This window comes from Alteromonas sp. RW2A1 (genome assembly GCF_001886475.1).
GTDB lineage: Bacteria > Pseudomonadota > Gammaproteobacteria > Enterobacterales > Alteromonadaceae > Alteromonas > Alteromonas hispanica.
The window spans coordinates 2,229,012-2,286,682 of record NZ_CP018031.1 but is presented as its reverse complement, the minus strand read 5'-3'; the positions used below and the strand labels follow the sequence as shown (position 1 = coordinate 2,286,682).

The 57,671-nt window shown below is 42.8% G+C and carries 52 protein-coding genes and 1 tRNA gene (2 of these 53 cut by a window edge); 39 read left to right on the top strand and 14 right to left on the bottom strand.

Features of this window, described 5'->3' with window-relative positions:
- A protein-coding gene (locus tag BM528_RS10335) for a response regulator (RefSeq protein ID WP_071981259.1) crosses the window boundary here: on the bottom strand, positions 1-168 show its start. Its footprint begins 1,410 nt before the window's first position; 168 of the gene's 1,578 nt are visible here — the first part of the coding sequence; its start codon is at positions 166-168; its stop codon lies beyond the left edge, outside the window.
- Between the two features lie 293 nt (positions 169-461).
- On the opposite strand from BM528_RS10335, the gene BM528_RS10330 reads away from it, so the two are divergent.
- The 4 genes from BM528_RS10330 (at position 462) to BM528_RS10315 (ending at position 4,405) form a co-directional block, all read left to right on the top strand.
- Positions 462-1,616, top strand: coding sequence for an acyl-CoA dehydrogenase family protein (locus BM528_RS10330; protein ID WP_071979731.1), 1,155 nt, complete (start codon positions 462-464; stop codon positions 1,614-1,616).
- Positions 1,617-1,636: 20 nt separating this feature from the next.
- Positions 1,637-2,770 (top strand): enoyl-CoA hydratase/isomerase family protein, encoded by a 1,134-nt coding sequence (locus BM528_RS10325; RefSeq protein ID WP_071979730.1) that lies wholly within the window; start codon positions 1,637-1,639, stop codon positions 2,768-2,770.
- A 97-nt stretch (positions 2,771-2,867) separates the two neighbouring features.
- Positions 2,868-3,764, top strand: a complete 897-nt coding sequence (locus BM528_RS10320; protein ID WP_071979729.1) for a putative RNA methyltransferase — start codon at positions 2,868-2,870, stop codon at positions 3,762-3,764.
- Entirely contained in the window at positions 3,764-4,405 is a 642-nt protein-coding gene (locus BM528_RS10315; protein WP_083595260.1) for a D-glycero-alpha-D-manno-heptose-1,7-bisphosphate 7-phosphatase, read from the top strand. Before BM528_RS10320 ends, BM528_RS10315 begins: the two co-directional genes overlap by 1 nt.
- Before the next feature lie 127 nt (positions 4,406-4,532).
- Here the strand turns inward: BM528_RS10315 and BM528_RS10310 are convergent, their stop codons facing one another.
- On the bottom strand, positions 4,533-6,053 hold the full coding sequence (locus tag BM528_RS10310; RefSeq protein WP_071979728.1) for a DUF3413 domain-containing protein: 1,521 nt from the start codon (positions 6,051-6,053) through the stop codon (positions 4,533-4,535).
- Between the two features lie 12 nt (positions 6,054-6,065).
- The gene (locus BM528_RS10305) at positions 6,066-6,281 is read right to left on the bottom strand and encodes a DUF1414 domain-containing protein (protein WP_071981257.1); all 216 of its coding nucleotides are present in this window, start codon (positions 6,279-6,281) and stop codon (positions 6,066-6,068) included.
- Positions 6,282-6,440: 159 nt separating this feature from the next.
- On the opposite strand from BM528_RS10305, the gene BM528_RS10300 reads away from it, so the two are divergent.
- The 3 genes from BM528_RS10300 to BM528_RS10290 all read left to right on the top strand — a co-directional run bounded on the left by BM528_RS10300 (position 6,441) and on the right by BM528_RS10290 (position 9,567).
- Positions 6,441-7,571 carry a nucleoid-associated protein gene (locus BM528_RS10300; protein WP_071979727.1) on the top strand — a complete coding sequence of 377 codons (1,131 nt, stop codon included), beginning with the start codon at positions 6,441-6,443 and terminating at the stop codon, positions 7,569-7,571.
- Between the two features lie 65 nt (positions 7,572-7,636).
- Positions 7,637-8,512: a 6-carboxytetrahydropterin synthase gene (locus BM528_RS10295; RefSeq protein ID WP_071979726.1), complete on the top strand. Its 876-nt coding sequence runs from the start codon at positions 7,637-7,639 to the stop codon at positions 8,510-8,512.
- Between the two features lie 131 nt (positions 8,513-8,643).
- On the top strand, positions 8,644-9,567 hold the full coding sequence (locus BM528_RS10290) for a M23 family metallopeptidase (RefSeq protein WP_232230465.1): 924 nt from the start codon (positions 8,644-8,646) through the stop codon (positions 9,565-9,567).
- Positions 9,568-9,662: 95 nt separating this feature from the next.
- On the opposite strand, the gene BM528_RS10285 is transcribed toward BM528_RS10290, so the two are convergent.
- A complete protein-coding gene (locus BM528_RS10285; RefSeq protein ID WP_071979725.1) occupies positions 9,663-11,483 on the bottom strand; it encodes a M61 family metallopeptidase in 1,821 nt (606 codons plus the stop codon).
- Positions 11,484-11,683: 200 nt separating this feature from the next.
- Between BM528_RS10285 and BM528_RS10280 the strand changes: the two genes are divergently transcribed.
- From BM528_RS10280 to BM528_RS10265, 4 genes are all read left to right on the top strand, one after another.
- Positions 11,684-12,358 (top strand): flagellar brake domain-containing protein, encoded by a 675-nt coding sequence (locus BM528_RS10280; RefSeq protein WP_071979724.1) that lies wholly within the window; start codon positions 11,684-11,686, stop codon positions 12,356-12,358.
- Positions 12,359-12,419: 61 nt separating this feature from the next.
- Entirely contained in the window at positions 12,420-12,881 is a 462-nt protein-coding gene (locus BM528_RS10275) for an Mpo1 family 2-hydroxy fatty acid dioxygenase (protein WP_071979723.1), read from the top strand.
- A gap of 134 nt (positions 12,882-13,015) precedes the next feature.
- On the top strand, positions 13,016-14,089 hold the full coding sequence (locus BM528_RS10270; RefSeq protein ID WP_071979722.1) for a sensor histidine kinase: 1,074 nt from the start codon (positions 13,016-13,018) through the stop codon (positions 14,087-14,089).
- 1 nt (position 14,090) lies between these two features.
- Positions 14,091-14,918 (top strand): LytR/AlgR family response regulator transcription factor, encoded by an 828-nt coding sequence (locus tag BM528_RS10265; RefSeq protein WP_071979721.1) that lies wholly within the window; start codon positions 14,091-14,093, stop codon positions 14,916-14,918.
- Between the two features lie 190 nt (positions 14,919-15,108).
- Here BM528_RS10265 and BM528_RS10260 read toward each other — a convergent pair whose 3' ends face one another.
- A complete protein-coding gene (locus tag BM528_RS10260; protein WP_071979720.1) occupies positions 15,109-16,107 on the bottom strand; it encodes an ATP-dependent 6-phosphofructokinase in 999 nt (332 codons plus the stop codon).
- A 152-nt stretch (positions 16,108-16,259) separates the two neighbouring features.
- On the opposite strand from BM528_RS10260, the gene BM528_RS10255 reads away from it, so the two are divergent.
- Positions 16,260-17,102, top strand: a complete 843-nt coding sequence (locus BM528_RS10255) for a DUF6279 family lipoprotein (RefSeq protein WP_071979719.1) — start codon at positions 16,260-16,262, stop codon at positions 17,100-17,102.
- Positions 17,103-17,132: 30 nt separating this feature from the next.
- Here BM528_RS10255 and BM528_RS10250 read toward each other — a convergent pair whose 3' ends face one another.
- A complete protein-coding gene (locus tag BM528_RS10250) occupies positions 17,133-18,773 on the bottom strand; it encodes a response regulator (protein WP_071979718.1) in 1,641 nt (546 codons plus the stop codon).
- Between the two features lie 56 nt (positions 18,774-18,829).
- On the opposite strand from BM528_RS10250, the gene BM528_RS10245 reads away from it, so the two are divergent.
- From BM528_RS10245 to tadA, 4 genes are all read left to right on the top strand, one after another.
- Complete coding sequence (locus BM528_RS10245; protein WP_083595259.1) at positions 18,830-19,441, top strand: VC2046/SO_2500 family protein; 612 nt, start codon at positions 18,830-18,832, stop codon at positions 19,439-19,441.
- A gap of 273 nt (positions 19,442-19,714) precedes the next feature.
- Entirely contained in the window at positions 19,715-20,725 is a 1,011-nt protein-coding gene (trhO, locus tag BM528_RS10240; RefSeq protein ID WP_071979716.1) for an oxygen-dependent tRNA uridine(34) hydroxylase TrhO, read from the top strand.
- Between the two features lie 60 nt (positions 20,726-20,785).
- Positions 20,786-21,028: an EF-hand domain-containing protein gene (locus BM528_RS10235; protein WP_071979715.1), complete on the top strand. Its 243-nt coding sequence runs from the start codon at positions 20,786-20,788 to the stop codon at positions 21,026-21,028.
- Positions 21,029-21,756: 728 nt separating this feature from the next.
- A complete protein-coding gene (tadA, locus tag BM528_RS10225) occupies positions 21,757-22,296 on the top strand; it encodes a tRNA adenosine(34) deaminase TadA (protein WP_071979713.1) in 540 nt (179 codons plus the stop codon).
- Positions 22,297-22,567: 271 nt separating this feature from the next.
- Here the strand turns inward: tadA and mltF are convergent, their stop codons facing one another.
- Positions 22,568-23,950 carry a membrane-bound lytic murein transglycosylase MltF gene (gene mltF, locus BM528_RS10220; RefSeq protein WP_071979712.1) on the bottom strand — a complete coding sequence of 461 codons (1,383 nt, stop codon included), beginning with the start codon at positions 23,948-23,950 and terminating at the stop codon, positions 22,568-22,570.
- Positions 23,951-24,122: 172 nt separating this feature from the next.
- Between mltF and purL the strand changes: the two genes are divergently transcribed.
- Both purL and BM528_RS18665 read left to right on the top strand, forming a co-directional pair.
- Positions 24,123-28,010 (top strand): phosphoribosylformylglycinamidine synthase, encoded by a 3,888-nt coding sequence (gene purL, locus BM528_RS10215; RefSeq protein WP_071979711.1) that lies wholly within the window; start codon positions 24,123-24,125, stop codon positions 28,008-28,010.
- Positions 28,011-28,193: 183 nt separating this feature from the next.
- The gene (locus BM528_RS18665) at positions 28,194-28,334 is read left to right on the top strand and encodes a hypothetical protein (protein WP_198033550.1); all 141 of its coding nucleotides are present in this window, start codon (positions 28,194-28,196) and stop codon (positions 28,332-28,334) included.
- Between the two features lie 141 nt (positions 28,335-28,475).
- Here the strand turns inward: BM528_RS18665 and smrA are convergent, their stop codons facing one another.
- From smrA to BM528_RS10200, 3 genes are all read right to left on the bottom strand, one after another.
- Positions 28,476-29,063, bottom strand: a complete 588-nt coding sequence (gene smrA, locus BM528_RS10210; protein ID WP_083595258.1) for a DNA endonuclease SmrA — start codon at positions 29,061-29,063, stop codon at positions 28,476-28,478.
- 420 nt (positions 29,064-29,483) lie between these two features.
- Positions 29,484-29,559 (bottom strand) — tRNA-Arg (locus BM528_RS10205).
- Positions 29,560-29,623: 64 nt separating this feature from the next.
- Positions 29,624-30,805: a flagellar assembly protein T N-terminal domain-containing protein gene (locus BM528_RS10200; protein ID WP_071979709.1), complete on the bottom strand. Its 1,182-nt coding sequence runs from the start codon at positions 30,803-30,805 to the stop codon at positions 29,624-29,626.
- A gap of 386 nt (positions 30,806-31,191) precedes the next feature.
- Between BM528_RS10200 and BM528_RS10195 the strand changes: the two genes are divergently transcribed.
- A complete protein-coding gene (locus BM528_RS10195) occupies positions 31,192-31,689 on the top strand; it encodes an LPP20 family lipoprotein (protein ID WP_071979708.1) in 498 nt (165 codons plus the stop codon).
- A gap of 90 nt (positions 31,690-31,779) precedes the next feature.
- Here the strand turns inward: BM528_RS10195 and flgN are convergent, their stop codons facing one another.
- From flgN to flgA, 3 genes are all read right to left on the bottom strand, one after another.
- Positions 31,780-32,211 (bottom strand): flagellar export chaperone FlgN, encoded by a 432-nt coding sequence (gene flgN, locus BM528_RS10190; RefSeq protein WP_071979707.1) that lies wholly within the window; start codon positions 32,209-32,211, stop codon positions 31,780-31,782.
- Positions 32,212-32,370: 159 nt separating this feature from the next.
- The gene (gene flgM, locus BM528_RS10185; protein WP_071979706.1) at positions 32,371-32,700 is read right to left on the bottom strand and encodes a flagellar biosynthesis anti-sigma factor FlgM; all 330 of its coding nucleotides are present in this window, start codon (positions 32,698-32,700) and stop codon (positions 32,371-32,373) included.
- Positions 32,701-32,803: 103 nt separating this feature from the next.
- The gene (gene flgA, locus BM528_RS10180; protein ID WP_071979705.1) at positions 32,804-33,532 is read right to left on the bottom strand and encodes a flagellar basal body P-ring formation chaperone FlgA; all 729 of its coding nucleotides are present in this window, start codon (positions 33,530-33,532) and stop codon (positions 32,804-32,806) included.
- A gap of 216 nt (positions 33,533-33,748) precedes the next feature.
- On the opposite strand from flgA, the gene BM528_RS10175 reads away from it, so the two are divergent.
- The 13 genes from BM528_RS10175 (at position 33,749) to flgL (ending at position 46,614) form a co-directional block, all read left to right on the top strand.
- The gene (locus tag BM528_RS10175) at positions 33,749-34,678 is read left to right on the top strand and encodes a chemotaxis protein CheV (protein WP_071979704.1); all 930 of its coding nucleotides are present in this window, start codon (positions 33,749-33,751) and stop codon (positions 34,676-34,678) included.
- 15 nt (positions 34,679-34,693) lie between these two features.
- Positions 34,694-35,524 carry a CheR family methyltransferase gene (locus BM528_RS10170; protein ID WP_071979703.1) on the top strand — a complete coding sequence of 277 codons (831 nt, stop codon included), beginning with the start codon at positions 34,694-34,696 and terminating at the stop codon, positions 35,522-35,524.
- Positions 35,525-35,704: 180 nt separating this feature from the next.
- Positions 35,705-36,136, top strand: a complete 432-nt coding sequence (flgB, locus tag BM528_RS10165) for a flagellar basal body rod protein FlgB (protein ID WP_071979702.1) — start codon at positions 35,705-35,707, stop codon at positions 36,134-36,136.
- 2 nt (positions 36,137-36,138) lie between these two features.
- A complete protein-coding gene (gene flgC, locus BM528_RS10160; protein ID WP_071979701.1) occupies positions 36,139-36,561 on the top strand; it encodes a flagellar basal body rod protein FlgC in 423 nt (140 codons plus the stop codon).
- A gap of 31 nt (positions 36,562-36,592) precedes the next feature.
- On the top strand, positions 36,593-37,279 hold the full coding sequence (locus tag BM528_RS10155; protein WP_071979700.1) for a flagellar hook assembly protein FlgD: 687 nt from the start codon (positions 36,593-36,595) through the stop codon (positions 37,277-37,279).
- A gap of 14 nt (positions 37,280-37,293) precedes the next feature.
- Positions 37,294-38,679 carry a flagellar hook protein FlgE gene (flgE, locus tag BM528_RS10150; protein WP_071979699.1) on the top strand — a complete coding sequence of 462 codons (1,386 nt, stop codon included), beginning with the start codon at positions 37,294-37,296 and terminating at the stop codon, positions 38,677-38,679.
- 254 nt (positions 38,680-38,933) lie between these two features.
- A complete protein-coding gene (flgF, locus tag BM528_RS10145) occupies positions 38,934-39,677 on the top strand; it encodes a flagellar basal-body rod protein FlgF (protein ID WP_071979698.1) in 744 nt (247 codons plus the stop codon).
- A 55-nt stretch (positions 39,678-39,732) separates the two neighbouring features.
- Positions 39,733-40,521 carry a flagellar basal-body rod protein FlgG gene (gene flgG, locus BM528_RS10140; protein ID WP_071979697.1) on the top strand — a complete coding sequence of 263 codons (789 nt, stop codon included), beginning with the start codon at positions 39,733-39,735 and terminating at the stop codon, positions 40,519-40,521.
- Positions 40,522-40,532: 11 nt separating this feature from the next.
- Positions 40,533-41,225: a flagellar basal body L-ring protein FlgH gene (gene flgH / locus BM528_RS10135; protein ID WP_071979696.1), complete on the top strand. Its 693-nt coding sequence runs from the start codon at positions 40,533-40,535 to the stop codon at positions 41,223-41,225.
- A 16-nt stretch (positions 41,226-41,241) separates the two neighbouring features.
- Positions 41,242-42,357, top strand: a complete 1,116-nt coding sequence (locus BM528_RS10130; RefSeq protein ID WP_071981255.1) for a flagellar basal body P-ring protein FlgI — start codon at positions 41,242-41,244, stop codon at positions 42,355-42,357.
- A 12-nt stretch (positions 42,358-42,369) separates the two neighbouring features.
- Positions 42,370-43,326, top strand: coding sequence for a flagellar assembly peptidoglycan hydrolase FlgJ (gene flgJ, locus BM528_RS10125; protein ID WP_071979695.1), 957 nt, complete (start codon positions 42,370-42,372; stop codon positions 43,324-43,326).
- Positions 43,327-43,340: 14 nt separating this feature from the next.
- Positions 43,341-45,383 carry a flagellar hook-associated protein FlgK gene (gene flgK / locus BM528_RS10120; protein ID WP_071979694.1) on the top strand — a complete coding sequence of 681 codons (2,043 nt, stop codon included), beginning with the start codon at positions 43,341-43,343 and terminating at the stop codon, positions 45,381-45,383.
- A 7-nt stretch (positions 45,384-45,390) separates the two neighbouring features.
- Positions 45,391-46,614, top strand: a complete 1,224-nt coding sequence (gene flgL, locus BM528_RS10115) for a flagellar hook-associated protein FlgL (protein WP_071979693.1) — start codon at positions 45,391-45,393, stop codon at positions 46,612-46,614.
- Between the two features lie 110 nt (positions 46,615-46,724).
- On the opposite strand, the gene BM528_RS10110 is transcribed toward flgL, so the two are convergent.
- Complete coding sequence (locus BM528_RS10110; protein ID WP_156844048.1) at positions 46,725-47,708, bottom strand: hypothetical protein; 984 nt, start codon at positions 47,706-47,708, stop codon at positions 46,725-46,727.
- 240 nt (positions 47,709-47,948) lie between these two features.
- Here BM528_RS10110 and BM528_RS10105 point away from each other — a divergent pair, with 240 nt between their 5' ends.
- From BM528_RS10105 to BM528_RS10070, 7 genes are all read left to right on the top strand, one after another.
- Positions 47,949-48,770 (top strand): flagellin N-terminal helical domain-containing protein, encoded by an 822-nt coding sequence (locus BM528_RS10105; RefSeq protein WP_071979692.1) that lies wholly within the window; start codon positions 47,949-47,951, stop codon positions 48,768-48,770.
- An 874-nt stretch (positions 48,771-49,644) separates the two neighbouring features.
- Positions 49,645-50,469, top strand: a complete 825-nt coding sequence (locus BM528_RS10100; RefSeq protein ID WP_071979691.1) for a flagellin N-terminal helical domain-containing protein — start codon at positions 49,645-49,647, stop codon at positions 50,467-50,469.
- A 721-nt stretch (positions 50,470-51,190) separates the two neighbouring features.
- Positions 51,191-52,012 (top strand): flagellin N-terminal helical domain-containing protein, encoded by an 822-nt coding sequence (locus BM528_RS10095; RefSeq protein ID WP_071979690.1) that lies wholly within the window; start codon positions 51,191-51,193, stop codon positions 52,010-52,012.
- Positions 52,013-52,106: 94 nt separating this feature from the next.
- On the top strand, positions 52,107-52,574 hold the full coding sequence (locus tag BM528_RS10090) for a flagellar protein FlaG (RefSeq protein ID WP_083595257.1): 468 nt from the start codon (positions 52,107-52,109) through the stop codon (positions 52,572-52,574).
- Positions 52,575-52,587: 13 nt separating this feature from the next.
- Entirely contained in the window at positions 52,588-54,024 is a 1,437-nt protein-coding gene (gene fliD, locus BM528_RS10085) for a flagellar filament capping protein FliD (RefSeq protein ID WP_071979689.1), read from the top strand.
- Between the two features lie 16 nt (positions 54,025-54,040).
- On the top strand, positions 54,041-54,469 hold the full coding sequence (fliS, locus tag BM528_RS10080; protein ID WP_071979688.1) for a flagellar export chaperone FliS: 429 nt from the start codon (positions 54,041-54,043) through the stop codon (positions 54,467-54,469).
- A gap of 312 nt (positions 54,470-54,781) precedes the next feature.
- Positions 54,782-57,671 carry the 5' portion of a motility associated factor glycosyltransferase family protein gene (locus BM528_RS10070; protein ID WP_071979686.1) on the top strand. 473 nt of this gene lie beyond the right edge of the window, so only the first 2,890 of its 3,363 coding nucleotides appear in the window; the start codon lies at positions 54,782-54,784; its stop codon lies beyond the right edge, outside the window.

The following is a 57,671-nucleotide window of genomic DNA, read 5'->3' as shown; positions in this document are numbered from 1 at the left end:
GCCAGTTTTCCCCTCACCAAGGTGATAATCCATTATGATGAGTTCGAAATTTTGTTTTCGCAGCGCAGCCTTTAACTCAACACCTGATGTGTAGCTACTTACTGATAAATTGGCAATCGACATAACGTGGCCGCGCAGCGCAGTGCGTGCAGTCGCGTTGTCTTCAATAATAGCGGCTCGTAATTCCACAGAAACCAAGGTTGTACTTAACTCTGTTAATAGCTTACCAGTGAACCTGTAAAACTGCACGTAACATTCATTCACAGAAAAGTTCAACACGCCAAGATGACAAAAGTAAAGAGACTGGGTTGTATACTCAGATACCTCCTCTGTCGTCACAAATTATTTACGTGCCTGTAATTATAATTTAATTAATGTTTTACCTTTACGTTTACGTAAGGGGTAACTTTTAGTTATTGTGTTAATACAGTGTAAAGTCGCAATGATAAAAGGCAAATAACATGAACTTTGAATTGAATAATGACCAACTGGCGTTTGAAGATACGGCGCGTCAGTTTGCACAACAAGAACTCGCACCTCATGCTGCGATGTGGGACAAAGAGCATCACTTTCCAGTTGAGGCCATAAAGAAAGCTGGCGAGCTTGGCTTTTGTGGTTTGTATACGCCAGAAGAAGCCGGCGGGCTAGGGCTTTCACGATTAGACTCATCTATTATTTTTGAACAACTATCGATGGGTTGTACTACAACCACTGCCATGTTGACCATTCATAACATGGCCACATGGATGATTGCATTATGGGGTAGCGAAGATGTAAAAGCCCAGTGGTGTGAAGACCTAGTCAGTGGTAACAAGTTAGCGTCTTACTGTCTTACCGAGCCAGGTGCTGGCTCAGATGCAGCCTCGTTAAAAACGAAAGCAACGAAAACAGACGATGGGTATGTACTTAACGGCGCTAAGGTATTTATTTCTGGAGCAGGCAGCACCGACGTACTTGTGGTTATGGCGAGAACTGGCGGTGACGGACCTAAAGGCGTGTCTGCTTTTGCAGTACCGGCCGATAGCGACGGCATTATTTATGGTAAAGCAGAAGAAAAAATGGGGTGGAATGCTCAGCCCACTCGAATGATTACCTTTGACAATGTAAAGTTGAACGATGCTTGGCGTCTTGGTGAAGAAGGCGAAGGCTTCAAGATGGCGATGCAGGGCCTAGACGGTGGCCGCATAAACATTGCTACTTGCTCCGTCGGGACAGCGCAACAAGCGCTAAATGTAGCCCGAGACTACATGAACGAACGTGAGCAATTCGGTAAACCCATTGCCGGATTTCAAGCGCTTCAGTTTAAGTTGGCAGACATGGCTACAGAGCTAGTCGCTGCTCGGCAAATGGTGCGTATGGCGGCGTGTAAACTCGACAATAACGATGCTGACAAAACCACTTATTGTGCTATGGCCAAGCGCTTTGCAACAGATGTCGGGTTTAATGTATGTAATGACGCGCTGCAGTTACACGGCGGGTATGGTTATATTAAGGAATATCCTCTTGAGCGGCATTTCCGCGATGTGCGAGTGCATCAGATTCTTGAAGGGACAAACGAAATAATGCGTGTAATTATAGGCAGACGCTTGTTGTCAGATGAACGCAGTATTCTTTAACTTTTTTAGGGAGCCGCAAAATGGATGAAGTTGTTATTGTTGAGGAGCTTTCAACAAAAAGCTCCGGTCATGTCATTGGCCGTTTAACATTAAATAAACCAAAGGCACTGAATGCGCTAGATTTAGACATGGCCACAATTATGTTGGACGCGCTATTGGCTTGGCAAAGCCGAAGCGATGTGGTTTCGGTCATAATAGACTCCGCGGGTGACAAAGCGTTTTGCGCCGGAGGCGATATTGTATCTATGTATCGTTCAATGGTAGAAGCTGAAGGCGGTGTCCCCGATTTCCTGGAAACGTTTTTTAAAACAGAGTACACCCTCGACTACACCATTCACAACTACGCAAAACCTATTGTTGTTTGGGGAGCGGGTATTGTAATGGGTGGCGGCATGGGGCTTCTATGCGGAGCCAGCCACCGAGTGGTTACTGAAACGTCTCGACTTGCTATGCCGGAAATTAGTATTGGTTTGTACCCAGATGTTGGCGGAAGCTATTTCTTACCGCGGCTTCCTGGAAAGACAGGCTTGTTTTTAGGTCTAACCGGCGGTCAGATGAATGGAGCAGACGCCTGCTTTGTTGGCTTGGGCGATAACCTTGTTGCCGCATCTGAAAAAGAAGCATTGATAGAGTGCTTTATGCGACATCAGTGGGAACAGGAAGATCTCGCTAACCAAGCCACGCATCTATTGAGCAGTTTGAAGCAGCCTGACGAAATCCCACATAGTAATATTGAGCAACACCTAGACCTAATAAATTCGCTATGTGAGGGTAACAGTGCTAAAGAGGTTGTGACGTCGATATTGCAAGCTGATGTCAAAGGCGACAAATGGTTAAGTCGAGCGCAGGGCACACTGCAAAAAGGGTCGCCCATTACCATGCACTTAGTATATCAACAGTGTCAACGAGGCGCTAAAATGACATTGGCAGAGTGCTTTCAGATGGAAGTGAATATGTCTTGTCGTTGCGGGGAAAGCGGTGAATTCCAAGAAGGCGTTCGCGCATTGTTGATTGACAAAGATATGTCTCCGAAATGGAAATACGCGACAGTAGATGATGTTCCCGCTGACATAGTTGAACATTTCTTTTCTTCTCCCTGGGAAGATAGTCAACATCCATTAGCCTCATTAACGCAAGGAAACTCTTTAACTTAAACTAATCACGGGCAGCAATAGGCAAACATGAGATTGCTGTCTGTGTACTCGATTTGTTACACTCAATAGCCTATTCATTCATAGAAAGATTCTTTTTATGTGGCTATGCCCACTTTGTAAATCTCCAATTTCCTTAAGCGACATACCAGTACGCTGTGAAAATAACCACTCATTTGATAAAGCTAAATCAGGTTATGTAAATTTGCTACCGGTGCAGTTTAAAAAATCAAAGATGCCCGGTGATGACAAAGCAATGGTAAAAGCAAGAAGAGCCTTTCATCAGCAAAATGCTTACAAGCCGCTTAAAGACCGTATGGTCCAACTGATTAGTGAATATTTTCAAGCGAACTCAGCAGGATCAAGCGCAGGTATACCAAGCCCAGTAAGATCAAGCCCAGCAAGATCAAGCACACATTCACACTCCTCAACATTACGTATATACGATGCCGGTTGCGGTGAGGGAAGCTATCTTAATGCGGTGGTAAATGGTCTTAATAGCTTAGGTGTGTTTAGTGTTGGCGCCGGAAGCGATATTTCTAAAATCGCGGTAGAACTTGCGGCCAAAGCGTTTAAAGAACAAGAATTCGTGGTTGCAAGTAGTTTCGATTTACCCATAGCATCTGCAACTCAGAATGCGGTGATTCAGGTATTTGCGCCGGGTAGCAACGACGAATATCACCGTGTGCTTGTGTCAGAAGGTGGTTTGCTTGTTACTGTAGACCCAGCCGAGGATCATCTCTTTGAAATAAAGGAGCAAGTGTATAGTGAACCTCAAAAGCACCAGACAGATAACACTGAACGCGAGGGATTTTCGCGAGTGAAAAACGAAAAGCTAGGCTTTTCTATTCAACTAACTGATAAAGAGCAAGCCTTGTCGCTTATTAAAATGACGCCGTTCTATTGGAAGTTACCTCCTGATAGCATTGAGAAGGTTGTCAATTCATTATCTAAAGTGACAGCCCATTTTCATATTCAACTGTGGGTTAAACAATAATGAAAAATGTCGCTGACCCTACAATTAGTCGCAAGGCACAGTCCAAAAGCGCAAAAACACAAAGCTCAAAAACACAAAGCTCAAAAACAGAAAGCAAAGCGCTTTTCTTAGACAGAGATGGGGTGATTAATGTCGACCATGGGTATGTAGGACATTATAAAGATTTTGAATACCTTGATGGAATCTTCGAACTAGTAAAATCATACTCAGATTACGGCTATAAGATAGTAATCGTAACCAATCAAAGTGGTATAGCTAGGGGGCTTTATACAGAGCAAGACTTTAGTGTTTTGATGAACGCGGTAAAAGCAGACTTTGCACAGCGCGGGGTAGGCGAAATAGCTATTTACTATTGCCCACATCATGTTGACGGTGCGATAGCCCAGTATGCCGTACCCTGTAATTGTAGAAAGCCCAAGCCAGGAATGCTGTTACAAGCAGCCGATGACTTAGTGATTAACTTAAGCGCCAGTATACTTATTGGAGACAGTTGGAGAGATATTGAAGCCGCTCATGCAGCGGGTATTTCAAAGAGTTACTATTTGTCTGAACAAGCCATGCCTAAATCTAGTGAAATTACTTCGGTAATACAGGTTACCCAACTAAATCAGGTGCCGCATCCACACAGTTCAACACCATAAAAGTTGTGAAAGAGATGGGAAAAGATAGTGTGATAATTTCATCTGTTGATGCAAAAAAGCATCGAAAGCACAGCCTAGGCGCCTAAGCGTTGACACGCTCAAACGCCAATAAAGGCTTCTTTTGCAATCAATTTTGGGTAGAAAACCGCGACAAGTGCTTAATTGCTTGGCTTAGTAAGTCAACGTTTAAAGCATCATTACTTCGTTTGCCAGTGCTAATTTCTGTAATTTCATAGCTACCGTTACTCAGTACGTCTGTACGCTTATTGTCGTGAATAACGACAATTCGCTCTCCTGAAGTACTCACCAACCAAGGGCGAGCAGGTGACAGTAAATTTTGACCAGTAGAATAAAAGGTAATAGGAGCATTACAACCTAATGCATTGAGGATCGTTGGCGCCAGGTCTTCAGTACTTGCAATGTCAGCATCTAACGAAAAATTGCTAAACAGGGTGCCTTTACCCGTCGCGCTTCCATAGCCTGTTGCAACAATAACCTTATGCTCGCGCTCAAGGGCTCTTGCGGTGTACTGCGCTATGTCTTCACCTTTTATAAAGGCAATATTCAGCCCGTCACTTTCACCGGCGTCTTTCTTTACATAACCAGACAGTTGAGACATAGGTAATGGCACATCACTGTGAACCGACACAGGCATACCAGAGCCTAAAGGCAGAGCTAACAAAACAGGCCGCTTTTCAGACAGTGCATCCTGATATATTTCAGGAACGCCGAACAACGCTGTCGTCATTAACCCTTTAAGATTACTCGCCGTAGAGTAATAGTTATCAAATCGATTGAGGTCTAGTTTGGTGTTCAAATTGTCAATTTCGGCGTCATCAGTTTGCACGATAACAGTTAAGTTTTCACTCGTATCTACCGAACAGTAAACTGGCTGCGCAGGATAAGTCGTGCTATGAAATTCAGGGTTAAACTGAAGTTGTTTACGCTCTTCGTATGCCGCAAGATCCAGTAAGCCATACCGCGACATAGTGGTTTTAGCAGTGGCAGGATAGGAGAGCGGGAACATATTGTCCTGCTTAATAATGGGTTGATAGAGTTTTGCATCTGCCCATACATGAACAGCGTGACTGGTCACAAAGCATGCTACAAAAAATGTAGTTACCGGCACACCAATCTTATAGCGCGTAAAGCGCTCCACCCGTTTGTAGATAGCATTGGCTAACACCAGTTGGAAACCAAGCCAAACAACGAAAAGCAGAAATAAGAATCCCCACTGTTGCCAATTTTCTATGGTAATTTGAGATTGCGCTTCGCTTCGTAACAGGTCTGCAGCGTGAAAACTAATATGGAAACCAGTACGGTTGAATAGTAGCGCGTCGAAAGCCAGTAGGGCCAAGCCCACAGCTGCAATAACAGATGCACTAGCCTTTATTATTCTTGAATTTGAAACCAGATAGCAGAGCGGAAGTATAAATATGACAAATCCGAAGAACGTCATAAATCCGATGTGACCAAACCAATTTGCCAGCAAATAAATTGTACCGACACCTGTCCCTGGCATTGGCGATGAAAATACAAATATAGAGGCAATAACGATAGCGATAATAATATTCGCAAGCGCAAACCAGTGCCCCCAGTTTACAAGTTTGGTAACACGCTGGCGGCGGGGAGATTCGGCAAGGATCATGAAACTACCTCTTTATGCTTTGACACTTTTTTTCAAAACGTCGGCAAATTGAGATGCCATTGCTTCACGACTTTCTGGTTTTACTTGGGTATTGAGAATATGGGTAATAACATTTCCTAACACCATGAGGGAAAGATCGCGATTTGCACCACTTTCCTCAAGTGTTAATATTACCTTGTTCATGAGCGCTTCGAATTCGTCGTTGCTGTAACGGCTTGTTTGGGGCATTGCTACGCCTCTTTTTAAAGTTTTCTTTGATAAAAAGAATGGTTTTACTCGTAAAATGATTATAATCGTTGTTTGGGTGAGTACAATCATTCATTCTAAAAACCCTTAATTCTTTGGGCATTTCATACACTTTTTAAGCAACAGGACACCCGATAAATTATGAGTGCACTGATTCACCACTTTGTCGTTCACCGTTTAATCGTCAATAAAGAAGAGAAAATAGAGGCGGTCCCCAGAGATAAATGTCTCGCGGTTACCCCAGAAATTGAGTCTTTGGCTCACCAAATAAATCACAGTTTTAATGCTAAGCCGGGTAAAGGCGTAGGGCATTTTGTATCTGAAGCGCCAAGCATCTCAAGTGTCCAACCTTCAGATGACGGCGAGAAGACTGAATCGAGTGATGGTCAAAGTGACACTCCTTCTACACACGATGTTTCCGGTTTTGCTGAGGGCCTTAAGAAATACCTGTCAGCACATAAGGCTGGGGGCGACAATGTGGAAAATGCATTCCATGATTTCTCGCTAGACGCCACCAATCGCTTAGTTAAAACCTTAGTTGATACAGGAACGGTAGAGACGGGTTTTCTTATATTCTGTCAATATGAGTTCCTAGCAACTCAATACCTTATGATTACGTTGCTGAATACTCGTTCTCACGTTGAAGTAACTAACTCTCTCGACTTGTCGTCACGAGAGCATCTCGACTTAGCAAAAATGCAGCTTGCTGTTCGCTTTGACCTAACGCAGTTGGACGTACAGCCAGAACAACAGCGTTACGTAAGTTTTATTAAAGGAAGAATGGGCCGGAAAGTCTCAGATTTCTTCATGCAATTTGTGGGTTGCGAAGAACTTGTAGATGTAAAACAGCAAAATAAACAGCTCATTTCCTCTGTAGATGCCTATTTGGCTAGTGAGTCCCTCGATCCACAAGAGCAGCATCAACACCGTGAAGAAGTGAAAAATTATTTTAAAGAAAAAATTGATGCCGGAGAAACACTTTCCGTGGACGAGTTAGCTAACCGTTTACCGAGTAATGATGAGACAAAGAACAATTTTGCGGCATTTACAGACTCATTGGAAAATCCGTTAGAGAAAGAGATTCAACCGGATCCCGCGGCATTAAAACAGCTAGCAAAATTTACCGGCCAAGGTGGTGGCGTATCGGTAAGCTTTGAAAGAAAGCTCATGGGCGATAGAGTTTTTTACGATCCCGCTACGGATACACTTACCATTCGCGGTATTCCACCGAACTTAAAAGACCAGTTGAATCGCCAATCCTCAATGGACTAAAGACTGCGTTTCATTAATAAAAAAAGTATACTAACGACAGAATATAAACTCGATCAAAGGGTGTTATGCAATTATTTGTAAATGATTTGACGGTGATGGACTTCTCTTACCTTTGCCCGAAACGCGGTATGGTGGGAGAAAGTTGGATTGTCGATGTAGTCCTAGACGGCGAACTGAACGAAGAAAGTATGGTTCAAGATTTTGGGCATGTGAAAAAAAATCTTAAAAGATTGATAGATGAATATGTCGATCATAAGCTTCTTGTACCCGCAGAGTACCGGGGTTCTGAGGTTATTCACGACGAAGACAGTGAACAAGTTGAAGTGCGTTTTACTCGCGAAAACGGCGAGAAAATAATGCTTTACTGCCCAGCAGAAGCTTACGCCATTCTCTATTCCGACGTAATCACCATGGAATCTGTGGGGGTGTATTTAAAAGAGGTGCTCGCTACTCACCTGCCTGAAAATGTAGACAACCTAACGCTTCATTTGAGAACAGAGGTCATTGAATCTCCTTTTTATCACTATACCCACGGTCTTAAAAAACACGACGGCAATTGTCAGCGTATTGCCCACGGTCATCGTTCTCGAATTGATATTTATATTAATGGCGAAATTTGCGAAGAAAGTCAGCGCTATTGGGCTGACCGCTGGGAAGACATTTATGTGGCGACCCTTGGGGATGAAATCCGTTATAGCGAGAGAAAACTTTCTGGTAGCGTTGATGTGCCAGAAGACTACTATTGCTTTGCTTATGAAGCTTCTCAAGGCTATTTCGAGCTAGTTATCCCTAAATCGATATGCGAAGTCATCGAAACCGACTCGACAGTAGAGTGTCTAGCACAATACTTATTGCAAGAACAAAAGAAAAAATCACCTAATGGCGAGTGCCGAGTTATTGCTTATGAGGGCGTAGGTAAAGGCGCTATTGTAAGTGGTTAAAGCTGTTAAGAGTTAAAAGTTATTCGTTATTTATTACTTGTTTTGGTTATGCGTAACTTTTTAACGCTTTGAAAAGTTTACGTATTTGCGTTTCAAGGTAAAAGTTATAGTAGGGATGCGAGATGTTGAATATGATGGTTAATAATTCTTTTATACCGTGCATTATTTTCAAAAATGCACGGTTTAGCGGTGTTCTAGAGGCGTTAGCTGCCGCTATGCTACTTAGCGTAGTTGCGATAAGCGATGCATCCGCTAGCCAATTAGTCGATGAGAACGCCCCTAATTCAACACAGGCCACCTCGCCACTCAAATTAAATGGCAAGTTCACCCAAGGTGCGCTTCTGAGAGGTGAGGTTCCCAAAGGTTCTACCGTACTGCTTAATGAGCAACCCGTCGCCGTAAATAAAGACGGAAAGTTTGTTGTTGGATTTGCAAGGGATGCAAAACTAAACCACGTGCTAACGGTAAAGGCCGCCAAAGGCAGTGTAATAACACGCGAAATAACATTGGAAGAGCGGGAATATGACATTCAGCGTATCGACGGTCTAGAGTCAAAAATGGTCACCCCTCCGGCATCAGTCACTGCGCGTATTAATAAAGACAATCGCAATGTAGCAAAAGCGCGAGGTAACAGTAGCGACTTAGATGCTCTATTTACGCGCTTTGAATGGCCCGCAAAGGGCCCGATAACAGGCGTTTACGGTAGTCAGCGTATATTAAATGGAGTGCCGAAATGGCCCCACTATGGTGTTGATGTAGGTGCGCCCACGGGAACACCGGTTTTTGCACCTGTTGATGGTGTGGTAACGCTAGCCGATGATTTATACTATTCAGGGAATACGCTGATCCTAGACCATGGCATGCAAGTGTTCTCGACCTTCCTCCACCTCGACACCATGACGGTTAACGTGGGTGATTATGTTAAGAAAGGGGAGCAAATAGGCACCATAGGTGCAACCGGAAGAGCGACAGGCCCGCATCTTGATTGGAGGATAAATCTGGGGAAAATGCGCTTAGACCCGCAAACGATTGTTTCTGGAAACCCAGACGATTAACCGTTCAGTGCAATTGCGCCTTTCGCATAAAAGGCGCAAAACAAGGCTAAACACATTTAAACACAGTTAAACACAGTTAAACATTGCAAACACTGCTAAGCCCTGCCTAACCACTTCTCAAATTTATCAGCGTCATTAATATTGAAAAACGCCATGTCTTCTCGTGCGTCCATTAGCGGTAAGTCAAGATGAATAAGTTTTCCGTCTCTTATTACAGCAACAGTTACACTGGCATTTTCACTGGTATCTAAAAGCCGTTGAAGCTTACTCTGATTGACCACATGTCCGTCTATTGCAATAACGGTGTCATTGAGCAGAATACCGGCCTTCATTGCGGCTAACCCTTCGAATACTTGTACAACGGTTAAACCCAATGAAGCAGGTTTTAGCGTTGCACCAAATTGACGTTTTATTGGTGTCTGAGCGGTTAAACCACCTTTATCGTCTTGGGATACTTTTGCCCGAGTGCCCAGCGAAACACCTATAGCCGCGATCAATTTATCAAGTTCAACATCATTTGTATGATAAACAACGTTATTTAAATAATCACTTACGTCAATATTGAGGTAACTGAGGCAAAGGCGATGGACTACGTTATCGGGCGTACCGGTTTCATCCTTACCGTAATGCTCCCATAAAAGTCGCATTAGGTCGTCCAAACACACGGTGTTGTTAGAGCGTTCCCGCAATATCAAATCTAGACCAAACGCAATAATGCCGCCTTTCGTGTAATAACTAACAATATTATTTGTTGCACTAGCATCCTGTTTGTAAAACTTAGTCCAAGCGTCAAAGCTACTTTCTGCTACGCTCTGCTTGTGCCTGCCAGCATTTTGTAGAAGTCGACTCACGTTCTGCGCTACGATATCGAGATATTTCTGCGCCGGCACAGTGCCTACCCGGGCAAGCGTTACGTCGTCGTAAAAACTGGTAAAGCCCTCATATATCCATAATTGATTCGTATAATTTTCTTGAGCTAAATTCGGATTTACCATTACATCAGGCTTGATTCGCTTTACGTGCCAAGTATGAAAAAATTCATGGCTGCATAGACTCAAAAAGGTAATATAACTATCAGTCATTTCAGCGCTATCACCTACTAAAGGTAAATCGAACCTAGGGTAAAGAAGGGCTGTTGAGTGCTTATGCTCTAAACCACCAAACCCATTGTCTGCAAGCAGTGTCATAAACAGATAATTTTTGACCGGGTAGGGCTGGCCGAATAGATCTAAGTGGTGTTGGCATATTGGGGCAAGATCCTTTGCAATCCTTGGGTAATCAATATTGTTGTTACCAGAAAACAGCAGCGTAAAGTTTACTCCATTTACCTCAAACTCATGAGTATCTGCTATGCCTATAAAAATAGGGTGATCGATAAAATCTGCGTAACAAGGTGCTTTATAGCTCCATTTACGCTCGCTACCGCCACTTTCTAACGCAGACGATACTCTCGCTTCCATTGATGTGTAAGCCCGCCATTGAGAAATGGATTCGTCAGCGATGGGTAAGGATACGTCGAGTTGATGTTCGGTATTTACAAAGCCCTCAACTTCTAGAAACGCACTGGTACCATTGATAAAAGCGTACTCATGATTGATAAAAGCAGAGCGTATTGAAAGGTCATTTGCATAAATCGTATAGTCTATTGAGCAAGCCTTTCCGTTAGTGTGTAATGTCCATGTTTGCTTGTCCACTTTTTCTATAGTGAGAGGTGATGAGTTGGTGGTTGCTTCTTGTGCCGATAGCGAAACAATATTTTTTGCAAAGTCACGCACCATGTAGCTTCCTGGTATCCAACTTGGCAAAGACAGCGTAAGCGTTTCTGAATGATGCGCGGGCACGTTCAAACTCACTTTGAATTGGTGAGCCTGCCATTGAGAAAGGCAAAGAGTGTACTTTAGTATATCGTTCGGCATAAAATTCTCAATTTATTCACATAGTTGCGCTCAAGTGTACTATAACTAAGACAACAATGGTGTCGTTTATATTGAAAATAGGGCGTTGGCAAGACGTACTATATCTCAACGTTATACATTTTTAGGGCAACATTAATTGGCTGTAAATAAAAAAATTGGGTTAATGTAAATATGATAGGGCTACTTAGAAAAGCGTACGTATGATTGAAGAGAATAAAATTAGCCTAGAAGATATTGAGGCACTGGAAGCATTAAAGCCAGGTGGGATTGTAGATTTGGAAATAACTATGCCCGCGGCGTCAAAAAGGGTAAAAACCGAATTTATGGGAATGAGAGCCAATGATTGTATGATGTTCTACATTCCAACATCGTCAAAATGGATTACCGTACGTGACGCGTTAACCATAGATAACACCATTGTTGTACGCTCCATTGTTGAAGGCAATAAAGGGCAGGTTATTGCCTATCGTGTTAAAGTTTTAAAACTTTTAGCCAACCCTTCGGGTATATTAATTACTAGTTTCCCAATGCGCGTTGAACGCATTGGTCTTCGAGCGTCACAACGTTCTCAACCCGGTGTGGCGATTGATATCAAATCTGACGTTTATGAGTGTAAAGAGAACGCTCAAGGCATCATCGTAGACCTATCAAAACAAGGTTGTAAAGTAGGGCTTCAAATAAAGCCTAATTATCCGGTTTTAATTGATGGTACCGAGGTGACGTTAATTTATATGCTCGATGGCAAACCTGTTGAAATAAAGGCGGTCATAAAAAACCATAAATTAGACAACAAAGTGGTTTATTACGGAATGAAGTTCTCGACAGACGATGCAATGATAGGAGAGTTACTCGCGCGGCATACTCTGATATCTTAGCTTGTAGGTTGAAGTTTAGATATATAGTTTTTTGCTAATAAATAATAAGGGGTAACGGCAAATGAGAAGTATTGAAAGGCTACTTTTACAGTACGGTGAAAGTCACCAAAATAAAGTTAATGTGCTTATTCACGCCATAGCGGTACCCAGTATCTATTTGGTTACCCTTGGACTATTGTGGAGTATCCCCACTCCCGAATTCATTTCTCACTTCAATATCACTTGGGCCCACATAATCGCCATCCCGATATTGTATTATTATTTTCTACTCTCAGGTCCGATAGGCGCAGCCATGACCCTGTTGACTATTGTTTGTTTTGGCGTCGTCAACTTGCTGGTTTATTTCAATATATCTGTATGGAAATTTAGTCTTGTATTATTCGTGGCCATGTGGATTTTGCAGTTTGTTGGCCATAAAATTGAAGGAAAAAAGCCTTCATTCCTCGAAGATCTTCGCTTTCTTCTGGTGGGCCCAGCATGGTGGTGGGTACATTGGCTCAAGCGCATGAATATTAGTTACTAATACAGGTTGTGATATTTAAAGATTACCTGCGACCAGACGCACTACCAACACGACCAAGACGCTTGGGTCGTTTAATTCCAAGCGTATAATTTGGGTTTAAGCTAAAACATTGGTGAATATAAGTTGGTGTTAGTTTGAGTCGCTTTCAGCGTGTAATAGAAAGTAATGAACGTTTATTCTGGACTTTGCACAGTGCAGGCTGGGCTGGTTTTGCTCTCATTTACTATATAGGGTCATTTCTGCATGACGTGAGGCCGATATGGGTTTTCATCATCATGTTAAATGCCTATGCAGGTTGGTTACTGACGATACCGCTGCGCTACGTTTATCGCTGGGCTCGTAAACGTTCTGTGTTGAATATGATCCTTATAGTGATCGCGTCTTGCTACGTTGTCGCGCTAGTATGGGCGGTAGTAAAAAATATTAACTACTGGGAAATATATAAGCACGGTTACCGACCAGACGAATGGTACATGTATTTTACCAACACGATTAATTCTCTAATTATGGTGGGATGCTGGAGCGGCGTTTATTTTGGCATTAAAAACTTTCAGATGCTGCAGAAAGAAAAGCAGAATGCCCTTAAAGCAAGCACTATGGCGCACCAAGCGCATATAAAAATGCTGCGCTACCAATTAAATCCTCACTTTCTTTTCAATACGTTAAACGCGATATCTACGCTGATACTATTGAAAGAAAATGATACCGCAGAAGCAATGGTCTCTAAATTGAGCAACTTCTTACGCTATTCTCTTGATAATGATCCTATTAAACGTGTCCCCCTTGGACAAGAAATTAAGGCCCTCCGTCTTTATCTTGAGATAGAGAAGGTGAGATTTGATGATCGGTTAGAAGTTGTGTGGGACATTGGAAGTAAATGCGAGTCGGCGCTGGTACCAAGCATGATTTTACAGCCCATTATTGAAAACGCTATTAAGCACGCCATCTCAAAAATGGAAAACGGCGGTCAAATAGCCATCACCGCGCGCACATTTGGCAACGATTTGTTAATGGATGTGGCGGATAATGGCCCAGGAGCCGACATTAAAGAAGGCCAGCTCAGCAGAAAAAATGGGGTGGGGCTTGTTAATATAAAAGAGCGCCTTCAATCGCTTTACCAACGCAACTTTGCATTTTCTATTGAGCATAACCAGCCCTCAGGGGTTAGAGTTAGAATTCGTATTCCCTACGAAGTAAAGGACGTATGAAATGACCAACCAAATGATTAAAACCATAGTAGTGGATGATGAGCCTCTAGCTCGCAGGGGACTTCGAGCTAGGCTAGAGCGACACAAAGATGTACAGGTAGTGGCAGAATGCCAGAATGGCCTTGAAGCGGTGAGTAGTATTTCGCAACACCGTCCAGATTTGGTGTTTCTAGATATCCAAATGCCAGGTCTAAACGGATTTCAGGTTATTCATAAACTTCGAGAGTTGAAGCAACCTATTCCAATGATTGTTTTCGTTACTGCCTACGACAGTTATGCTATTAAAGCGTTTGACGTTCACGCGTTAGATTATCTATTAAAGCCCGCCGACGATGAAAGATTAGCAGCGGCGCTTGATAAGGTGCGTGACTATACCTCAACCGCTCACCAAGATGAGCAATCGCAAAAACTGGTAAGCCTGGTTGCAGAACTCACCGGTGACGATTGTGAGGAAATATTGCGAAAGCTTGCAAATGGTGAGCCTGTTGAGACAAATCCCTATCCGGATGTTCTAGCCATAAAAGATGGGTCTGAAGTTACCCGTGTTAACGTTCAAGATATTCAATGGATTGATGCGGCAGGCGACTACATGTGCGTTCATGCTCTAGATGGCATGCATATAATGCGAAAGACGATGAAGGAACTAGAGCAAGAGCTTAACCCACAGTTTTTTGTGCGAGTGCATCGTTCAGCCATAGCAAACATTCGATATGTGAAGAAGCTCGTAAGCCATATAAGCGGTGAATACCACTTAATCTTACAGAACGATACAGAGCTTAAAGTAAGTCGCAGCCATAGAGACAAAGTAAAAGCAGCGATGAAAATGTAATAAGGCAGCTGTTTTAATTCAGTGTAGTTATTCAGTGTTGCAATCCAGCACTTTGATCACGTCGAGTTTTTAATAGAAATGATCAAAGTGCCTCATCATATGCAGCACAATAGACGCCCCTCGTTATTAGGGGTTTGCCACATCTATTTTCCGCTATTTTTCCCTGCTATTTTTCTTTTTGGGCCGTTTACTAGCAATCATATCGTTCGTTCATTATTGTCTTCATCAACGCGACCTGTGCACTATTTAGCGGCTTACTATCACTTGTTTTATCTAACGGAACCGTGACCGGATGGCTGTTTACCTCACCAACCATTATATTATTGCTAGAGGTTCCTACAAGGCTGACGGCAAATTCCCCTAATGTGGTAGCCAGCAACCTATCGCTACTGACCGGTGCACCGCCTCGCTGAACGTGACCAAGAGTAAGTGGCCTGACATCGGTGATACCTGCCTCATTTAATGCTTCTGTTAGCGCGGGAAGTCCTTTTGGCCATACATTTTCTGCTACTACGACAATAAAACTGACAGAGCCTTTTAAACGCCTTTGCGCATGAATTTGCGTGATAATATTTTTTAATTCGGCGTCGGTAGATTCAAAATGTTCAGGTAAAATTACATAATCTGCTGCAGAGGAAAGCGCAGCATTTAACGCAAGAAATCCCGCATGTCTGCCCATCACTTCAACTAAAAAAATTCGTTCAAAAGCATCTGCTGTGTCACGAACCTTATCAATAGAACTCATTGCGGTGTCGATGGCGGTGTAATACCCGATAGTGGCATCGGTTCCCGCTATATCATTGTCTATCGTGCCCGGGATACCAATGATTTGTCCGTGAAAGTAGTCACTTAAATAGGTTGCGCCTTTAAATGAACCATCACCGCCGATAACCAATAATGCGTCTATTCCTGCCTCAACTAAATTCGCCGCTGCTTTCTTAACGCCAGCTTCCTCAGTAAATTCTTTGCAACGAGCGCTATGAAGTATCGTGCCTCCTTGCTGTATTAAATTATGCGTCGAGTCTAAGGAAAGTGAGACAAACTCTTGATTTAACAGCCCGTTATATCCGTGGAGATAGCCAATGGGTTCGTAGCCTGATTTTTGACACGCAATAACAATAGCGCGTATACATGCATTCATACCGGGGGCGTCGCCACCGGAGGTTAAAACTGCGACACGTTTTGACACAATATAATCCTTCTGTGTTTATGGTGTTCTTATATTATGCAAAGTAGATCATGCATAATGGAAGGTAAAGTATTATTAAACTGCACTTTTTTCATAATTGCTGTCTATAAAGAATAAGTTCTGCTGTATTTTCATTGTAAAGGGTTCTAACGATGCGCTTGGTCACTGTCCTGTTTCTTTTTTTATCTCTCACTGCATGCAGTTCAAAGCTTGCTTATAACAACCTTGATTGGTGGGTGTATTGGTATTTAGATGACTATATTGAGCTGAACGATGAACAGGAAGAAAGGTTCGATGACTATTTGTCAAACTGGCTTCGTTGGCATAAACAAAGTGAATTGGAACGCTATAGAAAACAACTAACGACGCTAAAACAGCAAGTTAAGAATGATCAGCTCAACTACGAAACTGTTTACGCTCACATGAATGACATTCGAGGGCATTGGGAAAGGGTGAGAAGTGAAATAAGCCCTGAGTTGGTAGAACTATCCACTGATTTGACAGAGCAGCAAATTGTTTCTCTGTTTGCCACGCTAGAAAAAGACAACAAAGAAGAAGAAGAGGAACGAGATGAATTTCTGCAACAGTCACAGGAAGAGCGGTTGGAGAAACGAATGGAAAGTATGATTGAAAATGTGGAAGAGCGTATTGGCGATCTCACCAACGAACAGACTCAAATTATCGCCACTTACAACACGCAATTTGTTTCAACATCAAACGAGTGGCTTGAATATCGACGCAATATTCAAAATGCTGCAAGACGGCTTTTCGTCACAAAGTCGACTAATCCCAATTTCGTAAAAGATTTAACCTATTTGATGCAAAACCCAGATGATTATAGAAGTGAATCATATCAGCGAGCCAGCGCACATAATATGCAAGTGGCCGCCACGCTTATAGCAGAAATTGCAACAACACTCTCTGCTGAGCAAAAAGAGACGCTAATAGAAAATATCGATGAGTTCATTACCATCGTTAGCAATTTTCAGAAATAGCGAGTCGCTAGCAGCAGGGAGGTAAACGCCCTAAAGCCCAATATAAACAGAAAGTTCGTCACGAAGGTTGGCGTATTTTTCGCTGTAGGCATTTTTCAACGGAATATTATCAAGGAGTTTGTAAAGCCGCTTACATTCTGTCTCCATTTGAACGTCTGCTTGGTCTTTACTTTTATATAACTGAAGTAAGCATTGCAGTAAATTAAGGGCAACACCAATATTAACAGGTGCATAGTTTTGAGCTAATGCAAATGAAGCTTTTGCGCGCTCGTAAGCATGTTGTTGATAATGGTCAATGCCTTCTCGGTTAAATTGCTGATAGTTTGCCAAATTACTTTTTGCTTTTTCCGCCTCTTTAGCCAACATTGAAGCACTGTTTTTATCGAGTTCATCTTTTCTCAGTTCAACGACTTTACACAGTGCTATGGCGTCATCAAACTCTCCAAGTGAATACATGACGTTGATACTGTCTGGGAGATACGCCGTTGGAGGTTCATCATACTTTTCTTCAATCGCTACCTGAGAATTCACGAGGTGCATTTTAGCGTCAATCAACTTTCCATCGATGGCGCTTACTCGCGCATTAACGATATTACTAAATATATCGACGTCAAAATTTCGGTCCATTTTGAACAAATGCTCATCAAACTTCCCACGCTGTAATGTGAGCAGGGCTTCTTGCTGATATTTATTTCGCTGTTTCTTCTCATCGGTATTTTCAGCAACATCCAGCAAGCTGCGGATAAATGCACACCAATACAAACTTTTTTTATGGACGGTGCGTTTTGATAAATTCCAAATTGCCTGACACGATTGAGAAGCCGTTATGTAGTCAGCATTTTGTTGCGCTATTTCACAAGCGGTAAGGTGACGAGACAGAGAAAAGGGGGATAGTTTGATAGCCTCTTTAATAGCATCCAGTGCGGTTTCTTGGTTTTTTAAGCCTTGGTTTGCCAGCGCCAAGATATCGTTTGCGTCTGCACTGAATCTATTTTTCTTTAGTATTTTTCGAGCCACTGAAATTGCTTTTTCATATTCCTGACACTGAATATAAGTATTACCTAGGGCAACTTGAGCCCAGACTACAGGCTTGCCGTTTATAAATGGCGACAAAATCGCTAATGCTTTTTTGTAGTCACCCGTACGCAGGAATACGTCTACCAGAAGCTGCTGACAATGCCCTTTGTAGTGAGAAGGTTTCTCATACAGGTTGTGCAAAACCTCGAGCGCATCTACAAGTTTGTTCTGATCGATTAACTCGTAAGCAGACTGCAAAAACTGTCTTCTTTGCCACGCTCTGCCTATACGACTTTTTAGCTGAACCTGTGAAAAGGGTTTAACAAGAAAGTCGTCTGGGCGTCGCTCAATTGAGCCCAACACCATAGAGCGGCTGCTGTCTGCGCTAATTAAGACAAAAACGGATGTGGCTTTAATCAATCGTTTAACGCGAAGTTCCTCGACCAATTCATAACCATTTTTGTTCTCCGCTCCTAAATGCAGATCACAAACAACAATATCAAATTTTGTTTTTTTTGCCGCCGATATAGCGTGTTCTGCGCTAGATTTAGTGACAATGTCGCTAGCGCCCATCGACTGCAATAGCCCCTTGAGCATAAGCAGAAACGGTCGTTGATCCTCAACGATCAATACTTTTTTGTCAGTGTATTTCACTGCACCCTCGATAACTGATAAAACGCTTCCTATTCATGATGGTGTAAAACGGATGAATGAGCAATTTCAGTGTTAAGTTTATGGATATTTTGCCGACAACCCATGTATGGATATCACTACATAATTGTATTCTCAGGCTTTCAGTAAAAATGGATATTGAGCAAACTCCAGCGAACAACGCACCGTCGCTAGATCCCAGCTACCGCTGGGAGTTCGATGGTACGCTGGCAAAAGCTTCTTCTCAGGGAAGCCTGTTCTCACTGTATTTAGCAATGCATCAGAGCGCCTTGGCGAATACTATTCAGCTTACGCCACCAAAAAATGATGCAACCAATAGCAAGAGAGATGACTTAGCATTTTTAAATCATTATCGTAAACCTGCGCTTGCAGCGTCAGATGGAGATTGGAAATGTTTGGACACGCTTTCGCAATTAATGTGCAGTGATATAACGGCTGCTAGGCTCTTTCAATCAATGAACCCTTCTCCGCTAGCTCAAACGGACAACCCACGACGAATTCCTGAGGACGTAATAAACAATTGTAGTTTGGGCACCCAAAAGCGCCTAGCTGAGAAATATGTAAGCGATATCGAAGAAGATAACACATTACTTTTTGAAGTGATCCAAAATCAAAAGGTAAATTCCCCGTCGATGAATGCATCGATATAGGCATAACTGATGCCGCGTAGTTAGTTTCAATTCAAGCAGGCTTTTAACTAACAGCCTTAAAGGGGCTGTCAAAACCCAAAACCCAAAAGCGCGGAAACACGATAATAGTATTTCATATTGTTACGTACTCGCATTAAATACCTAATTTATAATTGCTAATTCTGTTCCTTGAACTATTAATGCCATTGCAGGTTTGGTTTTTGCTCTCGCTTCTGCTATATTTCGCGCCGCATTTTGCACTGGTCTTACGCTCCAATCAGCAAAGGTTAAAATATGTCTACTAATATAGAAAACAAATATATTGTTTGCGCAATGTACAAATTCGTTGCGCTCGAAAATTACAAAGCGATGCGCCAACCGTTACTCGAAGTCATGGAGTCTAACGGTATAAGGGGCACTTTGCTTCTCGCAAGCGAGGGCATTAACGGCACTGTCTCTGGCCCGCGAGAGGGAATTGACGCGCTACTTAACTACCTAAATAGCGACGAACGCATTAATCCTATCTCCTTCAAAGAATCGTTACATGACGAGAAGCCGTTCTACCGCACCAAAGTAAAATTAAAGAAAGAAATTGTTACCATGGGTGTAGAGGGTATAGACCCTCGTAAAACGGTGGGCACCTACGTTAAACCCACTGAGTGGAACGCCCTTATTAGCGATCCTGACGTAACGGTTATTGATACTCGAAATGGCTATGAAATTGAAATAGGGACTTTCAAGAACGCTATCGATCCAAAAACCGATACATTTAGAGAGTTTCCAGAGTACGTATCTAAAGCACTTGACCCAGAGAAAAACAAAAAAGTGGCTATGTTTTGCACTGGTGGTATCCGCTGCGAAAAATCAACCGCATATTTGAAAGAGCAGGGTTTTGAAGAGGTGTATCACCTTGAAGGTGGGATTCTCCAATATTTAGAAGATGTGCCAAAAGATGAGTCGCTATGGGAAGGGGACTGCTTTGTTTTCGATAATCGCGTAGCGGTCAATCACGATCTTGAAAAAAGTGAGTACGAGCAGTGCTACGCATGTCGCCTGCCGATTACCGAAGATGATAAAAACACGGAACAATACGAACCCGGCGTAAGTTGCCCACGTTGTTTCGGTACTCATACGGATGAGCAGATAGCGCGTTTTCGTGAAAGAGAAAAGCAAGTTCAGCTAGCAAAAGCCAGAGAGCAAGAGCATGTTGGTACTGAGGCAAGGCTCATCATGGAGCAGAAGCGTCAAGAAAAAGCGAATGCACAGCGAGAGCGCGCCTTAAAAGCAAAAGAAAAACAGGCGTAGACACATAATAGTAGAGACGTTACACTCCTTATATCGTTGTAAATTAGTTAAGGAATGTGAGTGAGCACTCAACTTTCAGATTCTAAAATTGAAGAGATAAGAAAAGACTTCAGTTTCTTTGACCGTGATGGAAACGGGCAAATCGACCTTACTGAGTTTATTGAGCTATTAACGATTATTTCACCCAAGACGAAAGCAAGTCACGTTGAAGAAGGGTTTAAACTAATCGATGAAAATGACGATGGCTATATCGACTTCGAAGAGTTTTTAGAGTGGTGGCAAGAGTGTTGGTGGGAATACTAACAACTTGCACAATGAATCGAAAAAAGCGAGCCATGGCTCGCTTTTTTGTTTGCCCAGCGAAGCTGGCAAACCCGTCAGGTTGAAAGAAACCTGAATCACCCTGACTGAGGGGAAGATAATCCGAATGGCAAGGGCGTCGGCTATAAGCTTTGTAAATTGTGCTGGGATCATGATCAACCCTCAATAACTGTATTCATATACAGTATAGCAACAATTTAGCAGAACATAGCCTTTAAAAAAGTGTAGTCGATAACAAGAAACTTGTCTCGTTTAACTAATTTAGCTAGCCAACCAGTACACGCTTTTTGTTACTATACGCAAAATTTTGACGCCTTTAGTAGAAAACGCAGCACGTAATTTTTTGGTATTAGGCTGATAGTTGGCAGATTATAGGCAGATAGAAATCTATCAAACATTGGCCTTCCACAGTTTCATTGTGCTATCAGCGTCTACATGCTTTGCCGTGTCTAGGGCGAAAAGCGTGTATCTACGTTTTAATAACTACTAAGCAAGCTTATTGCCATTTTTAGAAACTTCATACTTATTAGTGGGTTAAGAAGTATTTTTGAATTTTAGCAACCTTGTCATTGATGAAACTCACCAATCTAAATAGTGAGTTTAACGAACTAGTAACTAAAATCGTCAAAATAATGAGTATCAAAATAGTAGTCAGCTTGAGCCTTGAAGGTATGTTGCCGCAAGTCAATGAAGAAACGGTAAAAGAATAAATGGTTAACGAAAAAACGATGCTGTCTGTTAATACACCTACAGAAGAGAACGATATTTTCTGGATGAAACATGCCTTATCGCTAGCAGACAAGGCTGAAGCTATTGGTGAAGTACCTGTGGGAGCCTGTGTTGTCATCAATGGGGCCGTGGTCGGAGAAGGATGGAATACGCCGATACGAGATCACAATCCTACAGCACATGCAGAAATACATGCGGTTACTCAAGCGGCGAAACATATACAGAATTACAGACTTATCGATGCTACGCTTTACGTTACGCTAGAGCCCTGTTCAATGTGCGCAGGCATGTTAATACATGCAAGAGTCAAGCGGGTGGTTTTTGGTGCGTGGGACGCAAAAACCGGCTCAGCAGGCTCTGTTATGAACTTGCTCCAGCATCCGGCGTTAAATCACCAGGCTGAAATTGTTTCGGGAGTGCTTGCCGATGAATGCGCAGATAAGATATCAGCTTTTTTTAAAAAGCGAAGGCAGGAAATTAAAGCGGCTAAAAAAGCAAAAAGAGCACAACAACAAGATTAGTCTGTGCTTCGTGTTAACTGTGTGAACATGTCGTTGGTAACGTATAGTCTGCGTCTATGCAATACTTTCTGGTGACTGCGTTTTATAAGCAGTCTGCGTCTGTTAGTGTTTTTCAATCTAACTCCTTTTTTCATAAATCTATTTTTCTTCATATAAACTTCCTTAATTAATAATGCTGGGAAGTTAAATGACGGATATGTCATTCTAATTTCGCAATTAACCTACGGTACAGAGATGACATTTAAATGACATATTTCAATAGCCAATAGACTTATATTTTATCTTGTTCATCGAGCCACACTAAGCTGTCGTAGTAACGACGAATATTTTCAACATACTGGAGTGCTTCATCGCCACGAGCATAGCCATAGCGAGTGGTACGGTAATACTTCTTCTGTCGTAGTTGAGGCAACCTCCTCTTTACATCTACCCACAAATCTGGGTTTCCACCTTGACGTTCGGTAAGCACCCTCGCATCTTCTAAATGACCCATTCCTATGTTGTAGGCGGCCATTGCCATCCAAGTTCTATCTGGGCTGCCAATTCGCGCAGGAATTCGACTTAATAGACTAGCAAAATAGCGAGAGCCTCCGCGAATGCTCTGCTCAGGGTCAACTCTGTCGCTAACATCCCAATCGCTTGCAGTATCTAGTGTGAGCATCATTAAGCCTCTCACACCAGTACGAGAAACCGCGTTGGGTTCCCAGTGACTTTCTTGATAGCTCATCGCGGCGAGAAGACGCCAATCTAAGTCGCCAGAATATTTTTTGAATAACGGCTGATATTGCTTGAGCGTAGACTCTGCTGCGTTCTTAAATGCTCGACTGTCGACGTAGTCGAACTGTCGAATATGGCCGAAATACTTATCTTCCAAAACAGTAAACCAACCGGATTGATGTACAGTTCCAAAATATTCGATAATGGCAGCTTTCACAGAGTCGTCTTGGTTAAGGGGCATTGCCCACGCCATTGGCATCTCGCTTTGAAGTGTTTTTGCAACAGCCAGACTAGGGTAACGCCTGCGCTGAAGTGCAAGACGGTTACTATCGGCGATAGTGTAATCGATGTCACCTAGCGCCACTTGTTGTAGCAACTCTTCAGAATCAGAATCTTCGGTAGTGACTATAACTGTTTGTGAATCTGGTTTTTGCTGATCAGCCAGTAATTGATTGAGTATGTGAACCTGACTACTTCCAGATACAGCGACAATGGGGGATGAGAGGGTTTGAATATCTCTCGGTCTGTCTGTTCCCGCCTTGAAAACAAGCTGCTGCTCAACATACTGATATGCTGGTCCGTAGGCGAAACGTTGCTGCAAATCTGATGTCACTGCATCTCCTGTTGCAACAATGTCGAGGTTGCCTTCTTCAAGCTGCTCAAGCATGACCTCGTAACTGTAAAACGGATATAAATCTAGCGTTACGCCAAGAAAGTCTGCAAAGCCTGCCAGCAGTTCATATTCGAACCCCTGTGGCCCACCTGCACCATTGTAGAATGTGCCAGCACCATAAACAGTGCCTACTTTGATAGAGTTTCTATCGAGTAGTTGTGACAGTGCAGTGGGCACAGAGGGGGCACTACAGCTAATAGATATGATAGAAAGTAGGATTAGGGCATATGTACGAATGTGCTTTTTATAGCGTTGTGCCTGCATAGCGCTTTTCTTATTGTTAGTTAAAAAATTTTCAAAAAAAATTCATGTATGGGCGTATTGAGGTTACCAAGTGACCATAATTGCTCTATAATCCGCGCCGAATTACTCATCAATCTAAGAGGCAACGCGTCGCATTGGTGGTCGTTGTTTCCAAACAACCAGGTAAAGCACTATGTTGGTCCTTCGAGGCGCTCCCGCACTATCAGAGTTTAACCAAACTAAACTGATTGCAAAGCTGGGTCAATCCGGCGTTAAGGTTAAAAACCTTTACAGTGAATATGTTCACCTAGTAGATTCTCAAGGTGATTTGTCTAAACAGCAAATAGAAATACTAGAGAAATTGCTCACTTATGGGCCCGCAAGGCAGACGCAGTCACCTTCTGGAACACTTTTCTTTATCACTCCTCGCCCCGGCACTATCTCTCCTTGGTCTTCAAAAGCCACCGACATTGCTCACAATTGCAGCCTTGAAAATATTAACCGCATTGAACGTGGTTGTGCATATTACGTAGATACTGAAGAAGCGTTGAGTGAAGCGGACTTTGCTTTGATTGCCAGTTTCTTGCACGATCGCATGACAGAGTCTGTATTTACACATACCGATGACGCCAACGTATTATTTGCTCAAGCAACGGCAAAAAGTTTCACTTCGGTTGAAATGCTAGAACATGGAAAAGGTGCGTTGATAGCAGCTAATGTGTCTTTAGGATTAGCCCTTGCTGATGATGAGATTGATTACCTGTTTGACAGCTTTACCACATTGGGAAGAAACCCAACTGACGTAGAACTTTATATGTTTGCTCAAGCAAACTCTGAACATTGCCGTCATAAGATATTTAACGCTAGCTGGACGATTGATGGAGAAGATCAGGAAAAGTCTCTTTTCAAAATGATCAAAAATACCTACGAGACACTGCCAGACAATGTGTTTTCTGCTTACAAGGACAATGCTGCAGTAATGGAAGGGTGGCAGGCTGGCCGATTTTTCCCTAACCCTCAATCTCATCAATATGAATACCATCATGAGAATATCGATATTCTTATGAAAGTGGAAACTCATAACCACCCTACAGCCATTTCTCCCTTTCCCGGCGCCGCAACTGGTTCAGGTGGCGAAATTCGCGACGAGGGCGCCACAGGTCGCGGTTCTAAACCTAAAGCAGGCTTAGTGGGTTTCACTGTTTCAAACCTTCGTATTCCTGGGTTAGAGCAGCCATGGGAAACCGAATATGGTAAACCTCAGCGCATTGTTAGTGCACTCGATATTATGACAGAAGGTCCGTTGGGTGGGGCTGCGTTCAACAACGAATTTGGCCGTCCAAACCTTTTAGGTTACTTCCGTACCTACGAACAGGAAGTGAATAGCTTCAATGGCGTAGAAGTGCGTGGTTATCATAAGCCAATCATGCTAGCCGGCGGTTTAGGTAACATCCGCCGCGATCAAATTGAGAAAGGTGAAATTACTGTAGGCGCCAAGCTTATTGTTCTGGGCGGTCCAGCAATGAACATTGGTTTAGGTGGCGGAGCAGCGTCATCTATGGCATCGGGTCAATCTAACGAAGATTTAGACTTTGCTTCAGTTCAGCGCGAAAACCCTGAAATGGAACGCCGCTGTCAAGAAGTTATCGATGCGTGTTGGCAGCTAGGTGAAAATAATCCAATTCAGTTTATTCATGATGTCGGTGCAGGTGGTTTATCAAATGCCTTACCTGAACTTGTAAGCGATGGTGGTCGTGGCGGTAACTTTGAACTTAGAAAAGTGCTGTCTGATGAGCCAGGGATGACACCACTAGAATTATGGTGTAACGAGTCTCAAGAGCGATATGTAATGTCTGTGGCGCCGGAAAACATGCCTGTTTTCGAGGCAATTTGTCATCGCGAGCGAGCGCCTTTCGCAATTGTGGGTGAAGCTACAGTTGAGGAGCATTTAAACCTTAACGACAGTCAATTTGATAACAAACCTATCGATATGCCTTTAGATGTATTGCTAGGTAAGCCGCCGAAAATGCATAGAGATGTTACTTCGGCCACATCACATTCTCCTGCATTCGATGACAGCGGCATCAGTATAAGTGAAGCAGTATCACGTGTGTTGTCACTTCCTACTGTGGCGGAAAAAACCTTTCTTATCACGATTGGCGATCGCTCAGTAACAGGGTTAGTTCATCGCGACCAAATGGTTGGCCCTTGGCAAGTACCTGTAGCCGATGTAGCGGTAACGGCGAGTGCTTTCGATACGTACCACGGCGAGTCAATGGCTATGGGTGAAAGAACTCCTGTTGCCTTGTTGTCTCATGGCGCTTCTGCGCGTTTGGCCGTTGGCGAAGCGCTAACCAATATTGCCGCGTCTTACATTGGCGATATCAAGCGTATTAAGTTATCAGCAAACTGGATGACAGCGGCAGGGCATCCTGGTGAAGACGCTGGCCTTTATGAGGCTGTTAAAGCGGTGGGTGAAGAACTTTGTCCTGCGTTAGGACTCACTATTCCAGTAGGTAAAGACTCCATGTCGATGAAAACGGCATGGCAAGACGATGGAGAAGAAAAGGCAGTAACGTCGCCATTATCTTTGGTAATTACTGCTTTTGGCGCGGTGAAAGATATTCGCAAAACGCTAACACCCCAGCTTAGAACAGACAAGGGCGAAAGCAAGCTTTTACTTATCGACCTTGGGGAAGGCAATAACCGCTTAGGTGCAAGTTGTTTAGCGCAGGTTTACAATCAGTTGGGTGATAGCCCAGCAGATGTTGTTTCTGCTCCTAGGCTAAAAAGCTTTTTTGACGCCATGCAGAAATTAATTGGCCAAGACCTGGTCCAGGCTTATCACGACCGTTCAGACGGTGGTCTGTTTACAACTGTGGCTGAGATGGCTTTTGCAGGCAAAACTGGAGTAACAATAGCTCTCGATAAATTGTCTGGTAGTGATATCTCTGTCTTGTTTAACGAAGAGCTTGGTGCTGTTATTCAGGTGCTAGACCGCGACATTGAAAAGGTGAGTGTTGTATTAGCTGAAAACGACATTGCTGCTATTACGCACGAAATTGGCACTGTTAATACCACCGACATGATTGAGTTTAATCGCAATGGGTTGGCAGTATTCGCTGATAGTAGAGTCGCAATGCGAACAACATGGGCTTCAACCACCTTTGAAATGCAAAAACTGCGTGATAATCCGCAATGTGCTGAACAAGAACATATCGCCAAGCAGGATGCAAAAGATCCGGGGCTACATGCTGTTTTGTCTTACGATGTAAACGAGGATATTGCTGCTCCATATATTGCTAAGGGCATTAAACCGAAAGTTGCGATATTAAGAGAACAGGGCGTGAATTCTCATCTTGAAATGGCTGCTGCTTTCACTCGAGCAGGTTTTGATGCGATTGATGTTCATATGAGCGATATTTTGTCCGGACGACGCTCTCTTGAAGATTTCGCTGGGTTAGCAGCATGCGGCGGTTTTTCATATGGTGACGTGTTAGGTGCCGGTGAAGGCTGGGCAAAATCAATCTTGTTTAACAGCATGGCGAGAGATCAGTTCGAGAGTTTCTTCACTCGAGATAACACGTTTAGCTTGGGTGTATGTAACGGCTGTCAGATGTTGTCGAATTTGAAGTCACTTATTCCTGGTACTGAACATTGGCCACACTTTGTTGCGAATCAGTCGGCCCGTTTTGAAGCTCGTGTCGCTATGGTGGAGGTGACTAAATCTAATTCTGTACTACTCGACTCAATGGTCGGCTCTCGTATGCCAATTGCAGTTTCGCACGGTGAAGGACAGGCTGAGTTTGCGTCTGAGGATATGCTGAAAGCCGCTGGTGAACATGTTGCGCTTCGATACGTGGACAATTATGGTAACCAGACCATGCAGTATCCAGCTAACCCGAATGGATCGCCACAAGGGATCACGGGGTTAACATCAGCAGATGGGCGAAGCACTATTATGATGCCGCATCCTGAGCGTGTATTCAGAGCGGTGGCGAATTCATGGTGCCCTGATGATTGGCAGGAAGACGGTGCATGGATGCGTATATTTCGAAACGCCCGTAAGTTCGTGGGGTAATCATTTAGGGGTAATTAGTGTCAAACCATTGGCTTAGGTGTCAAAAATTTGATTTTACCCCTTGTCATAGGTTTGTCACTGATCTATTGTAGTGCAGCACGGAACGCTATTAGGTTACAGGAGTTGAATTGGGTTGCACTAGTAATTGGTAACAATGCTAGTTTAAATAATAAGAGACGAACAATGAATCGTTCCTCAAAAGGGTTTGGCTTGACTGGAGTCGCAGTAGCTGTGGTGTTGATGTTTATCACTGCTGTATTTAGTACTTCTGCGAAATCTGCTGAAGCTCCAACAACGCTAAGTGTGCAATCTTCAGTTAAGTAGTCTGAAAAATTAATAAAGCCCGCAATGAGGTCACTCACGGCGGGCTTTAATCATTCTGAGCAAACCTACTTATTTACTTCAAAGAACGTATCTAGGTTCTGTTTTAGTAGACTTTCATAGCTAATCTATCCAGTAAACATCTCAGCCTTTTCTGTTTTTTTCTCTATTTATTAGCTTTTGTTGCGGATGCTTTTTAAGCAGGACATACGTAGCGCCAAAACCTCCGTGCATAGGCTGTGCAGTGTGAAACGCAATAACTTCCTCCAGTTCACGCAACCAATGATTTACATAGCTTTTCTTTAAACCCGGGAAAGGCTTACTGTTTTCACCTGTTCCATGCCTCACAATGAGTGCCCGTATACCCCGTTCATGACCTGCACAAATTTGCTTGTAAAGAAGCTCTCGGCTTTCTTGCAGTGTTTTACCCGCTAAACTGACAGCCAGCTCGAGAGGGTATTTACCTAGCCTTAACTTTTTAAATACGCCGTCTTGAATTCCCGGTTGCTGAAACTGAATAAATTCGTCGGGAGGTACTGGCTTTACACCTTCCATACTTAATGGATTTTTGAGCGTATCGCGAACCTGTATTTGCTGAGAGGCTCGCTTTTGTTTTTCAGCCAGCGCTGCGTTGGGGTCATGCAGTAACGCTTTGTCGTTAGAGGTAATGGGTTTTACATCTTGCATTTCAGCAAAAAAAGAATCTAGCTCTTCGCGTTCGAAATGGCTCATTAACATTCCCCTTGTGAATACCTTGAATCTGCACAGAGCAAATAAAAAGACTCATAATGCTTACTAAGGATAGTTTTATACACTAAAACACAATGTAGGGATTAGCCAATAACATTTAAATAGGAAGCTAAAAAATAGCGCCCGGTTCATTGAGCATTTCTATCACGTCCCAGACGTCTTTTGTGCCACCCTCTGTTTCTGATTCATTACTTTCAGATGAACAGCACTCACTTAAGTTATTCATATTATTCTTTCGGTTCACAAAGCTACTTTTTATTAAAGTATTACCCACTTTATGCAAATAACAAAAAATAATGGGGGCCAGACAAGTTTTACCTAAGAGACAATGGATGAGATTCTTTACAATGAAATGCATCCACGCTGAAAAAATGAGTGCTCTGGCTCGATACTCTTCGGTGGTGGCGTCCCCACGAGGACTCGAACCTCGATCAGCGGCTTAGGAGGCCGCAGTTTTATCCTGTTAAACTATAGGGACACAGCGCGATATTATACTTAGATAAGATGAATACGGAACCCTTTGGTTTACTTACTTTTTATCTTCATTTTTTCACAACAAAGTCATTTTCTTGAATGTTGGCTACAAGTCCAGACTGTTTGTGAATAATGGTAGAAGAATTAGCAAACGTATTTTCGACAACAAATGTACCGGGGTAGAGCGAGTATTGGAGGAATTTTTTACCCTTGTTGTCCATTATCTCTTTTGCCTGATATAGCATTAGCTCATCATTTTCTTCTATACCATTATCCCTTCCAAGAGAAATAGAAATGATGTCTCCTGCTACATTAATTACCCGTCCGGTCGTTGGCTGACACGCAATCGATTCTTTAATATCTTGAATAGCGTCAAGTAATAAATCTTGAGTTTTTCTGCCGTAAATAGATTGCCAAAAATAATTTGAATGCTCGTCAATTTGCTCAAATCGGTCGAAGGTCCACTCTGCATGTGTATTATACGATTTGGTAAATAATCTTCCGCCGTTGATGCCATCAAAGACTTCTAATGTAATAGCAAAGTATCTATCTACTTTGTCGTCGCTCCATGGGGTGAATACTGAGGCGGGTTGTCTATCAATACTCAAGTCATCGATAGTGCCGATGATAGCGAACTGTGAATTACCATATTGTGCTAGCGAGCGAACATTTTGTTCAGTGTACTCGCTTTTAAATTTCGCAGTATGAGGAGCAATATAGGCAAGCCTGAGGTTATCAGTGGTTTCAGACATAAGTTTGGCAAACTTATTCGTTACAGCCTCATCAAAATGTCTAATATTACCTTCTGTTAGTTGCTGCCTATTTGGGGTTAAAAAGTATGTAGTGGCGAAAAGTTTTTTATCATTACCTGCATTACATGTTCTGGTTGCTGGAAATATATCTGCTCTAATACTGACAGTAAAAATCTCGCCATTGTATCTTTCATCGATAATTTCAATTTGTTCTACTTCGCCATTACTGCGAATTGTCAGTTCTTCGTTTTCTAGAAGCCCATTTGTGAGCTGTTGAACACTATTCACTGATGCTCCGGAGAAAAGCATGGCTTGCTTGAGCGCTTCTTCAATAGCTTCTCGCTTCGCCGCTTCTTTATCGCCATTTAAGATAATTGCCTGACCTTTGGCTTCATACCACATGGCATGCGCCTGCCCATGTAAAAAGGCCACTAGGCAAACGCATGCCACGACCGCATTAAGCAGCATGACATAAACTTTCGATTTGTTACTTAACATGTCGACCTCTTGATATTACTTAGGTGCTAACTCAGAAGCATGTTTAGCTAGAAATTGGCTTTAAAAGAAAGTAAACGTAAAGCGAAATTCAAACTTTGCGCTGAGATACCAGAGCACATGACCTGAGCACATGACCTGAGCACATGACCTGAGCTATGCTAGAACAATGCCATATCTTTACTGAGAAGTGTCTTAATGCAATTAGGTGGAAATATTGGAAGGGGTTTACCAGTGTAAAGATGTTTAGGTACAAATTTTGCTTTTCTTTTTTGTCACATACGTTAAAACGCAAGCTAGGGTGCTAAAGCACTTCACTCTTGTCAGAGTTCTAAAGCAAAACGAGAAGTGGCAACCAAAAGGCAATAGCTAAGACAGGAATATGTGTCATGAAGTTACTAACAGTCCATACATCAACAGTGAGTGCAATAGTGAGAACAATCATCCTATTTATTGGCGTTACTATGGGGCTTACAGGTTGCGGTGTTATTGATAAACATATTGAGTGGGAAAGTGTCGAGCCAAATACGTATCCTGTGCTCACCGCTGTTGGTTATGCGCCCATCGAGTCTCAGCAAGGTAGCAATGCAAATGTAAAGCGACTAATGGCAATGAAGGCGTCAAAACTAGAAGCTTACCGAGAGCTTGCAGAGCAAGTTTATGGCCAGCGTATCGAAGGTTCGCAGTCGCTTTCAAGCTTAGTAGTGAATAGCGAGTCTTTACGAGCTTCTGTAGACGGCGTTATTCGAGGAGCAAAAGTGGTAAAAACCTATCCAGTGGGAGAAGACACTTATGTCACAGAATTGACGCTGGATATGAAAAGGGTTTACGACATCTATTTGACTACAGCAAAACCCCGTAGAGTTAAAAACGTCACTTATTACTGATTGCTAAATCACTTTAAAGACAACATTGCACCATTACGCGCTTAGCTATTTAATTAGTAGCTATGCACCTACTATCTATGCACCTGCTAGCTATGCACTTACTCCTGAACCCAAAGTACCGCCTTTAGGTTTTCCCTTTTTATCATAGGTGAGTGATTCTTTTGCGCGCAATTCCATCATTAAATTACGAAGGTGGGTTAGCCGAAGTTGACCCTGCTCAACGGCTTTTTGATTTACCTGTGTGCGGTACTTGCAGTCATCGAGAAGAGCCTTTGCTTTTTCTGTAAGCACATCATCTTCCTCACTATATGTTTGCCCTTGGTCAATTAAGGCTTCGGCCGCTGAATCTATCTTTTGGATGTCTTCTAACAACTGAGCTTTTTCGTCTAACAAAGCCATGAGGGATTCAGCTTCGCGAGAGCTAATTAACTGTAGCTCTCTTTCTAATAGTGTCGACAACGCAGTTAACTTGTCCACTTGGTTTTGAAGTATCGATGTTAAATTTACTGTTTGCTCGCTCACTGAAAGCTCTCTTTTAAATACGGTACGTTGAAAAAGATGTTACAGATAGCATAGCACTGTGACTTTCTCTGTAAATGCTGCGACATACTTCAAGAATACTCATTTGCACCCTCACTACTGAGCACTGAGTGTATTCGCAAAAGTCATCAGTAACAAAAATCACTTAGAACCGAAAATCTCTGCTTCTGCTTTCGCTATCTTGTTCGCCAGTACTTCAGGATTAATTTGGTAGTCACCGCTTTGAATTGCTTTTTTCAAACGGTCCACTTTTTCCTGATTCACTGGTGCTTCAGTACCTTTCTTCTGAACTTGGTTTAACTGCTGAGCAGATTGCGTTAATGAAACGGAATCTTGACGGGGTGCTGGAGCTGCCGTTGCAGTTTTTGACGCAGCTTGCTGCTGCGCTTGTTGTGTCTGATTTTGCTGAGACACTTTTCCGTTATCAACGGGATTTTTCGGTAACCCATTGTTTATATTGTTAATAGCCATAATAGTTCCTCACTACCTTCTCACCTCTGTATAGGGTATCGGCGAAAGCCCCGTTATCTTTAGCTTTAAATAGCGAAAAAAGGATAGTTTTTCTATGCTAGTTTTATAATTGTATCACGACTTTCTCTGTACTGGCGACTCTGGCTATAACAGTCTTTTTAGAGCTTGCGTTAAGTACTTGAATACTATCGCCAACCACGCCATCTTGCTGTGCGATACCCGCAGTTCTCACTTTCATTTTACCTACTTCGGCAGAAATGGTGATCCGGTCACCTTTGCATACAAAGCAAAGCATATTTGCTTGGATTGCTTGACCATTTGTTGCTCGCCTCTTCATTCGAGCGCCCACCAGCGAGTCAATTTCTGTGAACGTCGTGTAACGGAGTTGACGAACATCCACGCTCGCCATTGTTAAATTCGACGACGATAAAACTGTACCAGGACTTACTGCCCCGCTGGTAACAACAATATCTTTTGTTCTCGATACTTGGCCGCTAGTAAACAAATACCAATCATTGGTTTCACAACTCACGCGCACCGATATGTAGGACTGCTTCAGTGCGTCTTCTGAAGTGTGATAGCGGTATCCGGTAGAGCACTCAGGGATATTTATCCTATCGTCTATTTTTACTATGGCAACATCGATGTTAGTATCCTGCGAATTTTCAGTTAGTTGCGTGATTAGATATTCACGAGCGCCGTTTTCTACAACGCGATGCAAATTTTCCATCGCGAAAATGGAAAATGACATTACACTCGTTGCGGCACTTGATACTAAAAGTGCACAAACAGCGAGTTTTCTTACATGACTTTTACTATTTTGTTTTTTCATTGTGACTTTTCGTGTTCAGTTCGTGAGTTATTGGCTATGCTTAAAAGGTAAACGCGGGTTTTACCGACAGTTGCTTTTGAGAGTTGTTAACGCTACTGTCATTTTTTTGTCGTTTAATCTGCAAAAACCAAATGATATTGTCTATTTTGTATAGAAATACAAAGATGTAATGTTCATGACGCAATGTTCATGCCCAGAATTACCTAGAGGTGACTTATGTCGGGGATCTTAGATTCAGTTAACCAGCGCACACAGCTTGTGGGGCAGAATCGTTTAGAGTTATTGCTATTTAGATTAAACGGTCGCCAGCGTTTTGGTATAAACGTATTTAAAGTCCGAGAGGTTCTTCAATGTCCTCCGTTAACCTCTATGCCAAAACTCAATCCTTTAGTGCGCGGCATTGCGCACATTCGTGGTCAGACTATTTCGGTAATCGATTTGAGTATGGCAACGAAAGGTCGAAAAATTGAAGATTTATCTAACGCGTTTATTGTTATCGCGGAATACAATCGTTCGGTTCAAGGGTTCTTAGTAGGCGCCGTTGAGCGCATTATTAATACTAATTGGGATGCCATCATGCCGCCCCCGCAAGGCAGCGGAAGAGCAAGCTATCTTACTGCGGTAACTGAAGTCGAAAACGAACTTATTGAAATCCTCGACGTTGAAAAAATACTCAATGAAATTTCTCCGTTAAACGCAGAGGTAAGCTCTGAGGTTGCCGAAGGGTTAACCACTGAAGGGCAAGAAAATAAGATTATTTTCATAGCTGATGATTCTACAGTAGCCAGAAACCAGGTTAAAAAAGCGCTAACGTCACTGGGTCTCGAAATCGAGCTAGCTAAAAACGGGCTTGAAGCACTTAAGCGATTGAAAGAGATTGCCGAAGAGTATGGCGATATTACCAAGCGAGTGGGGGTTTTAGTCTCGGATATTGAAATGCCGGAGATGGATGGATATACGCTTACTGCCGAGATTAAAAACACTCCAGAACTGCAAAAGCTACATGTTGTTCTTCATACATCGCTAAGTGGTGTATTTAACCAAGCTATGGTTCAAAAAGTGGGAGCAGATGACTTCATCGCTAAATTCCATCCTGACGAGTTGGCTACTGCCGTTCAAAAGTGGTTAATGACTGAATGCGAATAACGGAGCACCAACGGATTGATTAACAAAGATGTTTCGCCAGAAAGCTACCTGAAATTTAGACAGTTTTTAGAGAAACAATGCGGGATTGTGCTTGGAGAGAACAAGCAATACCTGGTGCGGAGCCGACTTGCCTCATTACTCTACAAGTTTAAATATAACTCTGCCGACGAGCTGATCAATGTGGTTGTGCGTGGGCACGACCGTGCGTTGCTTCAAAGCGTTATTGACGCTATGACAACTAACGAGACCTTATGGTTTCGCGACAACTATCCCTTTGATCTTTTGGTCAAAGAGTTATTGCCCAGCCTCGCCAAAACAAATAGACATATAAAAATTTGGAGCGCGGCCTGTTCATCAGGGCAAGAACCCTATTCGATTGCTATGTCGATTTTAGAGTTTCAACGACAGCGACCTGGTATTTTACGTGGTAGTGTTGACATTGTTGCCACCGACCTATCGTCTGAGATGCTCCAAAAATGCGAACTTGGCGTTTACGATGAGCTTTCTTTAGCTCGCGGTTTATCTCCTCAGCGGCGACAGGCATTTTTTCAGCAACATGAAATGGGCAGAATGCAAATAAAGCCTGAAGTTAGACGCATGGTAACGTTTAAAAGCTTCAATCTGTTATCGAGCTACGCGGCCTTGGGGCGTTTTGATATCGTTTTTTGTCGTAATGTATTGATTTATTTCTCTGCTGATGTCAAACAGCGGATCCTGCAACAAATTGCCGGTCAACTGCAGCCCAAAGGTGTCCTTTTCCTTGGCGCTTCCGAGTCGATAAGTTCGGCAAGCGAAATATACTCTATGGTGAAATGTCAGCCGGGGCTCTATTATCAGAAAAAATAAAAGTGCTTTGTAGCTGAAATTTAAGCACTTTTATACTTTCCTATCACTTCTTATTTTACTTTTTATATCGTCAATTATTCAACATGGCATTCTGTTTGCTAGTTCTTTCACTAAAACGCTAACTGACAATCGATCACAACTTAGTTAGCAGAGGTGTTTGAACAGCAGGGGTCATTTCATATGGCGATCAATTTAGACAAATTAGTTGGGTTCCATGAATCAGCACTGAAAATACGTACTGAGCGGATGGAGGTCATATCTGGCAATCTCGCTAATGCAAATACCCCTGGTTATAAAGCAAGAGACATAGACTTTAACAAAGCAATGCAGTCGGCCATGAACGAAGGTGTTCAAGGCAAACATAAGAATAGTGGTGGGCTGGTGCGCACCAACGAACGCCACTTAAGCGGCAATCCTTCGTCAGTAGCGGCAAATTTCGACATGCAGTATCGCATTCCAACCCAGCCTGACACAGGCGATGGCAACACTGTTGAAGTTCAGTCTGAGAGAAACCGTTTTTTAGACAATGGGCTTCGTTATCAAGCAAGCCTACAGTTTTTGAACGGAAAAATTAAAGGCATGAAAAAAGCAATTGGTCCTGGAGGGCAGTAGCAATGGGTTTATTTAATGTTATGCAAATATCTAGCACGGGAATGGAGGCGGAAAACGTCCGTCTAAACACCACTGCTAGTAATATTGCCAACGCAAATTCAGTGAGCAGTAGTTACGAAGAAACCTATCGTGCTCGTCATCCAGTTTTTGCCTCTGCGTTACAAGATGCAATGAGAGACCAATCAAAAGGCGTGGGCGTTGAGGTTAAAGGTATTGTAGAGAGTGACGCACCGCTACAAGTGGAATATTCGCCAAACAATCCGATGGCTGATGCTGAAGGTTATATCTATAAACCAAATGTAAACATTGTCGAGGAGATGGCAAACATGATGTCAGCCTCGAAGGCTTACGAGACGAATGTTCAGGTAGCTGATACAACGAAACGCATATTCCGCCGTGTTTTACAGTTAGGGCAAGGACAGTAATGTGCCGTTTGGTTAACGTGAGGAAAAACCAGTGAACACAATTAATAATACCGGGCTTAACACCGACCTCTACTGGCAAGAAGAGAAGGTAAAAATTGCGGATGGCACCGAGCAGCAGCTTAATCAGGAAGACTTTTTCGCAATGCTTACAGAGCAGCTTGCTAATCAGGACCCGACTAAGCCGGTTGATAACGATCAAATGGTAGCGCAGATGACGTCATTTACTATGGCCGACGGGATTTCTCAGCTCAATGAGAAATTTGAATCGTTTGCCTCTTCTATGACGTCAAACCAAGCACTCCAAGCATCGAGCCTTATAGGTCAGAACGTGCTTGTACAAGGCAATGTTGGCTTTATGGCGAATGATTCAAGTGGGATTTCTGGTGTCGTGGTAAATGAAGAAACGGTCCAGAATATGACTATCACTATCCAAAACCAATTTGGTGAAGTTATAAAAACCATTGATGCTGGTACTCAGACCGCCGGTAATATTCAGTTTGACTGGGACGGCAGAGATCAGCGTGGCAACCCTATGCAGGCTGGTGAGTATGTTATTAGCGCCACGGGCGAGGTAAACGGTGAGGGTGTACAGCTTAATACAGCAGTAAACCGTCACGTAGGTAGCGTAAGTCTGGCCGGTAGCGGGCAGGGCGTAATTTTGAATTTGGATGGTGATGTCAGTATTAATCTCGACGACGTCATTCAAATCGGCAGTTAGTAGGAGAACAAATAATGTCTTTTAATATTGCACTGAGCGGCGTTTCAGCCGCGCAAAAAGATTTGGATGTCACAGCCAATAACATTGCAAACGTGAACACTGTAGGTTTTAAAGAATCCAGAGCTGAGTTTGGGGATGTGTATGCAGCATCACTGCTTGCTGGCGGTAAAACCAAAGTCGGTGATGGTGTACTCACACAGGAGGTTGCGCAACAGTTTTCACAGGGTAGCTTACAGTTTACCAATACATCTCTTGATTTAGCTATAACAGGGAATGGCTTTTTTGCCACTGTGCCGGAGATAACATCTCGAGACTTCTCTTTTACTCGCGCGGGCCAATTCAAACTAGATGACGATAACTTCGTTGTAAATAGTAATGGTGATAACCTGCTTGGTTTTCCAGTAAACGCCGACGGAACAAGCGCTTCAGTTGCGTTGAGTACCACCGAGCCTGTTCGGATCCCTGATTCATCTGGTTCGCCTCAACAAACCTCAGAGGTGGATATTCGAATGAATTTACCTGCAGGAGATGTTGGCTTGGATCCTCAGGATTTTGACCCACAGGATCCACTGACGTATAACGCAGCAACGTCTGTTACTGTCTATGACTCATTAGGCGATAGTCATGTAATGACGTATTACTTCATTAAAGATAGTGCGCCTACCGCAGACAACGAGTGGTATGTGGTAACAGCTGTTGATGATCAATTGGTAGATATGACCGACTCAACAGGGGCAGATACCGACCCTGCCACCGCAGTAAACTCTGTTGGCGGAAATACAGGTAATGCAGTAACTGCTTCAAAACTGTTGTTTTCTCAAGGTGGTGACTTCAACGGAATGGAGACGCCTGACGGACTTCCAACCCTAGACTTTAAAATGCAAACTGAGGCACTAGGGGCAACAATCCTTGCTAACGGTTCTGACCCGAGTCAACAGATAAGCATAGATTTTAATTTAGATGTGAATAACGCCACGCCAAATGAGCCAACTCAATTTGCTTCTGCTTTCGAAGTAACGTCACTTGAGCAGGACGGCCTGCCGGTTGGACGTCTAACCGGTATTGATATTGGTCCCGATGGCTTGGTTCGAGCGACATTCTCAAACGGTACATCAGAGCCTATTGTGCGAGTTGCACTAGTTCGCTTTTCCAATGAGCAAGGTCTAACGCAGGAGAGTGGAACTCAGTGGAAAGAGAGTATTTTGTCGGGCGAAGCGTTAGCGGGCGAAGCCACCACGGGAACATTTGGTGAGATTAATTCATCGTCTCTAGAACAAGCTAACGTTAATCTCACTACTGAACTCATCGATATGATTATTGCTCAGCGGAACTTCCAAGCAAACTCCCGAGCTCTTGAGGTGAATAACACGCTCAACCAGACAATTTTGAATATCAGATAATCGCCTAATCTATGATTTGCTGATATCTAACCCTGAAGAGAAAAACTTTTGTGGGTTGCTTTTCCTAAGTAAGTTGCTCTTCCAAAAGTAAAAAAGGTCAAGCCGTAGACATCATCTACGGCTTTTTTATTACAAAAATCTCTTTGTAAAACAATGTTACCTCTTCCAGTTTGTCACTCCTTATCTAAAGAAAAGCAAAGTGGCACTGCCTTTGCAATGTTTGTGTATGGTTTGAACAGAGTCAAAAGTCAGTCATGGATAAACTTCTCTATATTGCAGCTAGCGGTGCGTCTCAAGACCTTATGGCAACGGGGATTCGCTCAAATAACTTAGCCAATGCGCAAACGACAGGTTTTCGTGCTCAGCTAGAGCAGGCTAGAGCAATGCCGGCGTACGGCGAAGGTTTGCCTACCCGCGTTTTTTCAATGACAGAGAGTCCATCAAACAACTATGAATCAGGTCCGATGATTAAAACCGATCGCGACTTAGATGTAGCGATACAGGGTGACGGTTGGTTTGCAGTTCAAGATGAAAACGGTCAAGAAGCCTACTCTCGAAACGGCAACTTCAAATTGGGTAGTGACGGAATATTGACAGACGTAAATGGGCGGGCTGTGTTAGGTGATAACGGTCCACTTTTTCTTCCGGTGCCATTAGATAACCTTACTATTGCGACGGACGGTACGCTATCCATGAGACAGGTTGGGGCACCGGCTAACGTTATAGAAACGGTAGGCAGAATTAAACTTGTTAGTTCTAACTATGCCGATATGGAAAGAGGCACAGACGGTTTATTTCATATGAAAGACGGTTCGGTTGCAGACCCGTCAGCCAATGTAAAAGTCATGTCTGGCATGTTAGAGGGGTCTAACGTTAACGCCGTTGAAGAAATGGTAGATATGATCAGTCTGCAGCGTCACTACGAGCTGCAAGTTAAAGTAATGAAGCAAGCGGAAGAACTCGATACCCGCGGCAACATGATGTTGCGAATTTTATAGTCACTCTTTTTTTGATAAATAATGGCGCGCAATGTCGCGTTGTTTGGAGGTTAACATGCACCCAGCACTGTGGATTAGTAAAACCGGATTAGATGCCGCTCAAACCGATGTGTCTGTGGTTTCTAACAACTTAGCAAATGCTTCTACGGTAGGTTTCAAAAAAGATCGCGCCGTGTTTGAAGATTTACTCTATCAGAACATTAACCAGCCTGGCGGACGCTCATCTGCGGATACCGAGCTGCCTTCAGGCCTCATGCTAGGCTCTGGGTCGAAAGTTGTTTCAACACAGAAGGCTCATACACAAGGAAACCTGCTTACCACAGATAATGCGTTAGATTTATCTATTCAAGGACGTGGTTATTTCGAAATTTTGCAGCCCGATGGCACAACAGCGTACAGTCGTAATGGACAGTTTGGTCTAAATGATCAAGGACAAATTGTAACGTCTGGCGCCGGTTATTTGCTTCAACCTCAAATTACAATTCCGCCAGATGCACAGCAGATTACTATTTCTCAAGATGGTCAGGTAAGCGTGAGTATTCGCGGGCAAGCGCAACCTCAACAGTTAGGTCAGATAAATATCGCTGATTTTGTGAACCCCACGGGATTACAGCCTATAGGTCAGAATCTTTATGCAGAAACAGTATCTAGTGGGTTTCCGGTGCGAGGCGTTCCAGGGCTTCAGGGACTTGGAATGTTAGCGCAAGGTGCGCTTGAAACGTCTAACGTAAATGTGACTGAAGAATTGGTTAACTTGATTGAGAGCCAGCGTCTGTATGAAATGAACTCGAAAGTTATTTCATCAGTGGATCAGATGCTCGGACAAGTTATTCAGCAGTTGTAGGAGTGCTTATTATGCATCGTTTTGGCTTCTTGTTATTTGCTCTTGTTGTATTAGCTACGCTATCTGGGTGTGAGAGTACGCCAGAGCAACCAATACAAGCGAATGATCCTTTTTACGCTCCTATTATTCCAGACTATCCGAAAGAAACTATCATAGAGGATGGTTCCTTGTTCCGTGGACATTTAGCGAGAAGCCTTTATTCAGATGTTACAGCGCGCCAAATCGGTGACATTATCACCGTTGTGCTCAGTGAAAATACTGCTGCTACAAAGTCCGCAAATACCACAACGTCGAGAGAAACTTCTGCCGAGCTTGATCCCATCATTGGTCTTGGAGGCAATGCGGTAAATATTGGCTCCGAATCAATTCAACTTGGCATTGATGGCTCTAATGACTTTGCTGGAGACGCCGCAGCTAATCAAACTAACAGTCTTCAAGGTAGCATATCCGTTACTGTGGTAGATGTATTGCCTAATAGTAATCTTGTAGTAAGGGGAGAAAAGTGGATGACCCTAAACCATGGAGATGAATACATTCGACTTACTGGGATAGTCAGGCCCCTTGATATAGACCCCGATAACCAAGTGCAATCTACACGTATTGCCAATGCAAGAATTCAATATAGCGGTACTGGTTCATTTGCTAGTGCGCAAGAAAAGGGCTGGTTAGCGAAGTTTTTCTCTTCTCCTTGGTGGCCTCTTTAATATGGTGGGTTTTGTTATGCGCTCTTTAGTGGTTCTCATTATTGCATTATGTCTTTCAGGTCTTTCAGGCGCGGCGAGTGCGCAAAGAATAAAAGACGTTGCGTCTATCCAAGGCGTCCGTTCTAACCAGCTTATTGGCTACGGCTTGGTTGTAGGACTTCCAGGTACCGGTGAGCAGAACCCGTTTACCGAGCAAAGCTTTAGAACGATGCTGGCTAATTTTGGAATTAGGATGGACCCTAATATTCGGCCAAACGTCCGAAATGTTGCGGCCGTTGCAGTACACGCGGAGCTTCCCGCATTTAGTAAGCCAGGCCAAACCATTGACGTGACAGTGTCGTCAGTGGGTGAAGCGAAAAGCCTTCAAGGCGGCTCTTTATTACAAACATTTCTTCGCGGTGTAAATGGCGAAGTCTATGCGGTAGCGCAGGGTAGCCTTGTGGTTAGCGGCTTTGGTGCCGAGGGTGGAGACGGTTCACGAATTGTCGTAAATACGCCAACCGTTGGACGAATCCCAAACGGCGCAATGGTGGAGCGAGCAGTTCCAAGTGGTTTTGCCAACGGTGATTCATTAACACTCAACTTACATTACCCTGATTTCACTACGGCTAAGTCTTTGGCCGACACAATTAACGAGCGTTTAGGCGCAAGCCCTGAAAGCGGGTACGTTATTGCCACTCCCATTGATGCTGCATCGGTAAGAGTAACAGCCCCCCGCGATGCCGGTCAGCGAGTTGGCTTTTTAGCCACATTAGAAAACTTCGAGTTCACACCAGCAGATGCTCCTGCCCGGGTGGTTATAAATAGTCGTACGGGAACCATTGTCATTGGCAGTGAAGTCAGACTCTTGCCAGCAGCTATTACGCACGGCGGGCTTACTGTAACTATTTCTGAGAATCAGCAAGTCGCTCAGCCTAATGCATTTGCCGATGGTGAGACAGCAGTTACCACGCAGTCGATTGTAGACGTGGATTTAGCAGATAGTCGCATGTTTAAGTTTGAACCTGGCGTAACCCTTGATCAGCTAGTGCGAGCGGTTAATGAAGTAGGTGCAGCGCCAGGCGATTTAATGGCAATCCTAGAAGCATTAAGACAAGCCGGCGCCTTGCGCGGTGAACTGATTATCATTTAAGAGTAATAGCTAATGGATTCACTCAGTACGAAAGGCCAGCTAGATATGGCTCGCAACGTTCACGACATGGGCAGTATCAATAAGATGCGCGAAGCCATTGCGTCGGGCGATGAAACTGTTTTGCAAGAAGCAGCAGAACAGTTTGAAGCGATTTTTGTACAGATGATGCTTAAGTCGATGCGTAAGGCGCAAGATGCGCTAGCTGATGAAGACAGCCCATTCAATTCTCAGCAGGTAAAGTTCTACCGTGATATGCACGATCAGCAGTTAGCCACCGACCTTACCGCAAACGGCGGTATGGGATTAGCAGATGTAATTGTAAAACAATTAGGGCGCACTGAAGATAGCTACACGCCAGCGAGCGTTATCCGTAGTGATGGCAACCTTTCATCGCTAAATACAGATAGAGCAAAAATTGTTGCACATGCGCAAGATATAGCCCTAGATTCGCACTCAGTAGGTACAAAGAGCGCACATAAAGATGCGATGTTTGACAGTCCTGAGCAGTTTGTAAAGTCGCTAATGCCTCATGCGGAAAAAATAGCAGCAAAGTATGGTTTAGATGCAAAAGCCATTGTGTCTCAAGCTGCGGTTGAGACTGGGTGGGGAAAATTTGTTATTCATTCGGCAGACGGTAAAAGCTCGCACAACCTTTTTGGAATAAAAGCGAGCAGCGATTGGAAAGGTGAGCAAGCCGTTGTTGATACCCTTGAATTTAATGGTTTGGTACCGCAAAAGCAAAAAGCGGCATTCAGATCATATGAGTCTATAGGGGAGGCAATGGACGACTACGGTAGATTTATTGCCAGCCAACCACGTTACAGTGATGCGGTGAAAACTGGTCACAACGCACAAGGGTATACAAAAGCGCTGCAAGAAGCAGGTTACGCTACGGATCCGCAATACGCGGATAAGATTATGGCTGTTTATAACAGCGAACGACTTAACACCCTCGTACCGCCGAAATAAGGGAGATAAAACATATGAGTTCAGTAGATTTATTTTCCCTTGCCACTAGCGGTGTTAATGCTAGCGGAAAGTTGCTGCAAACAACCAGTAACAACATTGCAAATGTCAACACACCTGGCTATGTTCGCGAGCGCACTGAGCTAAATAACAGTCAAGTTTTTGGTGTTGAAATTGGAAACACAGAGCGAGTTATTAATGTCTTTGCGCAAAATCAGCTACGCAGAGATATTACTGCGGTAGGCGAATTAGAGGCGTTATCTTCAAAAACTTCAGCAATCGATACTCTCCTTGCTGGAGATGCTAATTCAATTTCGAAAGGCATGAGTGAATACTTTTCAGCACTGCAAACTGCTGCTGATGATCCAACAAATTTAGCATCTCGAGAACAAGTGCTGGGTAAAGCTGAATCTCTGTTTCAGCGTATGAGAACACTTTCCGATTACATGATTGAAAAAGAGGAAGAGCTAAATCTAGAGTTCACGTCTTTGGTAAATAGAGCAAATACCCTTATTGGCAATATTGGCGACCTGAATAGGAACATTGTAATTGCCAACGGAAACAGTACAAGCGACCAACCCAGCGCGCTTCTTAACGAACGCGATAAGGCAGTTGATGAGTTATCATCAATAATAGGGATTAATGTAAAAGAGAGTCAATCGCAAAACGGTGCTATAACAATTAATCTCACCTCAGGAGAATCGCTGGTACTAGAGGATGGTGCGTTCAATTTATTCGAAGTCAATACGGATGCAGATTTATCGTTAAAGCAGTTAACTCTTGAGACTAATTTTGGTTCTCAGACCAAAGGCGATGCCTCTTTGCGAGTACAAGAAAGTGATTTAGGAGGAGCCTTAGGCGGCCTGTTCAAATACAGAAATGAAGTGCTTGGGCCAACGATGCGTGATGTAGGGCAATTATCCGTAGCGTTTGCTGACTCTATGAATCAGCAAAATAAACTTGGCATGGACCTAGATGGACAGTTGGGAAGCAATATTTTTGATATTCCTACATTCAGAGGCCTAGCATACGAAGACACTAATGGTGACTATGTTGTTAATGCACAAATTACTGAGGGAATGGGCTCGCAATTAACGGATGCAGATTACAAGGTTGAAGTAACAGCGGTATCGGCTGGTGTCCCTTCAGAAATTGAAATCACGCTGTTAAACGCTGACGGTACGCCAAAGAAAGATGGCTCAGGCAACGATGTTGTATTTTCCAATTTTGCAGTGTCATCGGGCTTTAATGAGCTACCTAGTGGAATAGAAGTAGATTTCTCAGGAACTTCTAGTTACACGGTTGGCAACGAGTTCTTGATTCAACCTACGAAAACTATTGCGTCAAAAGTCGATTTCAGCACAACTCGACCTGAGGATCTCGCGTTCGCTACACCCATTCGCGGCCAAGCCGATAATACAAACCTCGGAGATGCCAATGTTGTTAATGTTTCGGTGAACAATACAGAGGTTGGAACTTCGGCATTCAACGGTGCAGGTGGATTACTTAACACCGCGCCCGCGCAGATTCGGTTTACCGCGGTGGATTCCTATGACGTAATTGATGGCACAGGTTCTGTAGTAGCATCGGTGTCGGGCATTTCTGATTTAAACAACCTTATAGGCCAAGCTGGAATAACTCCTGCGCCTGGTTTTGATATAAGTTTAGATGGCGTGCCAAGAGCAGGGGATAGCTTTTCGATAGAGTACAACAATGATGGATTTAACGATAACAGCAACGCATTAAATTTAGCAGCACTACAAAACGAAAACCTTGTTCAGGTAAGTAGCGAGGCAACAAATACACAGCGAACCTTTCAAGATGCCTACGCCTCTATGGTAGGAAGAATTGGTGAAGATGCATCTATGGCAAAAGTGTCGCTAGCTTCTGCAGAGGCTATGCAAGTGCAATCAGAAAACTGGTTTCAGTCTGTCTCTGGGGTAAGTTTAGATGAAGAAGCCGCTAACTTAATAAAGTATCAGCAAAGCTATGCCGCTGCAGCCCGCATTCTCACCACAGCACAAGAGCTTTTTAACACCATATTACAGTCTGCGAGGTAGTTAAAAAATGCGCATTTCTACAAACCAAATTTATGATCAAAATATCCGCTCTATCATGAATAATCAGGGAGAGCTATCTAAGACCCAAGAGCAGTTGGCGTCGGGAAATCGTATCATTACACCCAGTGATGACCCTGTAGGTGCTGCGAAGGTGCTTCGCTTGACGGAAGAAATTGATGAACTTACTCAGTTTCAACGAAATAATGACTTGGTGACTGGTTCTCTTGAACAACAAGAAGCTGTGCTGACCAATATTACAAACTCGATTAACAGAGCTCGAACCCTTATTGTTCAATCTGGTAATGGTATTTTAGCCGATCCTGATAAGCGAGCTATTGGCGCTGAGTTAGAGCAAATAAAGTTAGAAGTGTTTGATTTAATGAACACACAAGATGCTGATGGTAATTACCTATACGCAGGATACCAATCTGGAAATCAGGCATTTACATTTAATCCAGCGGCTAGCGGAAACGCAATATCCTTTTCAGGAGATGCTGGTGTGAGTTTCATTCAGTTATCGAATAGCTCTAAAATTCAATCAACAAGTAATGGGTATGAAGTATTTGAAAATGTACTTTCTCGTTTCAAGTTCTCTGTAACCGGCAATTCTGTTACGAGCTTAGAAAGCGCCTCGGTGAAAGAACAGGGTACCTTTGATACGTTTTTTGATAAGAATTATGACCCTGTAACACCCGCAAATAATAATTATCGCGTTAATTTTTTAGCTAGTGGGCAAGCAGAGCTCGTTAATCAAGGGACTGGAGCCGTGGTGGATACAGTTGGTTTTACCTCTGGTCAGCCCTTTACCATAAAAGGCATGGAATTTAATGCCACTGCTGTGCCGGGTAATAGCATAGATTTCTCACTCGATACGCCAGAAAAGAAAAGCATGGCACAGTCTATCCATGAAATTCAGGAAATCCTGCTTGATAGCACAATCGATAATAGCGCTTTACAAGAATCGATAGCAGATGCTCTTGTTGGGCTAGATAATGGTCTTGAGAGGTTGTCTCTTGAAAGAGCGTCAATTGGTAGTCGTTTGAATATTGCACAATCGTCTTATGAGACGAATCTCGACATGGAAATAGCCGCAAAAGCATCGCGCTCTTCAATTCAAGATGTTGATTACGCGGAAGCGTCTTCTGAGTTTGCTAAGCAAGAAACTGCACTTAATGCAGCGCTAGCTACTTTCCCTAAAGTGAGTAACCTATCGCTGTTTAACTTCATCTAGCGAGAACCAACATTCTAAGCAAAATTCACTAAGTGATAAATCAATAGCTATATAGTTAAATAACTAAAAGTTATGCTTGTTTAGGCAATTTGCCTGGTTTCTAACCAGCGTCATTTTGTAATATTCAGTGATTTAACTCCGCGCAACTTTGCGAGATAAACGCGTGATTGCCCATCAATATGACTAGAATAATATGAGGCATAAAGAATATCGTCGTTAATAACCAACCCTGGATAGCTAGTGTCTCCACCGCTTGGAAGAGTGAGTAACTCTGACAATGTTTTTGTTTTAGTATCAAAATGCCAGAGTCTTGTAGTGAAACTTTCACTATCCCAATCGACGTGTCTTCCGGCAACCAAAAAATTTCCGTTTTCCAGCTTCGCCGCTGCCGGACCTCCAATATAAACTCCTAAATCATGCCATTCCCATTCAGAATAGGGAGGTTGAGAAAATCCAAATTGTGCACTGAAAGTATCTGCATCGCGTCGTAAAAAAACATTGGCGTTTCCTTGACCGTCGAATAACAGTGCGCTCTCATTGGGATAGCCTTTTCCGGATTTTTCTAAGCCAAACACATTTTCTCGATAGCATTGCATAGAGTTATCAAGATTACCTCTGTATAAGCTGATTGATTCAGCTGCTCGGTTGTAGGCAAAGCCGTAAAAATATGACTTATACCTATCACAATTCCAAATCCACCAAGCATCATCTCCAAAGTGATTAGGGGCAGACCAGGTCTTACCATTTGTGGAGCTATAACTCACCATGTGGCGAGAGATACTTCCGTTGTTTAGCAAGGTTTTTGCGTAAGCGGTGATGAAAAGGCATTCTCCATCAAACGAGAGCTTGGGATCTCGTAGGTCACTTCCTGGTATTTGCAATTCTTGTAGGGTGTTAGACGTCATGGATTTTTTATCAATCTCGCACAACACTATTTTACCGTTAGGGCTGACATGCGTATCTGCTTCTCTGTAAACGCAAAGTAATGATGAAGAAGTACCATCAAACGGGTTTTCACACAAATCTGTAAATGCTGCGTGTTCGGCTGAGCGCGATATGCGTTTTATATTTTTTGTTTTCAAGTTATTTATCACATCGATTCTCTTATCAAAACTCTCTGATTTATATTGTTAACACCATAGCACTGACGGCAACTAATTTCCCCCTACCGGCAATAATCGTAATTTTTTCTAAAGGGAATTCACATAGTGTCGATACAGTTTGTGAGAGAGCCAGTTCATCAATTACCCCTCAGGTGTTGGTGGCTACTAAAACAAAAATTTCGGTTAATCCGATTTCCAGCTGTTGCTGGGTTAAAAAGTAGGAGAGACAACATGTCTTTATTTGTCAATACCAACGTGTCTTCGTTAAATGCTCAACGTCAGCTATTTGATGTTGGCAATTCGCTAACTACCTCCTTTGAGCGATTATCCTCAGGGTTTCGAATCAATAGTGCAGCCGATGATGCTGCGGGTTTGCAGATCTCGGATAGGTTAACATCACAAATTCAGGGGCTAAACCAAGCGGTGAGAAATGCTAACGATGGTGTTTCGTTGGCTCAAACTGCTGAGGGAGCACTTTCAGAGACTACTAATGCATTACAGCGCATTCGGACTTTAGCAGTACAAGCTCAAAATGGTATAAATAGCACCGCCGATAGGGTAGCGCTTAACGAAGAAGTCACGGCGCTAAAAGAGGAGATGTCTCGTATTGGTACCGACACGGAGTTTGGCGGTCTGACAATACTGAGTGGTAGTTTTAGCGCTAGCTTTTTGGTTGGCGCAAATGAAAACCAAAAAATCGATGTGTCAATCGCTAACACTAACGGTTTTGGCGCGACCGGTCTTGCGGTAACGGGGGATGTATTGAGTGCTGGCGGTGCATCTGGACTAATGGCACAGGTAGATGCTGCAATTTCGACAATAGGTTCAACCAGAGCTGAGTTGGGTGCGATTCAAAACAGGTTTCAATCTACAATTAGAAATTTAGGAAATATCTCTGAGAACGTTTCTTCAGCGCGAGCTCAAATCAGGGATACAGATTTTGCAACAGAGACTGCAAACTTAACCCGAAATCAGATTATTCAGCAGGCAAGTACAACAGTATTGTCCCAGGCTAATCAGCGACCACAGGCTGCATTGCAGCTTCTAGGTTAATTTCTTTAAGTTATTAGCAACAGCGAAAATGAAGTCAAGGGTTAGTGCCCCGGTACTTGTTAAATATAAAATTGCCAGCAACTGAATTCATAGCAATTTGCTGGCTTTTTTGTATTTAGATTTTAATATGTTACCGAACACATTCTCCCATTAGACATTCTCATAAAAATGCCCGTGTAACTTTTCAGTTTGCTATGAAACCTATTGTTGAGTAAGCATAAGCTCAATTTTCTAGTCAGGCTAACTAACACATGGTCTAACTGCGCCACAATTTTCCTATTTTTTGTTTCTTAACTACAATTTTTTAGTTATTAAGAAGTCTATAACACTATGAAAAATAATGCCTTTCTAAAACGTTGTGTTTTTTTTGTCTTAGCGTGCAAAAAACGCTAAAGGAAAATCGGTAAAAGGACGATAACTATTACAAAGGGGGGATAAAGAACGTTTTACTTCCCAGGTGCTAATAATAACAATAGTAGGGCACTGAGAAAGGCTATATATACGTAATGTATATAATTTTGGTTTGATTAAAGGTTAGAAAAATCAACCTGTTGAAATGAAAAAAGTGCAGTTTAAAAACTTCTAAAGTAATTGTCTTTAAATGTTGATAAATAGTAAGGTTTGCTGAGGGGGAATGCTGACGGGCGAGGATGAAACCAGGAGATAGTGAGAGGTTTGAGGTCTGGAACATCAATCTCACCAGCCAGCAAAGAGAAGATAACTTCTCCGTTGAGCAAACTTCATCAGTAGTGTGCAGATGAAGCGTCAGATAAATCTGACGACTTAAATAAAGCATACACTGTGCCAAAAATTTAATAAAACGCGCAAATAATAAAATCAATAGCGCAATCACTCGAACTGTTAGGAGAAGAAAATGAGTTTATTTGTAAATACGAATGTGTCTTCACTGAATGCTCAACGTCAGTTGTTTACAACAGGCAATAATTTGAGTACTGCTTTCGAACGTCTATCTTCAGGTTTTCGTATCAACAGCGCTGCTGATGATGCGGCTGGACTGCAAATATCAGACAGGCTAACTTCACAAATACAGGGGTTAGACCAGGCTCAGCGAAATGCTAATGATGGTATATCATTAGCGCAGACTGCTGAAGGAGCCTTGCAAGAGAGTACAAACGCGTTACAGCGCATCCGCACGCTAGCTATTCAAGCGCAAAATGGTATTAACAGTACTGCAGATAGAGTGGCTCTGAACCAAGAGGTAACAGCACTTAAAGAGGAGCTTTCTCGAATTGGGACAGATACCGAATTTGGAGGGCTAACAATTCTGAGTGGAGGTTTTAATGCGAGTTTCTTGGTGGGTGCTAATGTAGACCAAAAAATAGATGTTTCTATTACTAATACCGGTGGTTTTGGAGCGACTGGGTTAGCAGTAACTGGGGATGTATTGAGCGCTGGCGGTGCTTCTGGACTGATGGCACAGGTGGACGCCGCTATATCTGCGATAGGCTCGACAAGAGCTGAGTTGGGAGCAATCCAGAACAGGTTTCAATCTACAATAAGAAATCTTGCAAACATTTCGGAAAATGTTTCAGCGGCAAGAGCGCGTATTAGAGACACTGACTTTGCCGCTGAGACGGCAGAATTGACCCGTAACCAGATATTGCAGCAGGCTACCACTACAATCTTGTCCCAGGCTAATCAGCGCCCACAAGCTGCGTTGTCTCTATTAGGTGGTTAATAGGGCAGAATACCCAGAATAACGGTAAGAAGTTGAGAGGTCATACCCTATTGAAAAATGGCGGCCGATACGGCCGCCACCAATACAAAAAGCCTACAAACAGAAATTAGAAGCGTTGGTTGAGAGGCCAGTTCATCCTAATAAATATTCGTTTGTAGGTCGAAACAGCATTTGCTCAATCTCCTAACTAGAGCAAATTGGCCGGGGCTTCTTGTCTCGGCCTTTTTTATTGTTGCCGAACCCCTAGCCAAAAACTATTGTAGATAGGCATAAGCTGTTTCATTTAAATTTAAGCATATTGTGTGCCATGACTTAAGTTCGAATGATGAAACTAAATCATTTATCTGAGAGATAAATGATAACTTTAAAACCATATGTACTGCCTACAATGCAAAATTATCAAAATCTCCGCAACATACTCTCTTAGTAGTGATAATGGAACGTTACACTAGTAATCACGATAGTCGAATCAAATCTATCTTTTCTGATAATTGTTGATTTAAAACCTTGCAAATAAATCTTTTAAAATCAGTGCAATAAGAATCAAGCGGAAAAATAATAAAAAAATACTAAAGAAGTTCAGAATGCTGTCGATAACATTGTTGAGGGGTAATTCAATTTACTTTTGAACGGGGGTTGAAGCGGAGTAGTGACCGATTCAATTCGAACTGAAAGGATCTGACGGAGCGAAGTAGCGCGTCAGATCGCCAGGAGGTAGTTTATGTCTTTATTCGTAAATACAAATGTGTCGTCATTGAACGCACAACGCCAGTTATTTGACGTAAGTAACTCGCTAAGCACATCATTTGAACGTTTATCGTCAGGTTTCCGCATCAACAGTGCCGCGGATGATGCTGCGGGCCTTCAGATCTCTGATAGACTTACGTCTCAAATTCAAGGTTTGGATCAAGCTCGTCGCAATGCTAATGACGGAGTTTCTGTAGCTCAAACTGCTGAGGGCGCACTTTCAGAGACTACTAATGCGTTACAGCGCATCCGAACTCTAGCAGTACAAGCACAAAATGGTATAAATAGCACCGCTGATAGGGTAGCGCTTAACGAAGAGGTCACTGCGTTAAAAGAGGAGATGTCTCGTATCGGTTCAGACACAGAATTCGGTGGGCTGACAATACTGAGTGGTAGTTTTAGTGCTAGCTTTTTGGTTGGCGCAAATGAAGACCAAAAAATCGATATTTCAATCGCTAACGCTAACGGTTTCGGCGCTACTGGTCTAGCGGTAACGGGCGATGTGCTGAGTGCTGGCGGTGCATCTGGACTTATGGCACAAGTTGATGCTGCAATTTCGACAATAGGTTCAACCAGAGCCGAGTTAGGTGCTATTCAGAGCAGATTTCAATCTACGATTAGAAACTTAGGTAGTATCTCTGAAAATGTAACTGCGGCGCGTGCACAAATCAGAGACACAGACTTCGCATCAGAGACGGCAAACTTGACAAGAAACCAAATCATTCAGCAGGCATCTCTTTCTGTCTTGAGTCAGGCAAATCAGCGTCCTCAAGCAGCGTTGTCTTTACTTGGTTAAGTTTACTTTTGAATGGTATATTTAATGTAAAAAAGCAAAGGGTGTTTACTCAATCGTAGGCGCCCTTTTTGTCATTTGAGTGGAGAGGTCGTTGATGGATATTCAAAATACTCAAAGTGGTCAGGTTTTTGCTTCTGCTTTACCCGTCAAGGTGGAAATGCCAGCCCAATCACCACGGGTTCAGCAAAGTGAAGTCAGTAACAGTAATGAGGGAAGTTCACAGTCTGTGCCTTTAGATACAGAAAGCCTAAGAAACGTAACACAAAATTTGTCTCAAGTTCTTCAAACTACGTCCGATACAAATAACAACGTAGAAGACGATGGTGAATTGGGTGATGCGATCTCTCGAGTGGAGTCCTTTTTACAAGGACAAAATCGCAACTTATCGTTTTCTATAGACGAAAACACTAAACGGTCAGTAGTAACTGTACTTGATTCTGACTCTGGAGATGTTATCAGACAGATACCTTCAGAGGAAATACTGATGCTTGCAGAGCGTATTCAAAATTTGCAGCAGGACATCGGAAGTAGTGTTGGAGTATTCATAAACAATAAAGTTTAGTATGAGGTGAGTTATGTCAATAAGTTCTCTTGGTGTTGGTTCGGGTTTAGCGCTTGATGATTTAGTAAGACAGCTCATTTCTGCTGAAAGGCAACCAAAAGAAAATCGTATTAACGCTAGAGAAAAGGCTGTCGATGCTGAAATCTCAGCGTTAGGAAAAATTAAGTCTAAAGTTTCAGACTTTCAAAATGCAATTGAAGAACTACGCAACGGCAGTAACCTTAAGAGTCGTCAAGCCTCTGTAACTAATCCTTTCGAAGAAAATGATACCCTATCAGCAGACGCTTCCACGTCAGCTTTGCGTGGCTCGTATAATATTACTGTGCAACAATTGGCCTCAGGAAGTCGAATTACCACAGACCCAGGTGCATTTGTGTCCAGTTCTGACACTTTATTATCTTCTGGAACTGGTTCTTTAACATTCAGCGTCGGTGCCGATGACAGCTTCACAGTTGAGATAGGCGCTGCGACAACGCTCTCTGAACTTCGAGAGCTGATCAATAGCTCAGACAATAACTTTGGCGTTACTGCAAATATTATTGATACAGGCACTAACGATGGACCTCGCTTAGTCATTCAGTCTGAAAAAGCTGGGGCCGGTAATGATTTGGTAATAACGAATGATACCGGAAATGCCGAACTTGATCGGGTATCAACCACCGGTGGAACGAATAATATCGATGCCAACAATATTCAAGGGGCTAGGAACGCCGTTGCAGTAATTGATGGAATAGAGGTGCAGAGCGCTAGTAACGAATTCGAAAATACTATTCAAAATGTGTCATTTACCGTCAATGAATTGTCTCCGAGCGACAATAACGGCGTACAAATAGCAACCAAATTGACTATTGGTTTTGATAAAGAAGGTGTAGAGGAGAACATCAAAAGCTTTATCAGTAACTACAACTCATTAATAGATGAAATAGAAAAGCTTACTCGGTACGGAGCTACTGAAGAGGATAGTGATGGTCCATTAGCCGGGGACTCACTGTTGCGGGGGTTACAGTTAGGAATATCTACTATAGTTGGTGAAGAAGTTTCAGGTTCATCAGTAAGCAGCTTATTTGAGTTGGGAATAGAGTTGAATAAAGACGGCAGATTGGAAATAGGCTCCGCCGATTTTGGACAGGGTACCGGTCAGGCACGACTTGATACCGCTCTTGAGGATAGTTTCGACGATATTTCTGTTCTGTTCAACCAAGAGAATGACGGTATTGCTGTTAGGCTTGATGAATTGATTGAACAGTACTCTTCATCGAGTGGCTTGATTAGTTTAAGAGAGCGCAGTGCTCGTGATGAAAAAGAAAGTGTTGATACAGCGAGAGAGACATTGGAGTTGAGAATGGCTAGTTTCGAAGAAACTGTGCGAGCGAGATACTTAAATTTAGATAAAACCATAGCTCAGCTTAATCAGACTGGCTCAGCTTTATTTGCAGCACTGCAGTCATAGAGGTTTAGAAAAAATTATGTCATTACGTGGTATAAATGCTTATCAAAAAAACAGTGTAAAACAGGATGTTGCCGCTGCTGATCCCCACAAGCTTACCTTATTGCTTCTTCAAGGTGCTATGGATAGGATAGCATATGCAAAAGGTGCGGTAGAGCGAAAAGATTTTGTTAATAAGGCTAAATTTGTCACCAAAGCGACATCAATCTTAATGTATTTAAGAGATACATTGGATATCGATATCGGTGGGGAGATCGCTGAAAATTTATATGCACTCTATGATTATATTGTTGAGACTGTAAATGACGGTCATTTTAATAACGATGTTTCTAAACTAGATGAAGCTTATAGCTTGTTAGAACCAATAAGAGATGCTTGGGTTTCTATACCTGAAAGCGCTAAATTAGAAGCATACGAGAAAAAGAGTATGGCTGCCTCGAATGGATGATGACAGAGAAATATGTCTCACTCACACTCTTACCCCTCCTTTTTTGAGTTTAGTCAACACTAAAATAAAGGAAGAGCTTGGGGGCTCGGATAACCAGTTAACGGCTTTACTTAGACTTGTTGCGATAAGACACAAACTTGTTACTCGGGAGATAAGTAAACTAGCCGGGAAGCACAAGCAACGGTTCGTAACGCTAGAACTTGAACAGAATAAGCGCTTAGAAGTTTTCACATTACAGTTGCTTGAAAAAGCAAAAGGTGAGGTAATAAATCTCAAACGAGCGAAACATGCAGTTAAGAGATATAAATAACAATGCGTAAAGCCATTCAGCTTTTTATAGAAGACGACCAAGCACAATTAGAAAAAGAGGAAGCGTTACTTCCAGTCATTACTAAAAATTACAATAAAAGCCTAGCTTGCTTTCAGCGCATCGTTCCCCCTATTTATAAGATGCTCAAAAACTACACATTCCAGCATAACTCAGTGTTCGTTAATAAGGATGGTGAAGTCGACATTGTAGAATCAAGCTCAGGGACGGTTTTCTACGGTTCTACAGTATCAGAATCAATCTCAAGTCACGTCGATTTGTTTCTGGCTAACCCACAGCACTTAAAACTAATAACTCTTGGAAGCAAATCGATTGGAAACTCTTCTCGTTCAAACGAAAAAGCTTTAGTTGTGTTTGGCGTCGGGCTGGGGAAACATCTTCTTAAACTTCTTGACACTACTGATATTAAGCACATCTTGGTTTATGAACCTGATATGGATTATTTGGTTTGTTCACTCTATGCTGGTGTGTGGCCAGCCATTTTTGATACCGCGAAAAGAAACAACGTATCGCTTTATCTTCAAATACCCAATAATGGTAAATCGCTTTTTTCAGACTTAAATGAGCTACACAGCGCCTTTGGTATCTCATCGTCATTGGTTTATTTTCATTATCACTGCAGCGAGTTTGATGATATCCGCGACGAGTTAGCATCCAATAACTGGTCTTTAAGCAGAGATCTTAGGTCAAGTGTAAAATATACCCGCTTTGAAAATTATGTTCCCAAGTGGACACCTGTAGTGACGTCAGTGTCGTGGAACTCAGATAACCTTGATCGCACTACGTTCGAACGCAACCTAGAGGCTTTTAAAAAGTACTTTCCCGAAATAGCTGATGAATTTGCAGAATATACCCCACAGCATTGGCAAGTAGTGGCTAACCCGGCCGGCGAAGTCAATTTGCTTAACATGAAGCACCAAACGTTTTTACTCGGCGACAATGCTAAAAAAGAGTCTGAAGACATTTATGCAATGTTTAAAGACAACCCTAGCAGAGATGAATTGGTGCTAAATTACACTGGTGGAAAACTGTATCCTCATTTTCACTATCGCACTGTTGTAAGAATTCAAAACGAAGTTAAAAAGTATACAACTGATAGTGCTGTTTTAAATCACGATATAAAATCGTTACTGCTATTCGGCATCGGCAGTGGCTATCAGCTTCAGTATTTATTGAACGCCCACAAGATAGGCAAACTGTTTGTTTATGAGCCTAATCGTGACTTTTTCTATGCATCTTTATTTTCGATAGACTGGACAGCACTGCTTGAAAAAATGGATGCCAGCGAAAGCAGTATTTATCTCAACATCGGTGACGATGGTTCAAACTTAGTACGCGACTTTCTCACTCAGTTCGATAGGGTGGGCAGTTATAACTTGGCAAACATGTTTTTGTTTAAAAGCTATGATAACGACGTTCTCGAACCCACGTTGAATAACTTACGAGAAGAAATAAGGCTCGTTATAGGGCTAAGTGATAATTTTGAAAACTCTCGATATATCGTGTCGCATAGCAAATGGTCAGTCGAAAATAATTTCAAGTACTTGTTAAAAAGTGAAACTAAGCCGCACGTTCTCAATGACGTGCCGGTATTTATCGTAGGCAATGGCCCATCATTAGATAATCTTCTTCCTATTTTGAAAGAAGAGCATGCTAATGCGATAGTCATTAGCTGTGGCACGGCCTTACAAGTACTGCATAAAAACCACATCGTGCCCGATTATCACGTTGATTTGGAAGTAAACAGGTCGCCATACGACTGGTTGGTCAGAATAGATGACAAAGAATATCTAAAAAAAATCACCCTTATTAGTGGCAATGGTGTTCACCCCGATGTCATCAATGCTTATAAGAACGCGTTGTTGTCATTGAAGAAAGGGGAGCCAGCAACGCTCATTCTAGAATCTTTGTTTAGTGAACACGAATTTGTCTCATTAAAATATTCTTACCCTACGGTTTCTAACTTTGCGATTGATTGCGCGTTAGAACTCGGGTTTAAACAAATTTATCTCTTTGGCGTCGATTTAGGTTTCGTTGACTTCAGACACCATCACTCAAAACAATCTGGTTACTATTTAGAGGATGGAGAGGAACTCATCGAATATGCACGAGCTTACAATACGTCGTTAACGGTAGAGGGCAACTTGAGACCTTTTGTCAACACTAAGTACGAATTCAAAATGTCCAAAACCATTATTGAGTTGGCACTAGGTAACGCCAGTACGGATGTTGATGTTTATAATTTGAATGACGGCGCCAAAATAAAAGGTACCATTCCGTTAGAGCCTGAAAATATTTTGATCTTGTCAGACGGTCACAAAAAAGCAGAAGCAATAGACTGGTTAGAAAATACGGCACACCAAACACTCGATAAGCGTATTTTTGCTGAGCGTTTTAATGAGAACATAAAAAACAGCGATTTACTTTACGGTCTTAGTTTGCTTAAAAAAGCCATGAGTCAACCGTTCAAAGAAAGAGCTGACGCAGAAAAAGCGATAATAAACAGTAGAAAAATTATTATCGATCTGTTTAGAGACGATAAGCCGATAGTGATTTATTACCTGCACGGCTCGGTGAATTACGTAAATACCGTATTAAGTAAAACACTGAATATGTCAGACGATGCGAAATGTTTAGAGCTTCTTAACGGAATTAGAGAACAGTGGATATTGTTTTTGGCTGACACAAGCGCGAGTATGGAAGTTGCGCCTTACGAACTCGACTTCATATCTTGTAGCCCACTGGAGCGTGCTCAGATCAGAGTGCCTGAATATTATGTTGGGCAGAGCTTAACGGTATATAGTGAGTACGCTAAAACAGCATTAGAGAGCGCTGCAAGCTTACTTGGCGTGCAGTTCAACAAGTCTTCGCCAA

Bases quoted from the DNA above. Each gene is read 5' to 3' on its own strand.
- BM528_RS10330 (WP_071979731.1), top strand. From the start codon at position 462: ATGAACTTTGAATTGAATAATGACCAACTGGCGTTTGAAGATACGGCG.
- BM528_RS10325 (WP_071979730.1), top strand. From the start codon at position 1,637: ATGGATGAAGTTGTTATTGTTGAGGAGCTTTCAACAAAAAGCTCCGGT.
- BM528_RS10320 (WP_071979729.1), top strand. From the start codon at position 2,868: ATGTGGCTATGCCCACTTTGTAAATCTCCAATTTCCTTAAGCGACATA.
- BM528_RS10315 (WP_083595260.1), top strand. From the start codon at position 3,764: ATGAAAAATGTCGCTGACCCTACAATTAGTCGCAAGGCACAGTCCAAA.
- BM528_RS10310 (WP_071979728.1), bottom strand. From the start codon at position 6,053: ATGATCCTTGCCGAATCTCCCCGCCGCCAGCGTGTTACCAAACTTGTA.
- BM528_RS10305 (WP_071981257.1), bottom strand. From the start codon at position 6,281: ATGCCCCAAACAAGCCGTTACAGCAACGACGAATTCGAAGCGCTCATG.
- BM528_RS10300 (WP_071979727.1), top strand. From the start codon at position 6,441: ATGAGTGCACTGATTCACCACTTTGTCGTTCACCGTTTAATCGTCAAT.
- BM528_RS10295 (WP_071979726.1), top strand. From the start codon at position 7,637: ATGCAATTATTTGTAAATGATTTGACGGTGATGGACTTCTCTTACCTT.
- BM528_RS10290 (WP_232230465.1), top strand. From the start codon at position 8,644: ATGATGGTTAATAATTCTTTTATACCGTGCATTATTTTCAAAAATGCA.
- BM528_RS10285 (WP_071979725.1), bottom strand. From the start codon at position 11,483: ATGCCGAACGATATACTAAAGTACACTCTTTGCCTTTCTCAATGGCAG.
- BM528_RS10280 (WP_071979724.1), top strand. From the start codon at position 11,684: ATGATTGAAGAGAATAAAATTAGCCTAGAAGATATTGAGGCACTGGAA.
- BM528_RS10275 (WP_071979723.1), top strand. From the start codon at position 12,420: ATGAGAAGTATTGAAAGGCTACTTTTACAGTACGGTGAAAGTCACCAA.
- BM528_RS10265 (WP_071979721.1), top strand. From the start codon at position 14,091: ATGACCAACCAAATGATTAAAACCATAGTAGTGGATGATGAGCCTCTA.
- BM528_RS10255 (WP_071979719.1), top strand. From the start codon at position 16,260: ATGCGCTTGGTCACTGTCCTGTTTCTTTTTTTATCTCTCACTGCATGC.
- BM528_RS10245 (WP_083595259.1), top strand. From the start codon at position 18,830: ATGAGCAATTTCAGTGTTAAGTTTATGGATATTTTGCCGACAACCCAT.
- trhO (WP_071979716.1), top strand. From the start codon at position 19,715: ATGTCTACTAATATAGAAAACAAATATATTGTTTGCGCAATGTACAAA.
- tadA (WP_071979713.1), top strand. From the start codon at position 21,757: ATGGTTAACGAAAAAACGATGCTGTCTGTTAATACACCTACAGAAGAG.
- mltF (WP_071979712.1), bottom strand. From the start codon at position 23,950: ATGCAGGCACAACGCTATAAAAAGCACATTCGTACATATGCCCTAATC.
- purL (WP_071979711.1), top strand. From the start codon at position 24,123: ATGTTGGTCCTTCGAGGCGCTCCCGCACTATCAGAGTTTAACCAAACT.
- BM528_RS18665 (WP_198033550.1), top strand. From the start codon at position 28,194: ATGAATCGTTCCTCAAAAGGGTTTGGCTTGACTGGAGTCGCAGTAGCT.
- smrA (WP_083595258.1), bottom strand. From the start codon at position 29,063: ATGAGCCATTTCGAACGCGAAGAGCTAGATTCTTTTTTTGCTGAAATG.
- BM528_RS10200 (WP_071979709.1), bottom strand. From the start codon at position 30,805: ATGTTAAGTAACAAATCGAAAGTTTATGTCATGCTGCTTAATGCGGTC.
- BM528_RS10195 (WP_071979708.1), top strand. From the start codon at position 31,192: ATGAAGTTACTAACAGTCCATACATCAACAGTGAGTGCAATAGTGAGA.
- flgM (WP_071979706.1), bottom strand. From the start codon at position 32,700: ATGGCTATTAACAATATAAACAATGGGTTACCGAAAAATCCCGTTGAT.
- flgA (WP_071979705.1), bottom strand. From the start codon at position 33,532: ATGAAAAAACAAAATAGTAAAAGTCATGTAAGAAAACTCGCTGTTTGT.
- BM528_RS10175 (WP_071979704.1), top strand. From the start codon at position 33,749: ATGTCGGGGATCTTAGATTCAGTTAACCAGCGCACACAGCTTGTGGGG.
- flgB (WP_071979702.1), top strand. From the start codon at position 35,705: ATGGCGATCAATTTAGACAAATTAGTTGGGTTCCATGAATCAGCACTG.
- flgC (WP_071979701.1), top strand. From the start codon at position 36,139: ATGGGTTTATTTAATGTTATGCAAATATCTAGCACGGGAATGGAGGCG.
- flgE (WP_071979699.1), top strand. From the start codon at position 37,294: ATGTCTTTTAATATTGCACTGAGCGGCGTTTCAGCCGCGCAAAAAGAT.
- flgF (WP_071979698.1), top strand. From the start codon at position 38,934: ATGGATAAACTTCTCTATATTGCAGCTAGCGGTGCGTCTCAAGACCTT.
- flgG (WP_071979697.1), top strand. From the start codon at position 39,733: ATGCACCCAGCACTGTGGATTAGTAAAACCGGATTAGATGCCGCTCAA.
- flgH (WP_071979696.1), top strand. From the start codon at position 40,533: ATGCATCGTTTTGGCTTCTTGTTATTTGCTCTTGTTGTATTAGCTACG.
- BM528_RS10130 (WP_071981255.1), top strand. From the start codon at position 41,242: ATGCGCTCTTTAGTGGTTCTCATTATTGCATTATGTCTTTCAGGTCTT.
- flgJ (WP_071979695.1), top strand. From the start codon at position 42,370: ATGGATTCACTCAGTACGAAAGGCCAGCTAGATATGGCTCGCAACGTT.
- flgK (WP_071979694.1), top strand. From the start codon at position 43,341: ATGAGTTCAGTAGATTTATTTTCCCTTGCCACTAGCGGTGTTAATGCT.
- flgL (WP_071979693.1), top strand. From the start codon at position 45,391: ATGCGCATTTCTACAAACCAAATTTATGATCAAAATATCCGCTCTATC.
- BM528_RS10105 (WP_071979692.1), top strand. From the start codon at position 47,949: ATGTCTTTATTTGTCAATACCAACGTGTCTTCGTTAAATGCTCAACGT.
- BM528_RS10100 (WP_071979691.1), top strand. From the start codon at position 49,645: ATGAGTTTATTTGTAAATACGAATGTGTCTTCACTGAATGCTCAACGT.
- BM528_RS10095 (WP_071979690.1), top strand. From the start codon at position 51,191: ATGTCTTTATTCGTAAATACAAATGTGTCGTCATTGAACGCACAACGC.
- BM528_RS10090 (WP_083595257.1), top strand. From the start codon at position 52,107: ATGGATATTCAAAATACTCAAAGTGGTCAGGTTTTTGCTTCTGCTTTA.
- fliD (WP_071979689.1), top strand. From the start codon at position 52,588: ATGTCAATAAGTTCTCTTGGTGTTGGTTCGGGTTTAGCGCTTGATGAT.
- fliS (WP_071979688.1), top strand. From the start codon at position 54,041: ATGTCATTACGTGGTATAAATGCTTATCAAAAAAACAGTGTAAAACAG.